This is a genomic window from Streptomyces sp. NBC_00096 (assembly GCF_045041305.1).
Taxonomy (GTDB): domain Bacteria; phylum Actinomycetota; class Actinomycetes; order Streptomycetales; family Streptomycetaceae; genus Streptomyces.
In genome coordinates this window covers 4001528-4059198 of the sequence record NZ_CP108221.1, presented here as the reverse complement: position 1 = coordinate 4059198, position 57671 = coordinate 4001528, and the positions used below count along the sequence as shown (strand labels likewise).

Genomic DNA, 57671 nt, shown 5'->3' with positions numbered 1-57671 from the left:
CGCTCCTCGGCCCGGTCCGCGAGCAGCGACAGCTCCCGCTCCAGCGAGTCCGCGCGCTCCTGCAGGCTCTCCATCAGCCGTCTGCGCGCCGCCGTGTACAGCCCGAGGAGCACCGGCGGCACGGTCAGCGCCACCGCCACGAACACGGACAGCAGGACGACGAGCGTGCGGCTCACCCCCTCGTCCCCGACCGTCCGCAGGTACATCACCACGTAGGTCGCGGCCAGTGACATCGCGGTCAGGGTCGCGGTGATCCGCCTCGGCACCTCGGAGGTGGCGAGCGTGTACAGCCCGACCACGCCGAGCAGGAACCCCATGGCGGCGGGCGACACCGCGATCCCGACCAGCACCACGGCGACCGGCCAGCGCCGCCGCAGCACCAGGACGGCCCCGACCGCGAACCCGAACAGCACCCCCGCGGGGACCGGGATCCCGGCCTCGTGCGCGAACCCCACGCCCTCCACGGCGCACTCGACGGCGGACACCCCGCCGAGCCCCACGTCCAGCACGGCCGACCGGCGCCGTTCCCACCACAGGGGCCCGTCCCGCCCGGCCCCCGCATCGCCCTGCTCTTCCCCCGTACTGGTCATGCGGTCCAGCGTACGCAGGGCCTCCAGCACACGGCCGCCGAGAATTCCCACGAACCGACGGTAATCGCACATATGACCGAATAGCCCACGGAGCAAGACCTGAATCCCGCATTCCGGACGACATTGGCGACATGACCGATATCAACCGCCGCCCCGGCGACGGCACCGGCGGCCTCCGCAGCGGGACCGCGACCTACGAATCCCTCCGCGAACAGGCGATCGCACTCCGCCGGGAGGGCCTGAGCCTGCGACAGATCCGCGACCGCCTGGGCATCCACAACAACAACATCCTCAACGGCCTGGTGAAGGGAGAGCCGCCACCGGAGTGGACGAAGCGCCCGAACGCGAAGGACGACCTCCGCGACCGCGCCCGCGAGCTCCGCCTCCAGGGCATGACCTACGACGAGATCCAGGTCGAGCTCGGCTGCTCGAAGAGCTCCATCTCCCTCTGGGTCCGCGACCTCCCGAAGCCGGAGCGGCGGCGCACTTCGGAGGAAGCTTCAGCCATCGCGCGCCGAGGATGGCAGCGGACGCTGGAGATCCGGGAAGGGGAACGCCGTCAGACCAAGCTGGAAGCAGCCTCCGAGATCGGACCCTTCTCGGAGCGAGACCTCTTCCTCGTGGGCGTCAGCCTTTACTGGTCAGAGGGGAGCAAGGACAAGGCGTACGACCGTCGCGAACGCGCGATCTTCGTGAACAGCGACCCCGGAATGGTGAACGTCCACCTCTCCTGGCTACGCCTCCTCGGCGTCAAGGGCGAGCACGTTCGGTTCGCCGTGACGATCCACGAAACGGCCGACGTGGCCGGCGCGGAAAGATTCTGGGCGGACCTCACAGGGGTGCCGCCTGAGCAATTCCTCAAGACGACACTCAAACGCCACAACCCGAAAACCACCCGGAAGAACACCGGCGAGAGCTACCACGGCTGCCTCGCGGTGCGTGTACTCCAAAGCGCCGGACTGTACCGTCGCATTGAAGGCTGGTGGTGCGGCATAGTAGGGGCTGCAGCGCAGTTCGATCAGTTAAATCGGACATAAACGGCGAACCATCCCGGATCGTCTAAGGGCAGGACAAATGGTTTTGGTCCATTGAATGAGGGTTCGAATCCTTCTCCGGGAGCTCACACCGCACGACTGCTCAACTTCGGGTCCTGACCTCACCGGTCCGGACCCGGCCTCGTTTCGGGGTCGTGACCCACCGGTATCCTTCACGGGTCCACCACCCGAAGCCGAAGGGCACACCCGTGAGCGCCAACCGCCCGGCAGCCGTCGTCGTACTCGCAGCGGGTGAAGGCACCCGCATGAAGTCGGCCACACCCAAGGTCCTGCACGAGATCAGCGGGCGTTCGCTCGTCGGTCACGTCGTCGCCGCCTCCCGCGAGCTGGACCCGGCCCACCTCGTCGTCGTCGTCGGGCACGCCCGCGAGCAGGTCACCGCGCACCTCGCCGCCATCGACGCCGACGTCCGCACCGCGGTCCAGTACGAGCAGAACGGCACCGGGCACGCCGTCCGGATGGCCCTCGAAGAGCTCGGCGGCGAGACCGCCGGCACCGTGGTCGTCGTCTGCGGCGACACCCCGCTGCTGACCGGCGAGACCCTGGCCGCGCTGACGGCGACGCACGAGGCCGACGGCAACGCCGTCACCGTGCTGACCGCCGAGGTCCCCGACTCCACCGGCTACGGCCGCATCGTGCGCGACCCGGGCACCGGCGCCGTCACCGCGATCGTGGAGCACAAGGACGCCACCGACGCCCAGCGCGCGATCCGCGAGATCAACTCCGGAGTCTTCGCCTTCGACGGCGCCCTGCTCGCGGACGCCCTCGGGAAGGTCCGTACCGACAACAGCCAGGGCGAGGAGTACCTCACCGACGTGCTCGGCATCCTGCGCGAGGCCGGCCACCGCGTCGGCGCGGCCGTGGGCGCCGACCACCGGCAGATCCTCGGGATCAACAACCGGGTCCAGCTCGCCGAGGCCCGCGCGCTGCTGAACGCACGTCTGCTGGAGCGCGCCATGCTCGCCGGGGTGACCATCGTCGACCCGGCCAGCACCCTCCTCGATGTGACGGTGACTTTCGGCCAGGACGCGATCGTCCACCCGGGCACCCAGCTGCTCGGCACCACGCACGTCGCCGAGGAGGCCGAAGTCGGCCCCAACACCCGCCTGAAGGACACGCACGTCGGTGCGCGCGCCCGGGTGGACAACACGGTGGCGGACACCGCCGTCGTGGGCGAGGCCGCGAGCGTCGGCCCCTTCGCGTACCTGCGTCCGGGCACCAACCTGGGCCCGAAGGCCAAGGCCGGTACGTACGTGGAGATGAAGAACGCGACGATCGGCGAGGGCACCAAGGTCCCGCACCTCTCCTACGTCGGCGACGCCACGATCGGCGAGTACACGAACATCGGCGCGGCCAGCGTGTTCGTGAACTACGACGGTGAGCACAAGCACCACACGACCGTCGGCTCACACTGCAAGACGGGTTCGGACAACATGTTTGTGGCTCCCGTCACCATCGGGGACGGTGCCTACACGGCCGCCGGCTCCGTGATCACGAAGGATGTGCCGCCCGGCGCACTGGCCGTGGCCCGTGGCCAGCAGCGGAATATCGAGGGCTGGGTGGCCCGCAAGCGTCCGGGAAGTGCCGCCGCCGCAGCGGCTCAGTCGGTGGTCCGCGAGGACTCCGGCGAACGCTGAGGTGAACTGACCGGAAACGGCTGCGCCCGAGACGGCGTACCGTGATAGGTGCACGCAATTCGGCTGGCTCACCGTGTGCGGGACGGACGCACATGGGGGCGAGCAGCTTTCCCACGTCTGAGGAGACAGTGCTGTGACCGGGATCAAGACGACCGGCGAGAAGAAGCTGATGCTCTTCTCCGGCCGCGCCCACCCCGAGCTGGCCGAGGAGGTCGCGCACCAGCTCGGTGTCGGCCTCGTGCCGACCAAGGCTTTCGACTTCGCGAACGGCGAGATCTACGTCCGCTTCCAGGAGTCTGCTCGTGGCGCGGACTGCTTCCTGATCCAGAGCCACACGGCTCCGATCAACAAGTGGATCATGGAGCAGCTGATCATGATCGACGCGCTCAAGCGCGCGTCGGCACGCTCCATCACCGTGATCGTCCCGTCCTACGGGTACGCCCGCCAGGACAAGAAGCACAAGGGCCGCGAGCCGATCTCGGCGCGCCTGGTCGCGGATCTGCTGAAGACCGCGGGTGCGGACCGCATCCTCACGGTCGATCTGCACACGGACCAGATCCAGGGCTTCTTCGACGGCCCGGTCGACCACCTTTCGGCCCTGTCGGTCCTCGCGGACTACGTCGGTGCCAAGGTCGACCGCTCCAAGCTGACGATCGTCTCCCCGGACGCCGGCCGCGTGCGCGTCGCCGACCGCTGGTGCGACCGCCTGGACGCCCCGCTGGCGATCGTCCACAAGCGCCGCGACAAGGACGTCGCCAACCAGGTGACCGTCCACGAGGTCGTCGGTGAGGTCAAGGGCCGCGTCTGCGTCCTGGTCGACGACATGATCGACACGGGTGGCACCATCTGCGCCGCCGCCGACGCGCTCTTCGCGCACGGCGCGGAGGACGTCATCGTGACGGCCACGCACGGCATCCTGTCGGGCCCGGCCGCCGACCGCCTGAAGAACTCCAAGGTCAGCGAGTTCGTCTTCACGAACACCCTGCCGGACCCGTCCGACCTGGAGCTCGACAAGATCACGGTGCTGTCCATCGCCCCGATGATCGCCCGCGCGGTGCGCGAGGTCTTCGAGGACGGCTCGGTCACCAGCCTGTTCGAAGAGCAGCAGTAGCGGCAGCAGCTCCAGCAGAGATCGTTTTGGGTACGGCCTCCCTCCCCGGGTACACTCCTCGAGTTGCTCGGCGAGGGAGGCCGTACCCGTTTCCACGGGTGTGGATGCTCCGTTATCGACGCGCTCTTCGTAGCAGGCCGTGTTCCGGCCGGGTGACTGTCGTCCATTTCCGTCACCCCACGAGGAGTGAGCATGTCCGAGATCAAGCTTGCCGCGAAGGTCCGCGAAAACTTCGGCAAGGGCTCTGCCCGCCAGGCCCGCCGTGACGCCCTGACCCCCGCGGTCATCTACGGCCACGGCACCGACCCGAAGCACGTCAACGTGGACGCCCACGCCCTCCAGCTGGCGCTGCGCACCCCGAACGTCCTGCTCTCCCTGGACATCGAGGGCGCCGGCACCGAGCTGGTCATCCCGAAGGCCGTTCAGAAGCACCCGCTGAAGCGTTCGATCTCCCACGTCGACTTCCTGATCGTCAAGAAGGGCGAGAAGGTCACCGTCGACGTCGCGATCGTCACCGAGGGCGAGCTGGCCCCGGGCGGCAACATGCTGGAGACCCTCCAGAACACCATCTCCGTCGAGGCCGAGGCCACGCACATCCCGACCGAGGTCACCGTGTCCATCGCGGGCCTCGAGGCCGGTGCCACCATCACCGCCTCGGACCTGGTCCTCCCGGCCGGCACCACCCTGGCCGTCGACGGCGACATCGCCGTCCTGCAGGTCATCGGCGCTTCCGCCGAGGAGCCGGCCGCCGAGGGTGCGGGCACCGAGGCCTGAGCCTCGCCCCTCCCCCTCAGCACTTGCTGAACGACCGCCGTCCGGCTCCACTGGAGCGGGACGGCGGTCGTCTTCGTATAAGGAGCTTTTGATGTCGGACGACGCGGCGCCCTGGCTGATCGTGGGCCTCGGGAATCCGGGTGCGGAGTACGCGGGCAACCGCCACAACATCGGTTTCATGGTGGCCGACCTGCTCGCGGAGCGGATGCGCGGCAAGTTCAAGGCGCACAAGGCCCGCGCGCAGGTGGTCGAGGGCCGCATGGGCCCGCCGGGACCCTTGAACCGGCGCGTGGTGCTGGCCAAGCCCATGTCGTTCATGAACCTGTCCGGCGGCCCGGTGACGGCGCTGCGGGACTTCTACAAGGTGCCGCTCGACCGGATCGTCGCGGTCCACGACGAGCTGGACATCGACTACCCCACGCTGCGGCTGAAGCTGGGCGGCGGGGACAACGGCCACAACGGGCTGAAGTCGATGACGAAGGCGATGGGCCCGGACTACCACCGGGTCCGCTGCGGCATCGGCCGCCCGCCCGGCCGGATGCAGGTCGCGGACTTCGTGCTGAAGGACTTCTCCTCCACCGAGCGCAAGGAGCTGGACTGGTTCGTCGACCGGTCGGCGGACGCCGTGGAGTGCCTGATCCAGGAGGGCCTGGAGCGGGCGCAGTCCGGCTATAACAGCTAGAGGTGCCATCAGCTAGAGGTGCCGACAGCTGGGCGTGCCGACAGCTGGGCGTGCCGACAGCCGGCGCGTACGACGGAGCCCCCGTCACCGGACAGGTCCGGTGACGGGGGCTCCGTCGTACGCCGTACGGGAGGCCTCAGCCGGTGTTGCGCAGGCCCGCCGCGACGCCGTTGACGGTCAGGAGCAGGGCCCGGGACAGCAGCGGGTCCGCCTCCTCGCCGCGCTCGGCGGCCGCGCGCTGGCGGGCCAGCAGGGAGACCTGGAGGTAGGAGATCGGGTCCAGGTACGCGTCGCGGACCGAGAAGGTCTGCTGGAGGACCGGGTTGGAGTCGAGGAGCTTCTCGCCGCCCGTGATCCGCAGGACCTCGCGGACGGTGAGCTCGTGCTCGGCCTCGATGCGGGCGAAGACGTGCTTGAGCTCGTCGGGCACGAGGGTGTCGACGTAGTGCCGGGCGATCCGCAGGTCCGTCTTGGCCAGCGTCATCTCGACGTTGGAGAGGAAGTTGCGGAAGAAGTGCCAGCGCTCGCCCATCTCGGCCAGCGCGTCGCCCCGGCCGGCCTCGCGCAGGGCCTTCAGGCCCGAGCCGACCCCGTACCAGCCGGGAACGATCTGGCGGGACTGGGTCCAGCCGAAGACCCACGGGATGGCGCGCAGGCCGTCGAGGCCCGCGCCGGAGTCGGGGCGGCGCGAGGGACGCGAGCCCAGGTGCAGGTCGGCGAGCTGGTCCACGGGGGTGGCGGCGAAGAAGTACGCCGGCAGGTCCGGGTCCTCGACGAGCTCGCGGTACGCGTTGTGCGCGGCGTCGGAGACGGTGTCCATGGCCGCGTCCCAGCGGGCCAGGTCCTCGTCGGACTGGCGCGGGGCGGTGTGCAGGGCGGAGGCCTGGAGGGTGGCCGCGACGGTCAGCTCCAGGTTCTCGCGGGCCAGGGAGGGGACGAGGTACTTGTCGGAGATGACCTCGCCCTGCTCGGTGACCTTGATCTCGCCCTCCAGGGTGCCCCAGGGCTGCGCGAGGATCGCGTCGTGCGAGGGGCCGCCGCCGCGGCCGACGGTGCCGCCGCGGCCGTGGAAGAGGCGCAGGCGCACGCCGTAGCGGTGGGCCACGTCGCGCAGCCGGCGCTGGGCGCGGTGGATCTCCCACTGGGAGGTGGTGATGCCGCCGAACTTGGAGGAGTCGGAGTAGCCGAGCATGACCTCCTGGACGTCGCCGCGCAGCGAGACGAGGCGCCGGTAGGAGGGGTCGGCGAGCATCTCGTCGAGGATGAAGTCGGCGGCCTTGAGCTCGTCGGTGGTCTCCAGGAGCGGCACGATGCCGATCTTGGCCCAGCCGCCGTGCAGGTCGATCAGGCCGGCCTCGCGGGCGAGGACGGCGGCGGCGAAGACGTCGTCGGCGCCCTGGCACATCGAGATGATGTACGACTCGATGACCTCGGGGCCGAACTTCTCGAAGGCGTCCTTGATGGCGCCGAACACGCCGAGGGTCTTCTGCCCGGCCGCGTCGAGCGGGGCCGGGGTGGGCGCGAGCGGGCGGCGGGAGCGCAGCTCCTTGGCCAGCAGCCTGCCGCGGTAGTCGCGCGGCATGTCGGCGTAGCGCCAGGACTCCTCGCCGAGCCGGTCGAAGAGCTGGCCCAGCGCGTGGTGGTGGGCGTCCGCGTGTTCGCGCACGTCCATGGTGGCGAGCTGGAGGCCGAAGGCGGCCAGGGTGCGGATGGTGCGGTCCATGCGGCCGTCGGCGAAGAGCGCGCCGCGGTGCTCGCGCAGGGAGGTCTGGATGAGGGTCAGGTCGGTGAGCAGCTCGGCGGTGCCGAGGTAGTCGCGGCCTTCCTCGTGGGGGGTGCCCTTGGCGAGGCGCTCGCGGGTGTTGACGAGCTTCTGCCGGATGCAGGTGGCCTTGAGGCGGTACGGCTCCTCGGCGTTCAGCCGCTTGTAGCGCGGGCTGATCTCGGGGAGGCGTTCCAGGTCGGCCTGGAGGGAGGAGAGGAGCTCCTCGGTGACGCCGGTGTAGCGGATGGAGTTCGACAGCAGTCCGCGCAGGAAGTCGACGAGTTCCAGGGCGTCGGTGATGCCGTGCTCGTGCTGGAGGATCAGCACGTCCCGGGTCACGTCGGGGGTGACGTTCGGGTTGCCGTCGCGGTCGCCGCCGATCCAGGTGCCGAAGGTGAGCGGGCGGGTGCCGGCCGGGATCTCGATGCCGACGCGCTGGAGCTCGGCGGCGAGGTCCTCCAGGACGTCGCCGACCGCTCCGGCGTGCAGCTCGTCGAGGTAGTAGATGGCGTTGCGGGCCTCGTCGGCGGGCTCGGGGCGGACCACGCGCAGCTCGTCGGTCTGCCAGACGAGGTCGATGTTCTCGGCGAGGCGCAGGTCGTGGCGGCGTCGTTCGCCGGCGCCCGAGACGGGCTCCTCGAGGAGGGCCGCGATGCGGCGCAGCTTGTTCAGGACGCTGCGGCGGGCGGCCTCGGTGGGGTGCGCGGTGAAGACGGGCCGGACGTTGAGGTTCTTGACCGTTTCGCGCAGGTGCTCGGGGTCGGCGTCCTTGAGCATGTCGGCCGTGCGGGCCAGCAGGCCGCCCTCGGCGGCGCGGTGGGCGCGCAGCTCCTTGCCGCGGTGCACCTGCTCGGTGACGTTGGCGAGGTGGAAGTAGGTGGAGAAGGCGCGCACCAGCTTGGCGGCGGTCTCCAGGTCGGTGTCGCCGAGCAGCTCTGCGGCGGCTTCACCGTCGCTGCGCGTGAGGGCTCGGACGCGTTCGACCAGGTCGAGGAGGTCCTGGCCCTCCTGGCGTACGAGGGTCTCGCCGAGGAGGTCGCCGAGGCGGCGGATGTCCGCGCGCAGCTCGGCGTTGGCCGCGGCGATGGCCACGGCGGTGGTCGAGTGGGCCTGGTCGGCACTGCTCACAGGTGCGGCTCCTTGCAGTGTTTCGAGCGCTACTGGGAGGTGGGCCCCGGATGCGCGCGGTGTGCCCCTCCGGACTTCGTCCGGCGGCGCCGCCGCTCCTGATGCGCAGCTCGGGCTGCCCGTGCGGACCGCGCTGTCCGACGACACCAGGATAGGTGGCCCGTCCTCGTGCCCCGGCCGGTGTGTCATCAGGCGGGACGGCCGGGGCGTCCGTGCGGGCCGATGGGCCCCGCCGGCCGGGGTCCGGGGACACGGCGGGCGGGCGCGCTCCTCTTGCCGCCCGCAGGACCTTTGCCATACTTACGTTGCCGTAGGTTACGCATCCGTAGGGACGTGGCCCGGCGGCGCGCCTGCCGACTCCTCACCCTCAGGGGACACACCTATGACCATCAGTCCCGACGTGATCGAGGACGCCTCGGCGACCTCCGGCGCGTCCGCTTCGCCCGCCACCCGGGGCGGTGAGAGCAAGCGGTCCGTCGAGCAGATCGCCCTGCTGCTGTTCATCACGTTCCCCTTCATCGCGCTGCTCGCGGCCGTTCCGCTGGCCTGGGGCTGGGGGGTGAGCTGGCTGGACCTGGGCCTGATGGTGTTCATGTACTTCCTGGCCTGCCACGGGATCACCATCGGATTCCACCGCTACTTCACGCACGGTTCCTTCAAGGCGAAGCGGCCGCTGCGCATCGCCCTGGCGATCATGGGGTCGATGGCGGTGGAGGGGCCGCTGGTGCGCTGGGTGGCCGACCACCGCAAGCACCACAAGTACTCCGACCACGAGGGCGACCCGCATTCGCCGTGGCGGTTCGGCGAGACGGTGCCGGCCCTGATGAAGGGCCTGTGGTGGGCGCACATCGGGTGGCTCTTCGACGAGGAGCAGACCAACCAGCAGAAGTACGCCCCCGACCTGATCAAAGACCCGGCGATCCGCCGCATCTCGCGCGACTTCGTCTTCTGGACGATCCTCTCCCTGGCGATCCCGCCGGTGGTGGGCGGCCTGGTGACGATGTCGTGGTGGGGCGCGTTCACGGCGTTCTTCTGGGGTTCGCTGGTCCGGGTCGCGCTGCTGCACCACGTGACGTGGTCGATCAACTCGATCTGCCACGCGGTCGGCAAGCGCCCCTTCAAGTCGCGCGACCGTTCCGGCAACGTGTGGTGGCTGGCCGTGCTGTCCTGCGGCGAGTCCTGGCACAACCTGCACCACGCCGACCCGACCTCGGCCCGGCACGGCGTCCTGCGCGGTCAGGTCGACTCCAGCGCGCGGCTGATCCGCTGGTTCGAACAGCTGGGATGGGCCTCCGAGGTGCGCTGGCCTTCCGCGGCGCGCATCGACGCCCGGCGCAAGGAAGAAGCGTCGAACGCGGCATGATGGGGGGCGTGGGAATCGACGGCAGCAGTTCCAGCAGCGACAAGCCCAGGCGCAGCCGCCGGGTCCGGATGACGGGCGCCGAACGGCGTCAGCAACTGCTGGACATCGGCCGCATCCTGTTCGCCGAGAAGGGGTTCGAGGGCACGTCGGTGGAGGAGATCGCGGCGAAGGCCGGAGTCTCCAAGCCGGTGGTGTACGAGCACTTCGGCGGCAAGGAGGGCCTCTACGCGGTCGTCGTGGACCGGGAGATGCGCCAGCTGCTGGACGGGGTGACGGGCGCGCTGACGGCCGGGCATCCCCGGGAGCTGCTGGAGCAGGCGGCGTTCGCGCTGCTGGACTACATCGAGAACTACACGGACGGTTTCCGGATCCTGGTCCGGGATTCCCCGGTCGCGCAGTCGACGGGCACCTTCGCCTCGCTGATCAGTGACATCGCCACGCAGGTCGAGGACATCCTGGGCCTGGAGTTCAAGGCCCGGGGCTTCGACCCGAAGCTGGCCCCGCTGTACGCGCAGGCGCTGGTAGGGATGGTCGCGCTGACCGGGCAGTGGTGGCTGGAGACGCGCCGGCCGAAGAAGGCGGAGGTCGCGGCGCACCTGGTGAACCTGGCCTGGCACGGGCTGGAGAACCTGGAGGCCAAGCCGCGGCTGGTGGGCCATCGCAAGAGCTGAGGCCCGGCCGCCCCGTGCGGACGTACGACGGCGCCCCGTCACCGCGGTTGCGGTGACGGGGCGCCGTCGTGTGTGGGGCCGCGGCTCAGGCGCTCTCCGGGCTGTGCCTTTCCGGGCTGCGCTTCTCCAAGCTGTGCCTTTCCAGGCTGTGCTTCTCCAAGAATTCCAGCCGGTTGCCCACCGGATCCTCGGAGTAGAAGCGGCGGTGTCCCGGAAGGTTGTCGTCCCAGACCACCTCGGCCCCGCGCTCCTCCAGTCTGTCGGCGTAGGCCTCGATGCCCTCGACCCTGAGCCCCGGATGCGCCTTGCGGGCCGGGCGGAAGTCCTCCTCGATGCCGAGGTGGAGCTGGACGGGCCCGGCGGCGAACCAGCAGCCGCCGCGCGCCGCGAGCACCGGCGGCTTGGGGATCTCCGTCATGCCGAGGACGTCGGTGTAGTACGCGCGGAGCCGGTCCTCCGAGCCGGGCGGCGCGGCGAGCTGGACGTGGTCGACTGCGGCGAGCACGGTCAGACCTCCTTGCGGGCGACGGCGAAGATCCGCCGGAACGGGAAGACGGTGCCGCGCGGCCCCGGCGGGTAGGCCTCGAGCAGCAGGGCGCGGTACTCGGCGAGGAAGGCCTCGGCGGCTTCCTGGTCGTCGGCCAGGGCGGTGAGCACGGGTCGCAGGGCGGTGCCCTTGACCCAGTCCAGCACCGGGTCCGGGCCTTCGAGGAGCTGGTAGTACGTGGTCTCCCAGACGTCGGCGGCGCAGCCGAGCTCGGTGAACCGCTCCAGGTATCCGGCGGGTTCGAGGAGGTGGATGTAGCGCGCCCCGTGACCGGCGAGCCGGGCCCGCCAGCGCGGCGCGTCGCACAGCTCGGCGAGGATCCGGTGGCTGGGGGCGGTGAAGTTGCCGGGGATCTGGAAGGCGAAGGTGCCGCCGGGGCGCAGTCCGTTGATCCAGGGGGCGAAGGATCCGGGGTGGCCGGGGACCCACTGGAAGGCGGCGTTGGAGACGATCAGGTCGTACGGCTCCTCAGGGAGCCAGTCGGCGAGGTCCGCCTGGCGGAAGTCGAGCAGACCGCCGCCGCTGGTGGGCCCGGCGTACTCGGCGCTGGCGCGCTGGAGCATCTCCGGGGAGAGGTCGTACCCGGTGATGTGGGCCTCGGGCCAGCGCTCCGAGATGAGCGCGGTGACGTTCCCGGGACCGCAGCCGAGGTCGGCGATGCGGGCGGGCCGGGTGGGGAGTTCCGGTATCCGGGTCAGGAGGTCGAGGAAGGGCCTGGCGCGGTGGCCGGCGTGGCGGAGGTACTGCTGCGGATCCCACGTGGGTGCGGCGGGAGTGGTGGTCGACGCCGGAACCCTGGCCGGCACGGTATCGAAATGCATGTTCGAGCCTCCTGCTGGTGATGCGATGGGGAACGGAAGCTGCTCCGGCCCCCTCCATGCCCCACGTGGCGCAAAATATATCTCGACATCAAGATACACCACATCGAGATACTTGATTTGAAGAGACTTCATGTCGACAGACCCTTTACACTGATCGGCATGGAGGACGAGGTCGACCGACTGGTTGCGGCATGGCGGCGGGAGCGCCCTGACCTCGACGTGGAACCACTCGAGGTGCTCAGCCGCGTCAGCAGGCTCGCGCGCCACCTCGACCGCGCCCGCAGGCTCGCCTTCTCCGAGCACGGCCTGGAGCCGTGGGAGTTCGACGTCCTGACCTCGCTGCGGCGGGCCGGCGCGCCCTATCAGCTCTCCCCCGGCCAGCTGCTGACCCAGACCCTGGTCACCTCGGGGACCATGACCAACCGCATCGACCGGCTCGCCAAGAAGGGCCTCGTCGAGCGGCTCCCCGACCCCAACGACCGGCGCGGGGTGCTGGTTCGGCTGAGCCGCGAGGGCCGCGACCGCGCGGACCAGGCGCTCGCCGGACTGCTGGCCCAGGAACGCGCGATCCTGGCCCAGCTGTCGCGTACCGAGCGTGGCGATCTCGCCGCCCTGCTACGCCAGTTGACCGCTCCGTTCGACAACCTCCCCGGCTAGTCCCGACCCCGGCAGTCCGGGCAGGTCCGCGGGGCGTACGCCGGCCCGCCGGGCCAGGGCGACCGCCGCGAGCGTCGAGTGCACGCCGAGCTTGCCCAGCACGTTCTGCATGTGGGTGCGCACCGTGTGCGGGGAGAGGAACAGCCGCGCGGCCACGTCCTTGCGCCCCAGCCCCGCCACCATGCAGCGCAGCACCTCGTGCTCGCGCGGCGTGAGGGACTCCACGAGCCGCTCGCTGTCCGTACGGTGCTTGCGCGCGGCGGTCAGTTCCCGGAGCACTCCGGTGAGCAGCGCGGGCGGCAGGTGGGTCTCCTCGCGCAGGACTCCGCGGATGACGGCCAGGAGCCGCGAGAGCGAGCAGTCCTTCGCCACCCAGCCCGAGGCGCCCGCCTGGAGTGCCAGGGCGGCCCGGCGCGGGTCGTCGCGCTCGGCGAGCACGACCGTACGGACCCCGGGGTGGGACACGCGTACGCCTGCCACCAGCGCGATCCCGTCGCTGCCGGGCGGTGGCCCGGAGCCGGGCTCCCGCTGGGCCGGCACGCCCGCGACGACGGCGGTGAGGTCCGCGTCGACCAGCAGGACGTCGAAGCGGCGGCCCTCGGCCACCGCGCGTTCGAGGCAGCGCAGCGCGGCGGGGCCACTGCCGGCCGCGGAGACGTCCACGTCCGGTTCGGCCGCGAGCGCGGCGGCGAGAGATTCGGCGAAGATGCGGTGATCGTCGACCACGAGTACCCGGATACGAACCACAAAACCCCCAAGGGTCGGGGAACGGACGACTGCGGGCACGGCGCCCGGACCGGGTGATCCGCAGGCGCCTCGGCCGCCGCCGTGACATCTCTGCACTACCCCGGACCGGACGTCGTACCCGACTTGTCTCGACCCCTGAATCAACACCGGCCCCCACCGGTGTCACGCATCAGCGTAGGGCCGGGGGCGGCCGGCGGTTGGCCGAATAGCAGAAGTTTTTCGAGCGATTTTCCGGCGAGGCGCTCCTGACGGGGCTCAGCGGTGGCTTGAAATCGACGGCTCTTCGCCCCGATGCGACCTGTTCGGGACCGTCGTGTGCCGTGGGCAGTTGCACACGGTGTATTTCACCCGGCGTGCGCACGCCGGGCGCCCGCGCGAAGCGCCCGGTGACGGCGCTCCCGAACGCACGCGCGCCCCCGCCCTGTCCGGGCGGGGGCGCGGGTACGGGCGGGGCGCGGGCGCCGAGCCGGCGGCCGGATCAGCCGCGGCGGGCGCGGGTGAAGTTCCAGGCGTCCGTCACGATGCCGGTGAGGTCCGAGCGGGCCGGGGTCCAGCCGAGGCGCTCGTGGGCCGTGCGGGCGGAGGCGACCAGGGTGGCCGGGTCACCGGCCCGGCGCGGGGCGACGACCTCGGGGATCTCCTTTCCGGTGACCTTGCGGACCGTCTCGATGACCTCGCGGACCGAGAACCCGTTGCCGTTGCCGAGGTTGCAGATCAGGTGCTCCCCCTCGGTGGCGGCGCGCAGCGCGGCCAGGTGGGCCTGCGCCAGGTCGGCGACGTGGATGTAGTCCCGTACGCAGGTGCCGTCCGGGGTCGGGTAGTCCTCCCCGAACACCGAGATCGACTCCCGCTCCCCGAGGGCCACCTGCAGCACCAGCGGGATCAGGTGCGTCTCGGGGTCGTGCAGCTCGCCGAACTCCCCGTACGCCCCGGCCACGTTGAAGTAGCGCAGCGACACCGCCGCGAGGCCGTGCGCGACGCACTCCCCCGCGATCATATGGTCGACGGCCAGCTTCGAGGCCCCGTACGGGTTGGTGGGGGCGGTCACCGAGGATTCGGTCAGCAGCCCCTCGGTCGGCTCCCCGTAGGTGGCCGCGGTGGAGGAGAACACCAGGCGGCGCACGCCGGCCCCGCGCATTGCGGCCAGCAGGGCCAGGGTGCCGCCGACGTTGTTCTCCCAGTACTTGCCCGGGTTCACCACGGACTCGCCGACCTGCGAGGAGGCCGCGAAGTGCAGGACCCCGTCGTAGGAGGAGTCCAGGTACTGCGCGGCGTCCTGGATGCGGCCCTCGATGAACGCGGCCCCGGCCGGCACGCCCGAACGGAAGCCGGTGGAGAGGTCGTCGAGGACGGTGACCTCGTGGCCCGCCTCCAGGAGATGGGCCGCCACCACGCCGCCGACGTATCCGGCGCCGCCGGTGACAAGGTATTTGGAAGTCGCCGTCTTGCTCACGTGTCCTACTGCCTCTCGCGGGGAAACGCACGCACCATGCACGTGCTGGTATCCGGCATACCCGAATACGCCCCGCCGGGGAAATCCTCGGGCCCGATCAGAGCCAGGGAGCGCCGGACGGCGGCAGTCCGGCCCGGTCCAGCAGGCCGGTACGGGCGGCCAGCGCGGCCGCCTCCAGCCGCGATCCCACGCCCAGCTTCATCAGCACCCGCTGCACGTGCGTGCGCGCGGTGCTCGGCGCGATGGCCATCCCGGCGGCGATGAGCCGGGTGTCCTCGCCCTCGGCGACCCGGACCAGCACCTCCACCTCGCGCGGGGTGAGCAGCCGCAGCAGCCGGCTGCCCTCGTCGTCGGGCTGGGCGGCGGGGTTGAGCAGTTCCGCGAAGGCCCCCTGCAACAGCTGCGGCGCGATGGCCACCTCCCCCGCGCGGGCCTTGGCCAGGGCCCGCTCCACGCCCTCGATGCGCTCGTCGTGGCGCACGTACCCCGAAGCGCCCGCGGCGAAGGCGGCCGCGATGCCGCGCGGGCTCGGCACCGGACCCAGGACGACCACGGCGATCTGCGGGCGCTCCCGCTTGATCCGGACGATCGGCTCGAAGACCCCGGGCTCGGCGGGGGTCGCCGTACCCAGCAGGCAGACCTCGGGGGACCGGCTGATGACCAGCTCGGCGGCGCCCGCGGCGGGCGCGGCCGCCGCGAGGACCCGGTGGCCGCGCAGTTTCAGGGCCGAGGCGAGCGCCTCGGCCAGCAGCCGGTGCTCGTCGACCACCATGACCCGTACGCCCATTGAGGCACCCCACCCCCCACCCTTCTGACCCGGCAAGCTACACGCTTGTTCGACGGCGCGGTGCGGATACCGCGCAGAAGCCCCCGGAAGGACGGACCTTCCGGGGGCTTCGGGCGTTCTGTGCGGGTGCGGGCGCGGGCGCGGGTGCGGTGCCGGATCAGCCCGTCGTGAAGGAGACGAAGGTGTAGTACGGGTCGGTGTTGACCGAGGACTTGCTGCTCACGTTGTCACGGGCGATGAAGAGCCGCCCGTCGTGGTAGCGGTACTCGGCGGCGTAGGGCACGTACTGGGTCTCGGCGCGCTGCGATTCCTTGGTCGCCGGGTTCTGCATGAGCAGGGTTTCCTTCATCGTCTTGCCGTCGATGGAGACGATCTGACCGCCGCCGTCGTAGGGCGGGATCTTGTAGGCGATGAGGTTCGAGCCGTCCATGCGCAGCGGGATCATCGTGAAGCGGTCGCCGGCGTCCGCGCGGTCGGTGGTCTGCTTGCCGGTCTCCAGGTCGAAGGAGACGATCTCGTTGGTGCGGCCGTAGTCGGACGTGCCCTTGTGCTCCTCGGTCGGCAGGTAGAGCCTGCCGTTGCCGACGATCATGTGGACGCAGGTCTCGACCTCGGTGGCCCCGCACTTGGGCGAGTAGTTGCCCGAGGTGAGCGGGATGCGCGCCTTCAGCTGGCCCCCGTCGTCGACGACGAAGAGGTCGCTGACGCCGGTGGCGTTCTTGGCGGTCCTGTTGACGTTCGCCGCGGCGATCAGCGGCTTGCTCGAGACGATCTGGGCGAAGTCCAGGCCTGCGGGGAGCTTGTACGAGGCCTTCTGCGCGCCCGTGACGGGGTCGAGGGTCTGCGCGGACATCGAGTAGTTCGGGGACTGGCCGCACCGGCGGATCACGGCGAGGGCCGGGCCGCCCGCGTAACCGAGGTCCTCGCAGTTGTCCGCGTCGGTCTTGGGCGACCACAGGGGCTTGCCGTCGGTGAGGTTCCAGGCGGCGCCGCCGCTCAGGCCGCCCGCGGCGACGGTCTGGCCGCTGACGGTGACCTCGGCGAAGGTGACGGGCTTGTCGCCGCCGGTCTGGGACTTGGCGCTGGCCTTCCACAGGAGCTTGCCGGTGTTCAGGTCGATGACGCCGACCTGGTTGCACGGCTGGTACTTCTTCTCCGCGGTCACCGGGGCCTCGTCGAAGAGGATCGCGGTCTTGTCCTCGGAGGAGAAGCGGCTGGCCCCGCAGATGTTGGCGCCCAGCGGGGTCTCCCACTTCTTGGCGCCGTCGGTCACGTTGTAGCCGACGACCTTGCCCGCGTCGGACTTCACGTACGTGGTGTCCGTCAGCCAGGAACCCGGGATCTGGATGATGTCGTCCGAGACCGGCATCGGGACGTTGACCAGCGTCTTCGACTTGGTCTTGGCCGGCACCTTCTCGGAACCGCCGCCGCCCGCCTGGGGCTTGTCGCCGCCGGGGCTCGCGCTGCCGTCGGCGACGGGCTGCTTGTCGGAGCCCTTGTCGTCGCCGGACACGTACCAGAAGCCGCCGCCGACGATGAGGACGATGGCCAGCAGGGCCGCGCCGACGATCATGAGCTGGGTGCGCACGTCGTTGCCGCCGCCGGCGCCGCCCGGTCCGGGGACCGCCGGGCTCTGGGCCGCGTACATGGGCGTGGTGACGGGCTGCGGCTGCGGGTAGCCGTAGGGCTCCTGCGGGTACCCGTACGCGGCCTGTCCGGCGGGGGCGCCGGGCTGGCCCGCGGGGGCTCCCGGCTGGCCCTGGGGAGCCACGGGCGGCGCCGCCGGGACGGTCGGGGGCTGGGCCGGCGGGGGCGGGGGGCCGGCCGGCTTGGCGGGCGCGGCCGGCGGGGGCGTGCCGAAACCGCCGGGCGGGGGGTTCTGGGGGGCTCCGAAGCCACCCGGCGGGGGGTCCTGCGGCGCGCCGAAACCGCCGGACGGCGGCTGGCTGGGGGGCGGCGGGGTACTCATCGGTGCTACTGCCTCTCGGTGGGCGGCTCGGCGGACTGCTCGTGCTCGGGGCGGTCGCTCACTTGCCGAAGACCATCAGGAACTTCTCGTCCTTGTTCTGGGCCTGCAGGTGGGATGCGGAGACGAAGAGCCGGCCGTCCACGTAGTCCACCTGCGGGGAGAGGAAGGAGCTCTCCACCGGGGCGGCGGCGCCGGACGGGTTGCGCAGGACCGCGGTGGGCGTGCCGCCGGCGGCCGGGATCGTGAGGACCTCCCCGCCCTTGTCGCTCGTGGCCTCGCGGTAGACGACCAGCTGGCCGCCCGCCGCCTTGAGCGGGCTGAGGGTGCGGCCCTCGCCGGCCGGGGTGCGCCACTTCTCCTTGCCGGTGCCCAGGTCGAAGGCGACGATCTCGTTCGGCTTGCCGATATCGGCCTTGGTGGGCAGGTAGAGGGTGTTCGCGTCGACCAGGGAGGATCCGCAGCTCTGGATCGAGCGGTCGAAGAGCCCGCCGCAGCCGACCGGGAAACTGCCCTCGCCGGAGACCGTGGTGCGCTGCTTGCCGTCGGGTCCGAGGACCACGATGGAGCGCTCCTTCTTGTCGCTGTTGCCGAGGTCGAGGACGATCGGGTCCAGCGAGTAGACGGTCTTGACGTCGAAGCCCTTGGGGAGCTTGTAGGCCCAGGTGCTCTTGCCGGTGGCCGGGTCGGCGTCCATGACCTCGACGGTCTTGTCGGCGTCCAGGCAGGTGGCGATCGCGATCATCTTGCCGCCCATGGCGACGAAGTCGCCGGGCTGGCAGCCCTGGTCCCGCTTGTTGTCGAAGAGCTTCTCTCCGGTGCTGACCTTGAAGGCGCTGGTGGTGCCCATCCGGTTGACGACGACGGTGTCCCCGGTGAGGGCCAGGTCGGGGCTGGTGAAGATGTCGAAGAGGCCTTCCTTCGGCACCTCGTGCGACCATCCCTCCTTGCCGGCCTTGAGGTCGATCATCCGCATCTGGTTGCAGGTGGCGCCGTCGGTCTCGCCGTCCTTGTACATGACGACGGTCTTGCCGTCCGTGGTCCGGTCGGTGACCCCGCAGATCAGGGTGGGGAGGGTGAGGCTCCACTTCTCCTTGCCGTCCGCGACCCCGTAGCCGGTGACCGTCTTCCAGAGGGTCTTGACCAGGGTGTCGCCGATGATCCACTGCCCCTTGGAATCGACTCCCGAGCCGGGGCCGTCGATCTTGCTGGTCTTGAACCAGAGGACCTTGTCCTCGCCCTGCTTGCGGCCGGCGTTGAGGTCTTCCTTGTCCTCGCCGCCGTTGCCGCTGCCGTCGCCCTTGTCCGCGGAGTCGGAGGGCGAGGCCTTGTCGTCGGAGGGCGAGGAGGACTCCTGGGCGACGGGCTTGTCCTTGTCGCCGTTCCCGCCGAAGGCGAAGTAGCCGCCGGCGCCGAGGACGAGCACACCGGCGACGGCCGCCGCGATGATCACGACGAGCTTCTTCTTCGGCTTGGCGGGCGGCCCCGGCGGCATGCCGGGGCCGCCGGGGGCGCCGGGCGGCATGTTCGGGGGCGGCGGCGCAAACCCGTACCCCCCGGGCGGCTGCTGGCCGTACGGGCCCTGCGGCGGCTGGGGCGGCTGGGGCTGCTGGCCGTACGGGCCCTGCGGCGGCTGCTGGGGCTGCTGGGCGTACGGGTTCTCGCCCTGCGGCGGGAATCCGTAACCGGGCTGCGGCGGTCCGGGCAGGTGCCCGTAACCGGAAGGTGTCGGCGGCTGGTTCGGCGGCTCGGGCGGCTCGGTCATCAGCGCATACCTTCGGCTTCGGGTGTCGGAGGATGCTCTTTCTATCACTGACGGCCCGGACTGCACCGGGCCGGTCCGCCCCCTGTTCCCAAGGGAGGACCGGCCCGTGATGCCGCCGTTATCCGGCCAGTTGGGGGGATGGCCCCCGGAACTCACGCCTCCTCGGCGAGCTCCAGCCAGCGCATCTCCAACTCGTCCCGGCCCGAGATGAGTTCCCGCAGCTCGGCGTCGAGCTTGGCGACCTTGTCGAAGTCGGTGGAGTTCTCGGCGATCTGGGCGTGCAGGCTGCTCTCGCGGTCCATCATCTTGTTGAGCTGGCGCTCGATCTTCTGGAGTTCCTTCTTCGCGGCGCGCGCGTCCCCGGAGGCCGAGGACTTCCCGGCGGCGGCCGCCGCGGGCGCCGGGGAGGCCGCCTCGATCATCTTCTGACGGCGCTCCAGGTACTCGTCCAGACCGCGCGGCAGCATCCGCAGGCTGGCGTCGCCGAGCAGGGCCATCACCGTGTCGGTGGTGCGCTCGATGAAGAACCGGTCGTGCGAGATCACGATCATCGACCCGGGCCAGCCGTCGAGGAGGTCCTCCAGCTGGGTCAGGGTCTCGATGTCGAGGTCGTTGGTGGGCTCGTCGAGGAAGAGGACGTTGGGCTCGTCCATCAGCAGGCGCAGGATCTGCAGCCGGCGCCGCTCACCACCGGAGAGGTCACCGACGGGCGTCCACTGCTTCTCCTTGGTGAAGCCGAACTGCTCGCACAGCTGGCCCGCCGTCATCTCGCGGCCGTTGCCGAGGTCCACCCGGTCGCGGACGCGCTGGACGGCCTCCAGGACCCGCAGGGAGGGGTCGAGCTCGCCGACCTCCTGGGAGAGGTAGGCCAGCTTGACCGTCCTGCCGACGGTCACCGTTCCGGCGGCCGGCTGGACCTCGCCCTGGGTTCGGGCGGCCTCGCCGAGGGCGCGCAGCAGGGAGGTCTTGCCGGCGCCGTTGACGCCGACGAGGCCGACGCGGTCGCCGGGGCCCAGGTGCCAGGTGAGGTGCTTGAGGAGGGTCTTGGGGCCGGCCTGGACGGTCACGTCCTCCAGGTCGAACACCGTCTTGCCGAGGCGGGCGTTGGCGAACTTCATCAGCTCGGACTTGTCGCGCGGCGGCGGCACGTCGGCGATCAGCTCGTTGGCGGCCTCGATGCGGTAGCGCGGCTTGGAGGTGCGGGCCGGGGCGCCGCGGCGCAGCCAGGCCAGCTCCTTGCGCATCAGGTTCTGCCGCTTGGACTCCTCCGTGGCGGCGATGCGGTCGCGCTCGGCGCGGGAGAAGACGTAGTCGCTGTAGCCGCCCTCGTACTCGTGGACGTCTCCGCGCTGCACGTCCCACATGCGGGTGCAGACCTGGTCGAGGAACCACCGGTCGTGGGTGACGCAGACGAGCGCGGAGCGGCGCTCCTGCAGGTGCTTGGCCAGCCAGGAGATGCCCTCGACGTCGAGGTGGTTGGTGGGCTCGTCGAGTACGAGGAGGTCCTGGTCGGCGATGAGCAGCTTGGCCAGCGCGATGCGGCGGCGCTCGCCACCGGAGAGCGGGCCGATGACGGTGTCCAGGCCCTGCCCGAAGCCGGGCAGGTCGAGGCCGCCGAACAGCCCGGTCAGCACGTCGCGGATCTTGGAATTGCCGGCCCACTCGTGGTCGGCCATGTCCCGGATGATCTCGTGCCGGACGGTGGCCTCGGGGTCAAGGGAGTCGTGCTGGGTGAGGACGCCCATCTGCAGGCCGCTGTTCTGGGTGACCCGGCCGGTGTCGGGCTCCTCCAGCTTGGCGAGCATGCGGATGAGGGTGGTCTTGCCGTCGCCGTTGCGGCCGACGACACCGATCCGGTCCCCCTCGGATACGCCGAGGGAGATGCCGTCGAGCAGGGTACGGGTGCCGTACACCTTGCTGACTGCCTCGACATTGACCAGGTTGACGGCCATCAGGAGCGCTCCAGGGAAGGGGTGTGGATCAGCCCCCCAGCCTAACCCTCCGCGAAGTGCCGGACCGTTCCACCAGCAGCCACCCGCCGATCGCCATGCCGATCGCGGCGGGAGCGGTCACCGGGAACGCGATCAGGGTGGCGCTGTGGCCCTCCAGGAGCCCGCCGAGACCGGTCGAGGAGAGGCCGAGGACGCCGAGGAGGCAGAGCACGGTGCCGAGGGCGGCGCGGGCGCCGGAGCCGGGGGGCGGGCTGCTCGGACGGCTCGCGCTGCCCGCGCTGGTCGGACGGCCCGGACGGCCCGGACGGCCCGGACGGCTCGCGGCCGGCGCTTCGAAGCGGCGGAAGAGCCCGACGAGTACGCAGGTCAGCGCGGCGGCGGTGAGGAACCGGACCGGGACCTGGGCCCACCAGGCCGCGCCGGCGGGCTCGGGCAGCGCGATGCCGAGGCCCAGCTGGGCGGCGTAGACGGCGAGCATCGCGGTGAGGTGCCAGAGGAACGCCGTCATGGCGACCCCGTTGGCGGCGACCACCCGGCGCCAGACCCGGGGCCGGGCCAGCCACGCGCCCGCGGGGGCCCGGAGCAGTTCGACGGCGCCCACGAGCCAGATCCCGTGCGCGAGCAGGGCGAGCGTCGGCGGGGCCATGTTGGAGACCTTCTCGCCGGGCATCCCGACCATGGAGAGCGGGTACGGCCCGTACGCCACCAGCGCCACCGCCGCGGCGAGACCGGCGGCGGCGAGGGCGCCGGGGCGGCGGATCCGCCCGTCGGCGCGCAGGAAGCCGAGCTGGTGGACGGCGAGCCAGACGAAGGCGAAGTTCAGGAACTCGGCGTACGGGACGCCTCCGGCGAACCGCAGCAGGTCCACGGCGGCGGCGGCCGCGGCGAGCCCTGCGAAGGCGGCCCAGCCGCAGCGTTCGTGGAGCCTGAGCAGCGGCGGGGTGAGGGCGACCATCGCGAGGTAGATCCCGATGAACCACAGCGGCTGCGTGACCAGCCGGAAGGCGGCCCCGGACAGCCGCCCGCCACCCCCGCCGAACAGCTGCGCGGCGAGCGCGGTGGCCGTCCAGACGGCCACGAAGACCAGGGTGGGCCGCAGCAGGCGCTGGAGGCGGGCCCGCAGGAAGGCGGCGTAGAGGGGGCCGCCGTCGGTGCGGCGGGCGAGGGAGCGGTAAGACAGGGCGTGCGAGAACCCGCCGACGAAGAAGAACACCGGCATGACCTGGAGCGCCCAGGTGAGGACCTGGAGCGGCGGCACGACGGCGAGCAGGTTCCCTATGCCGTCGCGGCTGACGGCGGCCATCAGCCAGTGGCCGGCGATGACGGTCCCGAGCGAGGCGACCCGGAGCAGGTCGACGTAGCGGTCCCGGGTGGCCGGGGTGACGGCGGCGATGTCCTTGGCGGTGACTCCCATACCCCCACGCTCCCGCGCCACCCCGCCCCCCAACAGGGCGCACGTACTCACTCTCCCCTAGGTACCCCCCACCCGGGGTCCGGGGTGGTCAGAGGCGGGTTGCGCCTGGGGTGGGACTGGTGGCCACGTGGGTGCTGCGGCAGGTGGCGGAGGCGTCCAGGGCCGCCGCCACCTTGGCCGCGGACTCCGCGTCGCGGACCAGGAAGGCCGTCGTGGGGCCCGAGCCGGAGACCAGCGCGGCCAGCGCCCCCGCATCGGTGCCCGCGGCCAGGGTGTCGGCCAGGGACGGTCGCAGCGAGAGGGCCGCGGGCTGCAGGCCGTTGGCCAGGGTCACGGCCAGCGCGTCCGGATCGCCCGAGGCCAGGGCCGCGAGCAGCTCCGGGGAGGCCTGCGGGGCGGGAACCTCCACGCCCGCGGTGAGGCGGTCGAACTCCCGGAACACCGCCGGGGTGGAGAGGCCGCCGTCGGCCACCGCGAAGACCCAGTGGAAGGTGCCCGCCTCCACCGGGGTCAGGATCTCCCCGCGCCCGGTACCCAGCGCCGCCCCGCCCACCAGGCTGAACGGCACGTCACTGCCCAGCTCCGCACAGAGGGAGAGGAGCTCGGCGACCGGGGTGCCCAGACCCCACAGCGCATCGCACGCCAGCAGGGCCGCCGCCCCGTCCGCGCTGCCGCCCGCCATGCCGCCCGCCACCGGGATGCGCTTGTCGATGTGCAGGTGGACGGAGGGGGTCAGGCCGTTGCGGGCCGCGAGCATCTCGGCCGCCCGCGCGGCCAGGTTCGTACGGTCCAGCGGGACCTGGTCCGCGTCCGGGCCCGCGCAGGTCACCGTCAGGGACTCGGCGGGGGTCGCGGTGACCTCGTCGTGGAGGGAGACCGCGAGGAAGACGTTGGCCAGGTCGTGGAAGCCGTCGGGACGGGCCGCGCCCACCGCCAGCTGCACGTTGACCTTCGCGGGGACCCGTACCGTCACACCCGTCACGGAGCTCACAGCGCGGGCCTCTCCGCCGCCGGCTTGTGCTCGGCGATCGCCGCGAACTCCTCCACCGTCAGGGACTCGCCGCGGGCCTGCGGGGACACCCCGGCGGCGACCAGCGCCGCCTCGGCGCCCGCCGCCGACCCGGCCCAGCCGGAGAGCGCCGCGCGCAGGGTCTTGCGGCGCTGCGCGAAGGCCGCGTCGACGACCGCGAAGACCTCGGCCTGGGAGGCGGTGGTCTTCACCGGCTCGGCCCGGCGCACCAGGGAGACCAGCCCGGAGTCGACGTTCGGCGCGGGCCAGAAGACGTTGCGGCCGATGGAGCCGGCCCGCTTGACGTCCGCGTACCAGTTGGCCTTGACCGAGGGGACTCCGTAGACCTTGTTGCCGGGCTTGGCGGCGAGCCGGTCGGCGACCTCGGCCTGCACCATGACGAGCGTCCGCTCGATGCTCGGGAAGCGGCTGAGCATGGTGAGCAGGACCGGCACGGCCACGTTGTACGGAAGGTTCGCGACGAGCGCGGTCGGCGGCGGGCCGGGCAGCTCCTTCACCAGCATCGCGTCGGAGTGGACGAGGGCGAAGCGGTCCTTGCGCTCCGGCATCCGCGCCTCGATGGTCGCGGGCAGCGCGGCGGCCAGGATGTCGTCGATCTCGACGGCGACGACCCGGTCGGCGGCCTCCAGCAGCGCGAGCGTCAGCGAGCCCAGTCCGGGACCGACCTCGACGACCACGTCGTCCGGCCGGACCTCGGCGGTGCGCACGATGCGGCGCACCGTGTTGGCGTCGATGACGAAGTTCTGGCCCTTCTGCTTCGTCGGCCGTACGCCGAGTACGGCGGCCAGCTCCCGGATGTCGGCCGCGCCGAGGAGGGCGGAGGTCTCGGGCGCGGCGGCCGCGGGTGCGGTGGTCTGCGGCTCGGAGGTCTCCGGCACGGTGTTCTCGGGCTGCTGCTCTGCTGTGCTCACCGATAAAGGGTACGGCCGCAGTGCGGCCACGGACTCGCCCCCCGCTGCACGTAGAGCTTCTTCGCGCGGTACGTCTGCTCCGGGCCCGGGGCGTCCTGCGGCCGGCCGCTGCCGCCCAGGGCCTGCCAGGTCCGCACGTCGAACTGGTACAGCCCGCCGTACGTCCCCGAGGGGTCGGTGGCGCCGGGCCGGCCGCCCGACTCGCAGCGGGCCAGCCCGGCCCAGTCGAGTCCGTCAGCGCCCTGGACGGAGCTCGGCAGCGGCTTGGTGCCCACCTTGACGAGCTGGCTGACGGGCTCGCGGACGGTCTCCTCGGCGATCCGGCGGGGCTTCTGGCGGACCCCGTTGACGGTGCGCAGGCTGTACGTGACCCTGCGCACCCCGGGCCGCCCCGAGCGCTCGACGACTTCGGTGCCCGCGAAGACGGTGGCGTCCTTGGCCTTCTCGGTCTCGTACGGGATGCGCTCCTCGCGGATCTCGCGGGTGCCGGTGATGCGGAGCACGGTGACGGTCTGGCCGTCGCGCGGGAAGGAGCCGGGGGGCACGGAGGTGGTGTCCTGGCCGTGGAGGCTGATCCCGGCCTGGTCCAGGGCCTCCTGGACGGTGGCGGCGTTGGTGCGGATGGCCCGCTCGCGGCCGTCGGCCATGAAGGTGATGCTGCGTTCGGTGCGCACGGCGAGGGCCAGCCCGGCGCGCGGGACGGGTGCGTCGCGGGGGGCGGAGAGGTAGGCGCCCTCGGCGCGGATGCCGAACTGGCGCAGCGCGCCGTCCACGGTGCGGGCGGTGGTCCACACCTCGCGGCGCTGTCCGTCGAGGGTCAGCCTCAGCGGGCGGCCGTAGCGGACGACGATCTCGTCCCCGTCGTCGAGCGGCTCTCCCCCGGCCGGGGCGACGAGGTCGTGGGGGCCGACGCCGAGTCCTTCGGCGACGAGCAGGGCGTCGACGTCGCCGGCGAAGGTGTGCAGGGTCTGCGGGACCCCGTCCACGGTCAGGCGGACCGCCTTGTCGGCGGCGACGAAGGCGGTGGTGCCGCCCGCCAGGAAGGCCACGACCAGGGCCTGCGGCACGATCCGCCGCCAGCTGTCGCGGTGTGCGGGGGCGCCGCCCCGCCGCCGGCCACCGGTCCCGGGTCCCGCCGGGGCGGGCACCGTGTCGAGCCTGCGCCGCCCGGTCCCCGCGGGAGCCGCCGCTTCGGCGGCCGCCGCGCCCGGCCACGCGGACCCGGTCTCGGCGGGCACCCGTACGCCACCGCGCCTGCGGCCGGGCCCCGCCGGTTCGGAGACCTCGGAGACGGCCCGTGCCCCGCCCCGGCGCCGGCCGGGCCCCGCACCGTCCGGAACCCCGGCGGCCGTGCGCGGCCCAGCGTGCCCGCCGCCGGGCCCCGCGGGGTCCGGAATCCCGGCGGCCCGGCGGCGGCCCGGCCCGGGCGCGAGCGGGTCCGCGGCCGCTGCGGGGAGCGGCGCCGCCGGATCCGGGGCGCCGGGTACGCCCTGCGCGGTTCCCCGCCTGTGGCCCGGCCCGGCCGGGGCCCCGGCGGTGGCCGACGCGTCCGCACCGGCCGCCTGCTCCGCACGCCGGCGGCGTCCGGTGGCCGGGGGCTCCGGCTGCGGTCCCGGCTGCGGTTCTGGCCGCGGCTCTGGCTGCGGCTGCGGCTCTCGCTGAGGTTCCGGTTCCGGTGCGGCGCCCCTGCCGCGGGCCCGGCGGCCCTGCGCGGGGCCGGCCCCGGCTCCGCCCGCTCCCGTACGCCGCCGCCCGCCGGCCCGGGGCGCGGGCACCGCGGGCTCCGGTTCCGGGGCGGGTTGCGCCGGGCTCCCCGCTGCGGGATCCGGGCCGGGGAAGGGCGCTTCCCAGGCGGCCCGGCCGGGGTCGGGGAGGGGTGTGTCCCAGGCGGCCCGGCCGGGGTCGGGCGCGGCATGGGCTCCGGGCCGGGCGGCCATCGCCTCCGCCCAGCCGACCACGCCACCACCGGTGGGGGCCGGTTCCGGCCCCGGGTCCGCGTCCCCGGGCCAGGGGGTCCGTTCGCCGGCCGGCCAGGCCACATCGCTCATGACGCTCGCTCCACTGGTCCGTCCGGCTGCTTCGGGCACGGCACCCTAGCGGAGCCGTCGTCACGCCACAAAGCGGGACGACTACGGAACGTGGCGAACGGGTGAGGGCGGCTAACGGGTGAGGGCGGGTACGGAGGCGGGCGGGTACGGAGGCGGGCGGGTACGGAGGCGGGCGGCGGCCTGGCAGTCCGGCCTAGTAGTCGAAGGCGCGGGCCGTGTTGGCCGCCAGCGCCGTCGCCATGGCGTCCTCGTCGAGGCCGCGGACCGCGGCCATCGCCCGTACGGTCAGCGGAATGAGGTACGGGGCGTTGGGCCGTCCGCGGTACGGGGCCGGGGTCAGGTACGGGGCGTCCGTCTCCACGAGCACCAGCTCCAGCGGAGCCACCGCGAGGGCCTCGCGCAGCGGGGCCGCGTTCTTGAAGGTGACGGTCCCGGCGAAGGACATGTAGTACCCGGCGGCGGCGCACTCCCGGGCCATCTCAGCGTCCCCGGAGTAGCAGTGGAAGACCGTCCGCTCGGGGGCGCCCTCCTCGCGCAGGATTCGCAGCACGTCCGCGTGGGCCTCGCGGTCGTGGATGACCAGCGCCTTGCCCTGCCTCTTGGCGATCTCGATGTGGGCGCGGAAGGAACGCTCCTGCGCCGCCATGCCCTCCGGGCCGGTCCGGAAGTGGTCCAGCCCGGTCTCGCCGACCGCCTTCACGTGCGCCAGCCGGGCCAGCGCCTCGATCTCGGCCAGCGCGTCGTCCAGGGCCGACTCTCCGCCGCCGGTCCGGGCGCCCTGGCGCGACCAGCCGTCCGGGTCCCCGTGCACGATCCGGGGGGCTTCGTTCGGGTGCAGGGCCACGGCCGCGTGGACGCTCTCGTGGGCGGCGGCGGTCTCGGCGGCCCAGCGGGAGCCCTTCACGTCGCAGCCGACCTGGACCACGGTGGTGACCCCGACGGAGGCCGCCTTGGCCAGGCCCTCCTCGACGGTGCCGGACTGCATGTCCAGGTGGGTGTGGGAATCGGCGACCGCCACCCGCAGCGGTTCGGGCAGCGGGGGCGGCGCGTCGTTCGACGTACTACGGCTCATGCGGCCGATCCTATGACCGGACCGCGGCCCGGGCCGCTACGAGGGCGATCCGCGGAAGAACCCCAGCAGCCGGGCCAGCAGCCCGCGCCGCTCGGCCGTCACCGGCACCGGCCCGGGGGCGTCGTGCAGGGTGGCCTTGCGGGGTTTCGGGGTCCTCGGGGTGTACCCGGCGGGCACCGGGCCGGCGATCCCGGGGGCCGCGCGGTGGTGGTACAGCTGGTCCAGCATGCCTATGACCGACTTGACCTGACCCTCCCGCATGATCCGCACCACGTGCCCGCCGCAGTTCATGCAGGTCGGGTTGGACAGGGGCGAGGGGACCCGCTCGCCGCCGGCCGTGTAGACGATGAAGGGGTGTCCCGTGCCGTCGACGTGGTGCTCGATCTCATAGGCCTGCTCCCAGCCGTAGCCGCACTTCATGCAGGCGAAGGCGTACGCCTCGTGCACGGTCGGCACGGCAGCGGCAGTGGGAACGGGAGCGGTGCGGGCTGCCGGTGCGACGGGTGCGGTGACGGTCGTGGCGACGGGTACCGCGAAGGGTTCGGGTTCAGCGATCTCACTCATGCCAGCTCCTCTTGTTCCACTGGTGCCATTGCCAGTGGACGCCTCTTCGGGCGGGAGCGCATCAGGCCCTGTCTAGTGTTGGACGGTCTTTGGGCGACTCATGCCCAAAGCGCCCGGTGCGCGGTCTGAGCTTTGCTTTTCAGGTTAGCTCTTTACCGACTCACGGCGACTTTTGTGCCGCGTTCTTTGCCGCGACGACCGCGTCGAAAACCTCGCGCTTGGGTACCCCGGCCTCGGCCGCGACCGCCGCGATGGCCTCCTTGCGCCGCTCGCCCGCCTCCTCGCGCACCCGTACCCGGTTCACGAGCTCCTCCGCGTCCACGTCGCCGGGGGCCGCCGCCGGGGCGCCCTCGACGACCACGGTGATCTCGCCGCGCACGCCCTCGGCGGCCCAGGCCGCCAGCTCGCCGAGCCCGCCGCGCTTGACCTCCTCGTAGGTCTTGGTCAGCTCGCGGCACACCGCCGCGCGCCGCTCGGCGCCGAAGACCTCGGCCATCGCGGCCAGGGTGTCGTCGAGCCGGTGCGGGGCCTCGAAGTAGACGAGGGTGCGGCGTTCGCCGGCGACCTCGCGGAGCTTGCCGAGGCGCTCGCCGGCCTTGCGCGGCAGGAAGCCCTCGAAGCAGAAGCGGTCGACCGGCAGCCCGGAGAGGGCGAGCGCGGTGAGCACGGCGGAGGGGCCCGGCACGGCCGTGACCTTGATGTCCTTCTCCACGGCGGCGGCGACCAGCCGGTAGCCGGGGTCGGAGACCGAGGGCATTCCGGCGTCGGTCACGAGCAGGACCCGCTTGCCCGCCTCCAGCGCTTCGACCAGCTCGGGGGTGCGCGCGGACTCGTTGCCCTCGAAGTACGACAGCACGCGCCCGGTGGTGTACACGCCCAGCCCCTGGGTCAGCCGGCGCAGCCGCCGGGTGTCCTCGGCGGCGATCACGTCGGCCCGCTCCAGCTCGGTCGCGAGCCGCGGCGGGGCGTCGGCGAGGTCGCCGATCGGCGTCCCGGCGAGGACGAGGACGCCCCCCGCGAGCGCGTCGGAGGGGGCCGGGGGAAGGGCCGGGGAGGGGGCTTCGGCGGAGCCGGGCTGGTCAGTGGTCACCGCCCCATCCTCTCAGCCGCCCCAACCGCCGCGCCCCAACGCTCCCGTCCCCCTGGGTGTGGCACAGCCTCGTTCCCTACGATGTGCCGGTGACCAGTACCGCGACGCCGCCGCCCAGCCCCGCGGGGGCCCCGCCCGCCACCGGGTCCGGGCCCCACCCCGGCCCCGCCGACCAGCCGTCCGCCTGGCTGCGCCGTCTGCGCGGCTTCGGCTACGTGCCGCCCGCCGGGGCGAAGCGGCAGTCGGACGTGCGCACCCGCCTGGTGCCGCCGTACGCCCGGCCCTCCGCGCAGTTGTGGGGCCAGCTGGGGATCGGCCCCGCCGCCGCGGAGAACTGGCAGCGGGTGCTGGCGTGGGCCGGGCCGCTGCTGGTGGCGCTGCTCGCGGGGGTGCTGCGGTTCGCCCACCTGGGCAGCCCGAAGGCGGTGATATTCGACGAGACGTACTACGCCAAGGACGCCTGGGCCACCGTCCGCCAGGGCTATGAGGCGAACTGGCCCAAGGACATCGACAAGTCGATCCTCGCCAACCCGGACGGGGTCCCCCTCCCGCTGGACCCGGGCTACGTCGTGCACCCGCCGGTCGGCAAATGGGTGATCGGCCTCGGCGAGTGGATGTTCGGCTTCGACCCGTTCGGCTGGCGGTTCATGACCGCGCTGCTCGGCACCCTGTCCGTGCTGATGCTGTGCCGGATCGGGCGGCGGATGTTCCGCTCGACGTTCCTGGGCTGCCTGGCCGGCCTCCTGATGGCGGTGGACGGCCTGCACCTGGTGATGAGCCGCACCGCGCTGCTCGACCTGGTGCTGATGTTCTTCGTGCTGGCGGCCTTCGGCGCGCTGGTCATCGACCGGGACCGGGCGCGGGCCCGGCTCGCGGCGGCGCTCCCGGTGGACGAGGAGGGGCGGACCCGCCCGGACGCCCGGATCGCGGAGACGCTGCGGCTGGGCTGGCGTCCGTACCGGCTGCTGGCCGGGGTGTGCCTGGGCCTGGCCTTCGGGACGAAGTGGAACGGCCTGATCGTGCTGGCCTTCTTCGGGATCCTGACCGTGCTGTGGGACGCGGCCGCGCGCCGCACCGCCGGCGCGGGCGCCCCGTACGCGGCGATGCTGCGCCGGGACGCGCTGCCCGGCTTCCTGTCGACCGTCCCCGTGGCGATCGCCGTCTACCTGGCCTCGTGGCTCGGCTGGATCCTCTCCCCCGACAACGGCAAGGGCGGCTACTTCCGCGACTGGGCCGCCAAGAACGACCAGCACAGCTCGTGGTCGTTCGTGCCGGAGTGGTTGCGGAGCCTGTGGCACTACGAGACGGAGGTCTACAAGTTCCACGTGGGCCTGACCTCGGGCCACACCTACGAGTCGAACCCGTGGAGCTGGCTGGTCCTGGGCCGTCCCGTCTCCTACTTCTACGAGTCCCCCGAGCCCGGCACCGACGGCTGCCCGGCGACGGAGACGGTCAAGTGCGCGCGCGAGGTGCTGGCGCTCGGCACGCCGCTGCTGTGGTGGGCGGGCTGCTTCGCGCTGCTGTACGTGCTGTGGCGGTGGTTCTTCCGCCGCGACTGGCGGGCGGGCGCCATCGCGTGCGCGCTCGGCGCGGGCCTGCTGCCCTGGTTCAACTACCAGGAGCGGACCATCTTCTACTTCTACGCGGTGGTCTTCGTCCCGTACCTCTGCCTGGCGGTGGCCATGATGATCGGCGCCCTGCTCGGCCCGGCCGGCTCCTCGGAACGCCGCCGCGCCCTGGGAGCGGTGGCGGCGGGCGTGCTGGTGCTCCTGATCGTCTGGAACTTCATTTACTTCTGGCCGATCTATACCGGCCAGTCCCTCCCCATGGACTCCTGGCGGGGCCGGATGTGGCTGGACACCTGGGTGTAGCGGGGTGGGTGTGACCCTGGTCAAAGTCCGCGACAAAACCCCTCGGCCGTGCGTCTGTTCTACGTAAGGTCTCCACCAGTGGCCCCCTGAACGCGTTCAGTGTTCATGACCGGGGGGCGTGGCACGGGGGATGGGGACAGTGGAATGAACGGGGCCGCAAAGGGCGCCATCGTCGGCGGGGCATTCCTCGCGATGCTGGGCGGAGCGGGATACGGGGTGTACGCGCTGGTGGGGGACGGCGGCGCGGACGGCGGCAAGAGCACGAGCGCCGCCGGACCCGCTGCCCCCGCCAAGGGCAGCGGGCCGGTCAGCGACAAGGACGCGGCGCAGACCGCCAGGGCGTTCTTCGCCGCGTGGTCGGCCGGGGACGCGCGGGCCGGGGCCGATCTGACGAACAACCCGGCGGAGGCCCAGGGCGCCCTGGGCGACTTCAGGAACAAGGCCTACGTGTCCAAGGTCGCCATCACCCCCGGCGCGCAGACCGGGACCACGGTGGCGTACTCCGTCGCGGCGGAGGTGACGTACGAGGGGGTCACCAAGCCCCTCGTCTACGAGTCCAAGCTCACCGTGGTCCGCGGCAACACCTCCGGGCTGCCGCTCGTCGACTGGCAGCCCTCGGTGCTCCACCCGCAGCTCCAGAAGGGCGAGAAGCTGCGCGGCGGCGCCCCGGCCAGCCCGCCCGTCAAGGCCGTGGACCGCAACGGCAAGGAGCTGACGGCCGAGAAGTACCCGTCGCTGCGCCCGGTGCTCGACAGCCTGCGCACGACGTACGGGAAGAAGCTGGGCGGCGCGAGCGGCGCCGAACTGTGGATCGAACCGGCCGCCCAGGACGCCCCGCGGCGGAGCCTGCTGACGCTGGTGGAGGGCACGCCGGGGCGGATCGAGACCGTCCTGGACGCGGACGTCCAGGCGGCTGCCGAGAAGGCGGTCCTGAAGTTCCCGCAGGCGTCGGTGGTGGCGGTCCAGCCGAGCACCGGGGACGTCCTGGCCATCGCCGACCACCGCGGGGACGGTTTCCCCGCGTCCATCAGCGGCGGGCGGGCGCCCGGCTCCACGATGAAGATCGTGACCGCGGCGATGCTGCTGGACCGGGGGCTGGTGTCGGCGGACAAGGTCGCCGAGTGTCCGCCGGAGGTGTCCTGGGAGGGCCGGACCTTCAAGAACCTCAAGGGCTTCAAGCTCGACAACGAGACCTTCGCGACGAGCTTCGCCCAGTCCTGCAACACCGCCTTCATCAAGCAGATCAAGCCGGTCCACGACATCGACGCCCTCCCGAAGGAGGCCCTGGAGGTCTTCGGCATCGGCGTCGAGTGGAAGGTCGGGGTGCCCACCGTCGACGGCAAGGTCCCGGACGCCACCGGTCCGGCGGCGGCCGCCGCGTACATCGGCCAGGGGCAGATCCAGATGAACCCCCTGACCATGGCCTCGATCACGGCGACCGCGCGGACCGGGGTGTTCCGTCAGCCGGTCGTCGTCGACGCCTCGATGGACGGCCGCCAGCTCGCGAAGGCCTCCCGGCGGATGAAGCCGGCGGTGGCGGCGCAGCTGGTCCGGATGATGAAGCTGACCGCCACGGACGGGACGGCCCGGGGCGCGATGGCCTCGGTCGGCGGCTCCGACAAGGGTGCGAAGACCGGCTCGGCGGAGGTCGACGGCGCGCAGAACCCGGACAGCTGGTTCACCGGCTTCAGCGGGGACGTGGCGGCCGCGGCGTTCGTCGAGGGCGGCGGCCACGGCGCCGACGCGGCCGGCCCGATCGTGGCGGCCGTACTGAACGCGGGCTGAGGGGCGGTCCCCGGGACGGTCACCGCCCCGGAGGCCCGCGCTCACCGCCCCCGGAGGCCCGAGCTCACCCCTCGCGGCCGGCCGCGCTCATTTCTCCCGTACGTCGGCCAGTGCGGCCCCCGCGTGGCGGATCAGCTCGCCCGGGGCCATCGGGAACACCGTGTGCGGGGTCCCGGCCGCCGCCCAGACCACCTCGTGGGCCAGCAGGGAACGGTCCGCGAGGACCCGGGTGCGGGTGCGGTGCCCGAAGGGCGGGACACCACCGATGGCGTAGCCCGTGGTCTCCCGGACCAGGGCCGCGTCGGCCCGGGTCACGGCGCCCGCGCCGAGCTCGCGGCGCACCACCTCCACGTCCACGCGCGAGGCCCCGTCCATGAGGACCAGGACGGGCACCCCGTCGGCCGCGAAGATCAGCGACTTCACGATCTGGCTGAGCTCGCACCCGATCGCGGCGGCCGCGTCGGCGGCGGTGCGGGTGCCGTCGGGGAAGCTGCGTACGTCCGGTTCGAGCCCCAGGGCGGCCAGGGCTTCGGCGAAGAGGGGGTGCGTGGTGGTCGTCATGCGGGCACGCTAACGCGGCGCCCGCCGGCCGGGCGAGACATTTGAGCGGTCACAGCGCCGAGCGCAGGGCGCGGACCAGTGCCTGGGCGCGGGGGTCGGCGGTGACCGACTTCGCGTGCGCGTTGGTGACGTAGCCGAAGCCGATGCCCGCCTCCGGGTCCGCGAAGGCGAGCGAGCCACCGCGACCCGGGTGCCCGAAGGAGGCCGGGGACAGCAGCGGCGAGGCCGGGCCGTGCAGCATGTAGCCGGGTCCGAAGCGCGTGTTGACCACCAGCACCCGGTCCGGGCCGGAGGAGAACTCCTTGCCGGCGAGCGCGGTGGTGGCCGGGGTGAAGATCCGCGCGCCGTCCTCCACCACCCCGATGGTGGCGGCGTAGAAGCGGGCCAGGGCGCGGGCCGTGCCGATGCCGGCCGAGGCGGGCAGTTCGGCCGCGCGGTAGGCGGGGTCGTTCTCGTCGGGCAGGGGGTCGATGGCCGCGAAGGCGCGGCGGGTGAGGGAGTCCGGATCGGCGTAGGCCTCGGAAACGTTTCGCCTCGGCCGGGTCCTGAGCATCCCCGCGCTCTCCGGCGGCTCGACGGGCGCCACCCGCCCCACCCGGTGGGCCTCCGTCTCGGGCAGGCCGATCCAGAAGTCCAGGCCCAGCGGCTCCGCTATCTCCTCGGCCAGGATGCCCGCGAGCGAGCGGCCGGTCGCCCGGAGCACCAGCTCGGACAGCAGCCAGCTGAACGTCTGCGCGTGGTAGCCGTGCTCGGTGCCGGGCTCCCAGAAGGCGCGCTGGGCGGCGACCGCGCGCGGCCCGGAGACCCCGTCGGCGGCCTCGGCCACGGTCAGTCCGCGGTCCAGGGCCGGAACTCCCGCGCGGTGCGCGAGCAGGTCCCGGACCCGGGCCCGCTCCTTGCCGCCGGCCTTGAACTCCGGCCAGTACGACCCGACCGGCGCGTCCAGGTCGAGCAGTCCGCGCTGCTGGAGCAGGAGCGGGACGGCGGCGGCCACGCCCTTGGTCGCGGAGCGGACGATCTGCGCGGTGTCCTCGGCCCACGGCTCCGTGCCGTCGGCGTCCTTGGTGCCGCCCCACAGGTCCACGACCTTGCGCCCGTCGCGGTACACGGCCACGGCCGCGCCGCGGTCCCCGAGCACCTGGAAGTTGCGTACGAACGCGTCCCTGACGGGCTCGAAGCCCTCCGCCACCACACCCTGGATGTCCACGGCCGGTCCAACAACCTCCGACCGGCGCTTATGCCACCGCGACCGAGCGCGGGTCGAAGCCGAAGGGCAGCTCCAGCCGGTGCGCGCGCATCAGCTCCTCGTCGCACAGCACGTCCTGCGTCCGCCCGTCGGCCACGATGGTCCCCTCGCTGAGGATCACCGCGCGCGGGCAGAGCTCCAGCGCGTAGGGCAGGTCGTGGGTCACCATCAGCACGGTGACGTCCAGCGAGCGCAGGATGTCCGCGAGCTCCCGCCGCGACGCCGGGTCCAGGTTGGAGGACGGCTCGTCGAGCACGAGGATCTCGGGGCGCATGGCCAGTACGGTCGCCACCGCGACCCGGCGGCGCTGCCCGAAGGACAGGTGGTGCGGGGGCCGGTCCGCGAAGGCGGCCATGCCGACCTGTTCCAGGGCGCCGCGCACCCGCTCCTCCAGCTCGGCGCCGCGCATCCCGGCGGCGGCCGGGCCGAAGGCCACGTCCTCCCGCACGGTCGGCATGAACAGCTGGTCGTCGGGGTCCTGGAAGACGATGCCGACCCGGCGGCGGACCTCGGCGAGGTTCCGCTTCTCCACGGGCAGCCCGGCCACGCTCACCGAGCCGACGCCGCCGGCGAGGATGCCGTTGAGGTGGAGCACGAGCGTGGTCTTGCCGGCGCCGTTGGGGCCGAGCAGTGCCACCCGTTCGCCGTGCCCGACGGTCAGGTCGACCCCGAAGAGGGCCTGGTGGCCGTCGGGGTAGGCGTAGGCGAGGCCGGAGACTTCCAGAGAGGGTGCGTTCACAACGTCCATCCCATCAGACAGACGGCGAGTGCCGTCACCGGGAGTGCGGCCGCGTACGCCCACTGGGTGCGGGTGGCGGCCACTTCGTCGATCACCGGCATGGAGCCGGCGTAGCCGCGGCTGACCATCGCGAGGTAGACCCGCTCGCCGCGCTCGTAGGAGCGGATGAACAGGGCTCCGGCCGTCTTGGCGAGGACGCCCCAGTGCCGGATCCCGCGCGCCTCGAAGCCGCGGGAGCGCCGTGCGATGGACATCCGGCGCAGCTCGTCGGTGATGACGTCGCCGTACCGGATCATGAACGAGGCGATCTGGACGAGCAGCGGCGGCAGCCTCAGCCGCTGCAGGCCCAGCAGCAGGGCCCGCAGTTCGGTGGTGGAGGCGAGCAGTACGGACGCGGCCACCCCGAGGGTGCCCTTGGCCAGCACGTTCCAGGCGCCCCAGAGGCCGGAGACGCTGAGCGACATGCCGAGGAACTGCACCCGCTCGCCCTCGGCCACGAAGGGCATCAGGACGGCGAAGGCGACGAAGGGCACCTCGATCAGGAGCCGGCGCAGCAGGAAGCCGGCCGGGATCCGGGCCACGGCCGCGGCCGCGGCGACGAGGAGGGCGTACAGGCCGAAGGCCCACACCGCTTCGCGCGGTGTGGACACGACGACCACCACGAAGGCGAAGGTCGCGGCGAGCTTGCAGTGCGGCGGCAGGTCGTGGACCGGGGAGTGCCCGTGCCGGTAGAGCTTGTGGGCGTGGCCCGCGCCCATGTCAGGCGACCGGTACGGCCGTGGAGGCGGCCGTCAGGTCGGCGGCGCGGCGACGCCGGACGGTCCAGAAGATCCCGGTGCCCACCACGACGGTCGCACCGACGCCGATGACCCCGGCGAGGCCGCCGGAGAGGCGGGCGTCGGAGACGTCCTTGACGCTGTAGTCGGCGAGCGGGGAGTCCGCGGCGGCGTGCTCGGTGACCTTCTGGTCGATGCCCTTGTCGGCGGCGACCTTCTCCAGGCCGTCGGGGCTGGCGGAGGCGTAGTAGGAGACGAAGCCGGCCAGGGCCAGCGCGGTGACCAGGCCGGTGATCCAGACGGGCTTCGTGGAGCGGGCGGCGAGGCCGGCCGGAGCCGGGGCCGGGGCGGCGGCGGGGGCGTCGACGAGTTCGCCGCCGACGCGCAGCTTCAGCGGGGCGGACAGGCCGCGGGCGCCGTGCACGAGGTCGGGGCGTACCGCGATCACGGCGCCGACGGTGGCGGCGGTGATGGCGGCCTCGCCGATGCCGATGAGGACGTGGACGCCGACCATGGCGCCGAAGACCTTGGTCAGCGGCACGTCGGTGGTGCCGCCCACCGCGTAGAAGAGGGTGAACATGACGGCGGCGCCGGGGACCGAGAGCAGGGCTCCGGCGAAGGCGGCGACGGTGACCGAGCGGCGGCTGTCGGGCAGCAGCTTCACCAGGCCGCGGAAGACGGCGTAGGCGACGACCACGGTGACGACGGCCATGTTCATGACGTTGACGCCGAGGGCGGTCAGGCCTCCGTCGGCGAAGAGGACGCCCTGCATGAGCAGGACCACGGAGACGCACAGCACGCCCGTGTAGGGGCCGACGAGTATCGCGGCGAGCGCGCCTCCCAGCAGGTGGCCGCTGGTCCCGGCGGCGACGGGGAAGTTCAGCATCTGGACGGCGAAGATGAAGGCGGCGACGAGGCCGGCGAGCGGGGCGGTGCGCTCGTCGAGCTCCCGGCGGGCGCCGCGGAGGCTGACCGCCACGGCTCCGGCGGCGGCGACACCTGCGGCGATGGACACGGGGGCATCGATGAAGCCGTCGGGCACATGCATGGTTCTGCTCCGCTTCCTGCGGTCCGTTGAGCTGGGGCCTTGAGCTGGGGCCTTGAGCTGGGGCCTGAGCTGACAAGGTCTTTAACCGTTCAAGAATAGGGCCTAATTGCGAATCGTTGGCAAGAGCGCAGGCGTCACAAATAGGTCCGCGCGGATTCGTGGGAATGTGCGAGGCTGGGGGCAATACGGAAGTAAATGTTCCGATTCGAGGAGTCTTGTCGATGTCAGCCACCGCCGAGAATCCGTCCGCCAGTGCCACGGCACCCCTCGTCGAGGAACGCGTGCGCGCCCGGGTCATCACCGACGACCCGCTCTACCGCGCCATTCCGGTCTCCCTGCGCTTCGTCCCCGACGAGCCACTGGCCGTACGGATCGTCTTCCCCGCCGATCTGTCCCCCCAGGGCACCGACAACGAGTGGGTCTTCCCCCGCGCCCTCCTGGAGGCCGGTCTCCAGGCGCCGACCGGGACCGGTGACGTACGCGTCTGGCCCTGCGGGCGCGTGCAGGCCGTGGTCGAGTTCCACTCCCCCGACGGCGTCGCGGTGGTCCAGTTCGACATCGCCGGGCTGCGCCGCTTCCTGCGCCGTACGTACGCGCCCGCGCCCGCGGCCACCCGTTAGGCCCAGCCCGGTCCGAGCGGTCCGACCGGCCCGCCCGGCCCCACCGGCCCGGGCACGCGGCAGCGCACACACGGCAGCGCGCACACGGGAACGGCCCCGCACCATCCGGTGCGGGGCCGTTCCTGCGTACTGGGCGCTGCCGGTCAGGCGTTGACCAGCTCGCGGTCCTTGTCCGGGCCGTCGGAGCCGTCGGAGTCGTCCGCAGAATCCCCGAGGTGCTTGCGCAGGCTCTCGCCCTCCACGTCCACGTTCGGCAGGATCCGGTCCAGCCACTTCGGCAGCCACCAGGCCTTGTGGCCGAGCAGCGCGAGGACGGCCGGGACGATGGTCATCCGGACGACGAACGCGTCGAAGAAGACGGCGACGGCCAGACCGAAGCCGATCATCTTGACCATCTGCTCGCTGGCGCCGATGAAGCCCGAGAACACCGCGATCATGATGACGGCCGCGGCCACGACCACCCGGGCGCTGTACTGGAACCCGGTCACCACGGCCTGGCCCGGCCGCTCGCCGTGGACGTACGCCTCACGCATGCGGGTGACCAGGAAGACCTCGTAGTCCATGGCCAGGCCGAAGACCACGCCCACCATGAAGATCGGCATCATCGACATGATCGGGCCGGTCTGCTCCACCCCGAAGAGCGAGCCGAGCCAGCCCCACTGGAAGACCGCGACGACGGCGCCGAGGGCGGCGACCACCGAGAGCAGGAAGCCGAGGGCCGCCTTGAGCGGGACCAGGACGGAGCGGAAGACGAGCATCAGGAGCAGGAAGGCGAGGCCGACGACGAGTGCCAGGTAGGGCAGCAGAGCGTCGTTCATCTTCTGCGAGAAGTCGATGTTCATCGCGGTGGCGCCGGTGACGAGCACGTCGCCCTTGCCCCCGCTGCCCGCGCGGATCTGATGGACCAGGTCCTCGGTCTCCGCGGAGGACGGCCGGTCCTTCGGGACGACCGTGATGACGGCGGCGTCCTTGGCCTCGTTCTGCACGGGCGGCATGACCGCGGCCACGCCGTCCAGGCCCTTGATGCGGTCGACCGTCTTGTCGGCGAGCGCCTTGTCCCCGTCCACGACGACCATCAGCGGGCCGTTGAAGCCGGGGCCGAAGCCCTCGGAGAGCAGGTCGTACGCCTGGCGCTGGGTGGTGGACACCGGCTGGGCGCCGTCGTCCGGGAGGCCCATCTCCAGCTTGCTCGCCGGGATGGCGATGATGCCGAGGCCGATCACGCCCGCGAGCAGCACCATGACGGGGCGGCGCAGGATGAAGCGGGCCCAGCGGGTGCCGCCGTTGGCCTTGGGTTCGGCGCCTTCGGCGGCCGGCTTGCCCTTGCCGAACAGCTTGCTCTTCGTACCGGCGGGCAGCACCTTCTTGCCGGCGAATCCGAGGATGGCCGGGACCAGCGTCAGGGCGACGAGGACGGCGATGACCACGGTGCCGGCGGCGGCGAAGCCCATCTTGCTGAGCATCGGGATGTTGACCACGGACAGGCCCACGAGGGCGATGACCACGGTCAGACCGGCGAAGACCACAGCGGAACCGGCGGTTCCGGCGGCCCGGCCGGCGGCCTCGTCACGCTCGCGGCCCTCGGCGAGCTCCGCGCGGTAGCGGGAGACGATGAAGAGGGCGTAGTCGATGCCGACGGCGAGGCCGATCATCATCGCGAGGGTGGAGGTGGTGGAGCCGAGGTCCAGCACGTTGGCGAGCGCGGTGATGGTGGAGATGCCGATGCCCACGCCGATCAGCGCGGTCAGCAGCGGCAGACCCGCCGCGATGAGCGAGCCGAAGGTGATGACGAGGACGATCGCGGCGATCGCGATGCCGATGATCTCGCCGGAGCCCGTCTCGGGGGCGGCCATCAGGGCGTCGCCGCCGATCTGGACGTTCAGGCCGTCGGCCTTGGCGGCCGCACCGGAATCCTTGAGCGCGTCGCGGGTGGCGTCCGTCAGCTCCATGCCGCTGACCTTGTACTTGACGCTCACGTACGCGGTGGAGCCGTCCTGGCTGACGGCCTTGGCCTCGTACGGGCTGGTGACCGAGGAGATCTGGTCCTTGCCCGGGCCGTCCTTCAGGTCACTGACGATCTTCTCGACCTGCGGCTTGACGGCGGCGGAGTCGACCTTCTCGCCGGCCGGGGCCTTGATCACGATGCGGGCGGTGGCGCCGTCGGCGGCCATCCCCGGGAAGCGCTTGTCCAGCAGGTCGAAGGCCTTCTGGGCCTCCGTGCCGGGTATGGAGAACGAGCCTGAGGTGGGTGCGGATGCCGAGGCCGCGCCGAAACCGGCGGCGAACAGCAGCGCAACCCAGACGAGGGCGACGAATCGGCGGCGCCTGAAGGCGCCCCTGCCGAGTCGGTAGAGGAAGGTGGCCACGTCGGTGGTTCTCCCGTTCGGGTCGTGGGATGGATCAGGGCATGGAATGCCGGTCCGACGACGAGAGCGGCGTGTCAGGAGCAGCAGGAATCGAGCGCGGGGACGGTGCGGATTCCCCCCTGGGGAGGGGGGATCAGACGCCGAGGGCGGGGAAGACCACGGCGTCGACGAAGTCACCGAGGAAGCGCCGGTCCACGGACCGGTCCTCGATGAGCGGGAGCGCGATGAACGCCCCGATGAGCATGTGCGGCACGAAGGCCAGGGCCGGACAGTCCGGGGCGATCTCGCCCCGGTCCACGGCACGCTGCAGCATCACCTGCAGACCGGTGATCTCCGGGTCGACCAGCAGTTCCCGCAGCGCCTTGTGGAGCTCGGGGCTCTCGTGGACCGCATGGGTCAGGCCCCGCATCAGAGCGGTGTCCTTCGCCATCTGGGCGTCGTCGGAGTTCTGGACCATGACCGCGAAGTCCCCGCGGAGGGTGCCCGTGTCGATCTCCCGCAGGGAGACCGGCTGGGTGCACCGCAGGGCCTTGGCGACCAGCTCGGGCTTGCTCCCCCACTGGCGGTAGAGGGTGGCCTTGCTGGACTTGGTACGGGCGGCGACCGCGTCCATGGTCAGCGCCTCGTAGCCGACCTCGCGCAGGAGGTCGAGGACCGCCCCGTGGAGTTCGGCTTCCCGCTCGGGGGTGATCCGGCTGCGGCGCGACATGACTTCTTCGACCATCTCGCGTCTCCTCCCGACCTTGCCCAACCGAACGAAACTGTTTCGTACGGTTAGACCATACCCCTGCGCCAAGCGAAACGAAACCGTTCCGTTTCGCTCTGGGAGTGGTGTCGGTCACGCGCCGCCCACCCCGCGCCACGCCCGCCGGCACGCCCATGGATCACCTGTACGAGTTGCCAGCCCCCCTCCGCGCGGAAAGCATTGGGGTGTGAGTCACGACGCGGCGTACCTCCGGTTCCCCCATCTCCACGACGATCTGCTGTGCTTCGCCACCGAGGACGACCTCTGGGTGGCTCCCCTGGTTCCGCCCGGAGAGCCCGCGGGCCGGGCCTGGCGGATCACCGTCGACCGCACCCGGGTGGGCCACCCCCGTTTCTCCCCCGACGGCAAGCACATCGCCTTCACCACCTGGCGCAGCCTCGACCCCGAGATCCACCTCGCCCCCGTCGCGGGCGGCCCGGCCCGCCGCCTCAGCTACTGGGGCTCCACCGACACCCGGGTCTGCGGCTGGACCCCGCCCGACAAGGACGGCCGCAGCGACATCCTGGCCGTCTCCTCGCACGCCCAGCCCTTCTCCTACTACTCCTGGGCCTACAGCCTGCCGACGGACGGCAGCCCCGGCGGCCGCCTCCCGTGGGGGCCCGTCTCCGACATCGCCGTGCACGAAGACCCCCCGGACGGGGACGGCGCCCCGGGCGAGCGGCGCACCCTGCTGCTGTCCGGCAAGCCACCGCACGAGCCCGCCGCCTGGAAGCGCTACCGCGGTGGCGCCACCGGCCGGCTGTGGCTGCACGGCGAGCGGCTGCTGGAGGGCATCGAGGGGCACCTGGACTCCCCGATGTTCGTGGGGGGCCGCATCGCCTTCCTCTCCGACCACGAGGGCATCGGCAACCTCTACTCCTGCCTGCCCGACGGCACGGACCTGCGACGGCACACCGACCACGAGGAGTTCTACGCCCGGCACGCCTCCAGCGACGGCTCCCGGGTGGTCTACCAGTGCGCCGGCGACCTGTGGATCGTGGAGTCCCTGGCCGAAGGCGCCTCCCCGCGCAAGCTGGAGGTTCGCCTCGGCGGCCCCCGCGCGGGGCGCCGCACCTACCAGGTCCCGGCCGCCAGTCACGTCGACTCCCTCTCCGTGGACGCCACAGGGCGGGCCAGCGCCGTCGTCGTGCGCGGCAGCCTGTACTGGCTCACGCACCGCGACGGGCCCGCCCGCACCATCGCCGACACCCCGGGCGTCCGGGTGCGGCTGCCCGAGATGCTCGGCAGCGGCGGGCAGGTGGCGTACGTGACGGACGCGGAGGGCGAGGACGCGATCGAGATCGCCTACCTGCCCCGGGCCTCAGGGGACCGGGAGCCGCGCCGGCTCGCCTCGGGCGCGCTGGGCCGCGTACTGGAGCTGCTCTCCGATCCGGAGGGTGAGCGGCTCGCGATCGCCTCCAATGACGGCCGGCTGCTGCTCATCGACGCGACCGAGGAGTCCAACGGGGAGGCCAGCGAGCTGGTCCGGTCCGACAACGGGCCCGTCACCGACCTCGCCTTCTCCCCCGACGGCTGCTGGCTGACCTGGTCGCACCCGGGCGTCGGCCGCTCGCTGCGCCAGATCAAGATGGCCCGGATCTCGGGCCCCGGTGCGCACACGGTCGTGGACGTGACCAACGGCCGCTTCGAGGACGAGAACCCGGTCTTCACCCGGGACGGGCGCTACCTCGCCTTCCTGTCGTGGCGCGGTTTCGACCCGGTCTACGACGTGCACACCGGCGACCTGTCCTTCCCGCTGGGCTGCCGCCCGTACCTGGTGCCGCTCTCCTCGGCCACCCCCTCCCCCTTCGCGTTCTCCCCCGACGGGCGTCCGGCGGCGGGCGGACTCGACCCGGTCGAGGGGGAATCGGAGTCGGGCGACGGCGCGGTCACCGTGGAGATGGAGGGCCTGGAGAGCCGGGTGACCCCCTTCCCGGTGTCGGCCTCCAAGTACTCGGCCCTGTACCCGGTGAGCGGTGGCGGTCTGGTCTGGCTGCGCTGGCCGATCTCGGGCGCGCTCGGCGAGACCTTCGCCAACCCCGCCGACACCAGCGGCAAGCCCACGCTGGAGTACTTCGACCTCACCAAGGCCCGCAAGACGGAACTGGCCTCCGGGCTGGACTGGTTCGCGGTCAGCGGCGACGGCACCCGGCTCGTCGTCAACGACGACGGTGATCTGCGCGCGGTCCCGGCGACCGAGTCGGGCGACACCGACTCCACCGTCTACCTCGACCTGCGGCGCATCCTGCACGAGGTGGACCCGGCGGCCGAGTGGCGCCAGGCCTTCGAGGAGGCCGGGCGGCTGATCCGCGCGTACTTCTGGGAGCCGCAGATGTGCGGGATCGACTGGGCCGGGGTGCTGCGCCAGTACCGCCCCCTGGTCGAACGGGTGGCCTCCCCCGACGAGTTCGCGGACCTGATGCGCGAGGTGCTCGGCGAGCTCGGCACCTCGCACGCCTACGTGTCCCCGGCCCGCCGCAACGAAGGGCCTCCGCACTACCAGCGGGCCATCGGCCTGCTCGGCGTCAACCTCTTCCCCCGCGACGGCGCCTGGGTCGTCGGCCGGATCCTGCCCGGCGAGTCCTCCGACTCCAAGGCCCGCTCCCCGCTCGCCGGCACCGGCATCCGGGAGGGCGCGGTCCTCACCCACGTCGACGGCCGGCCGGTGGACCCGGTCGCGGGGCCGTACCCGCTGCTGTCCGCCGCGGGCGGCACCACCGTGGAGCTCACCTTCGAGCCCGCGGAGGGGCAGGGCCGCGCCCGCCGGGTCGCGGTCGTACCGCTGATCGACGAGCGGCCGCTGCGCTACCAGGACTGGGTGGCCAAACGCCGCGCGGTGGTCCGGGAGAGCAGCGGCGGCCGGTGCGGCTACCTGCACATCCCCGACATGGGCGGCTCGGGCTGGGCGCAGTTCAACCGCGACCTGCGGGCGGAGATGTCGAAGCCGGCCCTGATCGTGGACGTACGCGGCAACGCGGGCGGGCACATCAGCGAGCTGGTGGTGGAGAAGCTGACCCGCTCGATCCTGGGCTGGGACCTGACGCGCAACGCGCAGCCGGTCTCCTACGCCTCCAACGCGCCCCGGGGGCCGATCGTGGCGCTGGCCGACGAGGCGACCTCCTCCGACGGGGACATGATCACGGCGGCCTTCAAGCTGCTGGGGCTCGGCCCGGTCGTCGGCCAGCGCACCTGGGGCGGGGTGGTCGGCATGACCGGCCGGCACACCCTCGGCGACGGCACGGTGATCACGGTGCCGATGAACGCGGCGTGGTTCCCCGAGTACGGCTGGTCCGTGGAGAACCAGGGCGTGGAGCCCGACCTGCCGATCCTGCGGACCCCGCTGGACTGGGCGGAGGGACGGCACGCGCAGATGGACGAAGCCGTGGACCTGGCGCTGGAGCTGCTGGAGCAGGACCCGGCGGCGGTGCCGCCCGGCTACACGGACGTACCGGACCGGCGGCGGCCGAAGCTGCCGCCGCGGACGTGACCGCGCGGGGCGCGACCCCGTAGGACATGGCTGAGGGGTGCGACCCGCGAACGGCGGGTCGCACCCCTCAACCCCGTACGGACCTAGCTGTCGAAGTTCTCGTCGAAGGTGTCACGGGCCTTGTCCTTGGCCTGGTCAGCGGCCCGCGAAGCACGCTCGGACGCCTCGTCCTGCTTGCCGGCGGCCGCGGCCTTCGCCTTCTCCGCGAGGTCCCTCGCCTTGTCCTGGAACTGGTCCTTGATGCCCATGTGTCCTCACTCCTGAATCGGTGCTCGGTAAGGGGAACCCGACCAGGCTTGCACAGGGGAACATACGGCGCATTTCGGTCATGATGTCAGGGGGTCCGGGTGCGTTCCTGCTCGTCCGCCGCCCCGCCGGCCCCCACGAGTCCCTTGGAGACACCGGCCAGTCGCGGCTCGAACCGCTTCATCTCGCGCTGTCCGACGGAGGAGATGATCCCGGGCAGGTACCCGCGGACCCCCTGCATGCCGCGCAGCCACCACTGCGCGTACACGTGCGCGGAGCGCCGCTCGATGCCCGCCACGATCCGGTCGACGGCCGGCCCCAGCGGGTACGTCCGGTTCGACGGCCACGGCAGCCGCTGGCGCAGTTCGCGCATCACCTCGTCCTGGTCGGCTCCGCGCACCATGTCGGTGTCGGTCCAGGACAGGTAGCCGACACCGACCTTGACGCCCTTGTAGCCGACCTCGGCGCTCAGACAGTGGGCGAAGGCCTCGACCCCCGACTTGGAGGCGCAGTACGCGCTCATCATCGGCGCCGGGGTGATCGCGGCGAGCGAGGCTATCTGCAGGAAGTAGCCGCGGCTCTCCATCAGTACGGGCAGGAAGGCGCGGGCGGTGACGGCCCCGCCGATGAGGTTGACCTCGATGACCCGGCGCCAGGCGTCGGGGTCGGAGTCGGTGAACGGCCCCCCGGACGCGACGCCCGCGTTGGCGACGACGATGTCCACCTTCCCGAAGCGCTGCTTGACCTCCTGCGCGACCCGGGCCATGGCCTCGTGGTCGGTGACGTCGGCGTACCAGTGGTCGCTGTCGGTGTGCAGCCGTTCGGAGACCTCCTTGAGGGCCTCCGGCTCCAGGCCCACCAGGGCCACCTTCGCGCCGCGCGCGGAGAGTTTGCGGGCGAGCAGCTCGCCGACCCCGCGGGCGGCGCCCGTGACGACGGCGACCTGGCCTTCCAGATTCCTGCGAGCACTCACGGGGTCTTCTCCTTCGCGGGCCGGTGGTTGGGTCGGACGTACAGTTCGGCGAGCTCGCGCACGGCGGCGGTGACGGCTTCCGGGGCCTCCATCGGGGTCATGTGCCCCATCCCGGTCAGCTCGGTCAGCCCCACGCAGTTCGGCAGTGCGGCCGCCAGCCCCCGGGCGTGCACGATCGGTGTCAGCCGGTCGCTCTTGCCGCCGATGACGGCGGTGGGCACGGTGAGCGCGGCCAGCTGGGCGTCGAGGTCCAGCCCGGCCAGCACCTGCGACCACGCGTGGCGCACCCGGGTGGGGCAGGCGTGCACGATCCGGGCGCAGGCCTCGACCTTGTCGGGCGCGGAGCCGGGGCCCATCGTGGCGTACTTCAGCACCTTCCTGGCGGCGGGGGTGACCGGCCCGAGCGGGACCCGGGCTCCCAGCACCGCCCCGGTGATACGGGTCCTCGCGGGCCCGGCGCGCCACGGCAGGACCCGGGCCTCCGCGACCAGCCGGCCGCTGCCGGTGCTGCACAGCAGCGCGGCCGCGACGTGCTCGGCGAACTCCGGCCGGGCGGCGGCGGCCATGACCGTCATCCCGCCCATGGAGTGGCCCGCGACGACGGCCTTCTCCCCGGGGGCGAGGGCGGCCCCCAGCACCGCGACGAGGTCGTCGGCGAGGGCGGTGGTGCTGCAGCCGGAGCCGGCGGGGCTGCGCCCGTGGCCGCGCTGGTCGTAGGCGACGACCCGGTGTCCGGATGCCGCCAGGGCCCGTATCTGCGCGGCCCAGAAGGCGGTGGAACAGGTCCAGCCGTGCGCGAGCACGACGGCCGGGTCCCCGTCCTCGCCGTGCACCTCCGCGTGCAGCCGCGACCCGTCGGCGGAGACGACGACCAGCTCACGCCGGGCGACCGGCGGCGCGTACGGCCCGGCGGTGACATGCGCCGGCCGCCTCACGCGGCACCACCCTGCACCGCTTCGGCAGACCCAGCCCCGCCGGGGGTCAATCCAGCCCCGCCGGCGTTCGAACCCCCGCCGGGGGTCAATCCAGCCCCGCCCGCATTCGAACCCCCGCCGGGGGTCAATCCAGCCCCGCCGGCGTTTGAGGCGCGGGGGTCCGGGGGCAGCGCCCCCGGCGACGGCGCCGCACCCGCGGACCCCGCCCGGCCCCGGCCCCGCTTCGCCGCGCCGCCGCCACCGGCAGCCACCGCCACTGCCACCCGGTCCCGCTCGCGCTCCCGCCCCCGTACGACCTCGTACTCACCCAGGTCCACGCGAAGCGTCTCCTTGCGGAACTCTCCCGTGGTGCCCGGCCAGACGGTGGTGTTGCGCCCCTGCGCGTCCAGGTACCAGCTGGTGCAGCCGCCCGTGTTCCACACCGTCCGCTCCATGCGCGTCTGGACGTGCCGGTTCCAGGTGTTGACCGCCGAGGGCCTGGCGGCCAGGGCGACCTTGCCCCCCAGGACCCCCAGCTGGCGCATGTAGTCGGCCATGTAGTTCAGCTGCGATTCGATCATCAGGATCATCGAACTGTTCCCGAGCCCGGTGTTCGGCCCGATGATCGTCATCCAGTTCGGGAAGCCCGCCGCGGTCGCCCCGCGCAGCGACTGCATCCCGTCCTTCCACACCTCCGCGAGGGTCTTGCCCTCCACGCCCACCACCCGGTCGGCGATCGGCATGTCCGTGACGTGGAAGCCGGTGCCGAACACGATCGCGTCGGCCTCGGTCTCGGTGCCGTCGGCGGCGACCAGCACCGAACCCCGGATCTCCTTCAGCCCGGAGGCGACGAGGTCCACGTTGGGCCGGGCGAGCGCCGGGTAGTACTCGCTGGAGAGCAGGATCCGCTTGCAGCCGATGCGGTACGAGGGCGTCAGCTTGGCCCGCAGCTCCGGGTCCTTGATCGAGCGCGCCATGTTGGCCTTGGCCAGGGACTCGATCAGCCCGAGCTGATTGGGCCGCTTGGTGAAGGCGCTGACCTGGAGCTCCCGTATCCCCCACAGCAGCCCCCGGCGCGCCGCCCGGGTGAAGGGGAGCTGACGGTGGAGCCAGCGCTCGACGGAGGTGATGGCCCGGTCGGTGCGCGGCATCACCCACGGCGGGGTCCGCTGGAACAGCGTGAGCCGCTCCACCCCGGGGGCGATGGCGGGGACGATCTGGATGGCCGAGGCGCCGGTGCCGATCATGGCGACGCGCTTTCCGCGCAGGTCGTAGTCGTGGTCCCAGCGGGCGGAGTGGAAGACCTTGCCGGGGAAGCCGGCGAGCCCGGGGATCTCCGGCATCTTCGGGTCGGACAGCGGCCCGGTGGCGGAGACGACCACATCGGCGGTGAGTTCCCCGCCCGAGGTCTCTATCTCCCAGTGCATCGCGTCCGCGTCCCAGCGCGCCATCCGCACCTCGTGGTTCAGCCGGATGTGGCGGCGCAGTCCGAAGGTGTCGGCGACGTGCTCCAGGTACTCCCGGATGGCGGGCTGCCCGGAGAAGGTCCGCGGCCAGTCGGGATTGGGCGCGAAGGAGAACGAATAGAGGTGGGAGGGCACGTCACAGGCGCACCCGGGGTAGTTGTTGTCGCGCCAGGTGCCGCCGACGGAGTCGGCGCGCTCCAGGACGACGAAGTCCGTGATCCCCTCGCGCCGCAGCCGCACCGCGGCGCCCAGTCCGCCGAACCCGGATCCGATCACCGCCACCCGTACGTGCTCGCGTACGTCCTCGCGTACGTGCTCTCGTACGTCCTCGCGCTCGTCCATGCCACCGCCCCTGCCGCCCATGCCCGCCGCCTTCGGATTCCCATGCTGCCAGCAATCACTGGCACAATCGGGAGAGTAGAGCAGCCCCGTACTCATGGGTAGGGGTCGAGCCGGGAAAGTTACCGCGAGTACGCCCTAGGCTTCGCTCGTGCCGGACAACGCGACGCAGGACACACCGCAGACAGCGGAAGCACCGCAAGCAACGGGAGCGGGGACCACAGTGCGCGAATACCGCACGGAGGAGCTGGCCGAGGCCGCCGGCATACCCGTACGCACCCTGCGCTTCTACCGGGAGCGCAAGCTCCTGCCGCCGCCCCGCCGCGAGGGCCGCATCGCCTGGTACGACGAGCACCACCTGGCCCGGCTGCGCACCGTCGCCGCCCTGCTGGAGCGCGGCCACACCCTCGGCGGCATCGCCGAGCTGACCGTGGCCTTCGAGAACGGCCGCGACGTCGGCCAGCTCGGCGAACTGCTCGGCATCGGCTGGTCGGAGGAGACCCCGGTCCGCCTGACCCCCGAGGCCCTCGCCGACTACTTCGAGGGCGAGGTCACCCCGGAGAACCTGGCGGCCTCGCTCGACCTCGGCTACCTCGCCACCGACGGCGAGGAGATCGTCCACGTCAGCCGCAGGCTGCTGGACGTCTCCTCGGCGCTGGTCCGCGAGGGCGTACCGCTCTCCGCCGTCCTGGAGGCCGGCCGGGCGGTGCGCGAGCACGCGGACGCGATGGCGGCCCTGTTCGCGGAGCTCATCACCACGCACATCTCGCAGGACGCGGTCCCGCGCCTGCGCCCCCTGGCGAAGAGCGTGGTCGAGGCGGAGCTCACGATGGCCATGGACCGGCTGCGCCCGCCGGCCCAGGCCGGCCAGCCCGGCCAGCCCTCTCAGCCCTCTCAGCCCTCTCAGCCTCAGACCCCGAGCTCGTAGGCCACGGTCACGGGCGCGTGGTCGGACCACCGCTCGGGGTGGGTCTCGGCGCGCTCCACGAACGCCTTGACGGCCTTGGCCGCCAGTCCCGGCGTCGCCACGTGCAGATCGATCCGCCAGCCGGCGTCGTTGTCGAAGGCCCGCCCGCGGTAGGACCACCAGGAGTACGGCCCCTCGGTGTCCGGGTGCAGGCTCCGCACGACGTCCACGTAACCGGCGGCGTCGTACACCTCCCCGAGCCATTCGCGCTCCTCGGGCAGGAAGCCGGCGTTCTTCCGGTTGGTCTTCCAGTTCTTCAGGTCGGCTTCCCGGTGGCAGATGTTCCAGTCGCCGCAGACGACGACCTCGCGCCCGTCCGCCGCGGCCCGCGCCCTGAGCTCCTTCAGGTAGGTGAGGAACTCGCCCATGAACCGGTACTTCTCGTCCTGCTTCTCGGTCCCGGCCTCCCCGGAGGGCAGGTAGAGGCTGGCCACGGTCACACCGGGCAGATCGATCTCCAGGTACCGGCCCGAGTCGTCGAACTCCTCGCTCCCGAATCCGACCTGCACCCGCTCCGGCGCCCGGCGCGTGTACAGCGCGACCCCGGCCCGCCCCTTCGCGGCGGCCGGTGCGAACACGGTGTGCCAGCCCTCGGGCGCCCGCACCTCCTCCGGAATCTGACCCTCCTCCGCCCGCACTTCCTGCAGGCAGACGACGTCGGCGTCCGACCCGGCGAGCCACGGGGAGAACCCCTTCTTGGCGGCGGCGCGGATCCCATTCACATTCACGGAGGTCACGATGAGCATCCCTGCACGATAGCCGGAGCGTTCCGTAGGCTGTCCGGATGTCTCAGGAGATCCAGCTCCGCGCGGTGTCGTACGACCACCCGGACGCGGTCAAGCTCAACGACCAAGTGCAGATCGAATACCAGGTGCGCTACGACGGCGAGGGCGATGTCACATTCCTCGACCCGGCGATGTTCGTCCCGCCCGCCGGCCTCTACCTCCTCGCCTACGACGCCTCCGGCGCGCCGATCGCCAGTGGCGGCTGGCGCGCGCACGAGGCGAACGACGAGGGCTACGCGGACGGCGACGCCGAGCTGAAGCGCATGTACGTGGTCCCCGAGGCCCGCGGCCTGGGCCTCGCCCGCCGCATCCTGGCCGCCCTGGAAGCCGACGCCCGCGCGGCCGGCCGCATACGCATGGTCCTGGAAACGGGCGACCAGCAGCCGGAGGCCATCGCCCTCTACCTCTCCGAGGGCTACACGATGGCGGCCGCCAAGTTCGGCCACTACCGCTTCCACGACTCCAGCCGCTGCATGACCAAGCCCCTGAACCCGACCGCCTGAACCCGGACCCACCCCCGCCGCGCCGCCCCGGAACCCCCGGGAGGCGCGGCGGCCCGGCCCGGCCGGTCAGCCGCCCGCGGCCGCGTCCACCGGCTCGGGACGCTCCGAAGAGAACTGCGCCACGGCAGCGGGCATGAACGCCATGACGGTCTCCATCTCCGCCGGGGTCAGCGTGAGGACGGTGCTGATGACCACGAGCGAACTCCCCACGCGCACGACGGTCGCGTCGGCACGGTCCGAGCGACCCGTGGCACGGTCCGTCACCGTCCCCCGCACGACGAGGCTCTCGTCTCCGAGCCGGGGCCCGTCGGCCACGGCGAAGCCGGCCGTATCGGGGGGCTCCCATTCCGCGGTTCGCAGATCCACGCTCGCGCACCGGGCCACCAGCTCCCGCATGTCCCGCATCGCCCGGTGCGCGCCGTCGCCCGGGAACGAATAGAGCTTCTCCGCGCCGGAGATGACGCCGTTGTCCACGGTGTGCCCGCCGCTGAACGCGGCGGTCGCGGAGGCGGACGCCGCCGCCGTGGTCGCGTCCACGACGGTCTGCCCGTCGAGGAGCCCCTCACAGGCCGGCGGCGGCACCGAAGCCGCCGCGCCCCCCTGCGCTTTCCCGTCCGGGCGGTCCGCCACGGAGGCCCAGCCGCCCGGCAGCGCCGCGGGCAGCAGCCGCGTCCGCAACTCGGCGGCGGGCATCGGCCCCTGCACCTTCGGCTGTTGGGCCTTCGCCGGACCCCCGCACCCCGCGACCGCCGCGAGCAGCACGAGCCCGACCACGTACCGAACCCCGTCACCGGTCACTTCAACGCCCCTCCCCCACCCCGCAAAAGTCACGGCCATGACTTTAGGCCAGGAGGCACATGGGCCCAGGACCCCACAAACGCCGAGATCCCGCCCAGCCTTTCGGCTGAACGGGATCTCGAGACGATCCTTGAGAGCTACTCAAGAACTGTCGTTTGTGGACCTGTGGGGATTTGAACCCCAGACCCCCTCGATGCGAACGAGGTGCGCTACCAGACTGCGCCACAGGCCCTTGCGACGTGTGAAACATTAGCATCCCCGCGCGGGTGCTCCAAAACCGATATCGGGAGCGTCCGCGCAGGTCATAGATCACTCGTTCGCGGCGCGCGGGCGGTCGTCGCCCTCGTACTGGTCGAACAGGGGCGTACGGGCCGCATCGCGCGCGCGGCCGCGGGGCGCCGGGGGCGCCGGCTGGGCGCGCAGGCGGGGTTCCGTCGGCTCGGCCGTGCTGGAACGGGTGGCGCTCCACGGGTCCGGGGTGGCCGGGCCGGTGGCGCGCGGGGCGACCGGGGCCGTCACGTACGTCGGCAGCGGGACCGGGACGGGCTCCCAGCTGTCACCGCGGGCGGGGCCGCGCTCGCGTTCGCGCTGCTGGTCCACCCACTCGGCGTGGTCGGTCTGCTCGACCAGGGCGCGCCGGCCGGCCTCCTGCGGGGAGACGGGTGGCGCGGGGTCCGGGTCGGAACCGGCCGCGGCGGTGTCCTCGGAAGGGCGCCGCCGGGGGCGGTTCTCGCGCAGGCGGCGGGCGGCGGCCTCGGCGCGCCGCCGGTCCATGGTGAACTCGTAGCGGCGCCGCTCCTGGACCCGCAGGTGCACGATGTACGTGCTCAGCAGCAGGGCGGGGACCGCCGGGGCCCACAGGTACTGGAGTCCGCCGACGGCGGCGACGACCGCACCGAGGGTGAAGATCAGGAAGAGCAGCGCGGTGGTGCGCCGGCGGCGGGCCAGGACGACCAGGCGCTGTTCGCGGCGGGCCCGTTCCGCGCGGTCCGCCCGCTCGGAGGCGGCCGACCTCGGCTCCGACCTGGTCGGCGGGGGCACGACAACGGCCCGGGCGTCGGCGGCGTCCACGGTGTTCACCGTTTCCGTCGCGGCGTCCGGGTCCGCGGGGGGCTGGGACCACGCCTCCTCGTCACCGCGCTCACGCAGCCCCTTGGCGTAACGGCGCTCCATTCCCGCCCGGCCGGAAAGCAACCTGATGGCAGTGGAGAAGCGTTCCGTCGGACGGGCTTCGTTCAGCTCGTCCTGCCTCCGGAGCCACATGGGCACCAAGTAGGCGGCCCAGGCCCCGACAATGACTGCGTAGATGAGGCCGCTGCTGCTCACACCCCACACCGTAGAGGGACGCGGCCGGGCGGATCCGCCAATTGGGACGGCGTGTCGCGCGATCTCGCTGATATCACGGACTTTTTTTGTGATTCTTCGGATCAGGTTATGGGCGAATCGGTCACCGAGCGAAAGAATTCGAACATATATCTGATTGGCATTAGGTCTGCGACGCGGGACCGTGCGGATGGCGCTCCCGGTGCCAGCGGCGCAGCAGCCCCTCCCGCACCTCCTCCACCGTCAGCGCGTACACGAGGTGATCACGCCACGCGCCGTCGATGTGCAGATAACGGGGCCGCAGTCCTTCCTCGCGGAATCCCAGTTTCTCCACGACCCGCCGGCTCGGTCCGTTCTCCGGCCGGATGCACACTTCGATCCGGTGCAGCCCGACCTTGCCGAAGCAATGGTCCACCGCCAGCGCGACCGCCGTCGGCATCACGCCCCGGCCCGCCACCTCGCGGTCCACCCAGTAGCCGACGTGGCCGGCGCACATGGAGCCCCAGGTGATCCCGGCGACCGTCAGCTGACCCACCAGGCGCCCCTGGTACTCGATGACGAACGGCAGCATGCGCCCCGCGTTCGCCTCGGCCCGCAGATGGCGGACCATCTGGCGGTACGTCGGCCGCTGGATCACCGGCCCCCAGGGAGCGGGCGGCGGGATGGTCGCCTCCCACGGCCGGAGCCAGTCGCGGTTGCGGCGGTTGACCTCGCGCCAGGCGGCCTGGTCCCGCAGTTTTATCGGCCGGAGCGTGACGTCTCCGTCGGTGAGCACCACCGGCCAGGACGGGCCGTTCAGCTCGCGCTCCCGGGTCTGTCGGCGGGCCGGGGGTGGTCTCCGCCGCGGATCTGGTCGACCGCGTGGAGCAGCACCCGGGACAGGACGGCGATCCCGTCGCGGACCCCGCCCGTCGAGCCCGGCAGGTTCACGATCAGAGTGCGCGCGGCCACGCCCGCCAGGCCCCGCGACAGTGCCGCGGTCGGCACCTTCGCCAGGGACTCGGCGCGGATGGCCTGCGGGATGCCCGGGATCTCGTAGTCCAGCACCCGGGCGGTGGCGTCCGGGGTCCGGTCGGTCGGCGAGATTCCGGTGCCGCCGGTGGTCAGGATGACGTCGTACGCGGCGGCCACGCCCTCGCGCAGGGCCGCCTCCACGGGGTCCCCGTCGGGGACCACCCGCGGGCCGTCCACCGCGAAGCCGAGCGCGCGCAGCCCCTCGGCGAGCACCGGGCCGCCCTTGTCGGCGTACACGCCCTGCGAGGCCCGGTTCGAGGCCGTGACCACGAGTGCGCGCAGCGACGCGGCTCCCGGGGGCGCCTCGGCCGGGACCGCGGAGGGGGCCCCGGACGTCACCGGCTGCGGCACGTCGCTGTGGCTGGGGCTGTCGCTGGGGCTGTGGCTGTGGCTGTGGCTGTGGCTGTGGACCTCGCCGCCGCGCGGGGCGTTCACGAGCGCGCCCAGTCGCCGGACTTGCCGCCCGTCTTCTCCTCGACCCGGACGTCGGTGATGACCGCGCCCTTGTCGACGGCCTTGACCATGTCGATGACGGTGAGCCCGGCGACCGCGACGGCGGTCAGGGCTTCCATCTCGACGCCCGTCCGGTCGGTGGTCTTGACGGTGGCGAGGATCTCGACGGCGTCGTCCACGACCTTCAGGTCGACCTTGACCCCGGAGACGGCCAGCGGGTGGCACAGCGGGATCAGGTCGGGGGTCTTCTTCGCCCCCATGATCCCGGCGATCCGCGCGGTGGCGAGGGCGTCGCCCTTGGGCACGCCCTCGCCCCGCAGCAGTTCGATCACCCTGGGGGAGACGAGCACGCGCCCGCTGGCCCGGGCCGTCCGCGTGGTGACGTCCTTCTCCGAGACGTCGACCATCCGGGCCGCCCCGGCCTCGTCGATGTGCGTCAGCCTGGTGCCCGCGGCGCCGCCGGCGCTGCTCTGCGTACTCATATCTGCGTGCCGCTCCCGTCCGGGCCCCGCAAGGGCCTGTGTGGTGCAACACGCTACCCGCATCCGCGGGGCCTCAGCCGAGCAGGACCACTTCGAGCTCGGCCCCGGGCTCCACCGAGGTGACGTCTTCCGGTACCACCATCAGCGAGTCGGCGTGCGCCAGCGCGGCGATCAGGTGCGAGCCCGATCCGCCGACCGGGCGGACCGTGCCGCTCGCCGCGTCGTACTTGCCGCGCAGGAACTGCCGGCGGCCCGCCGGGGAGCCGATCGCCTTGTCGGCCTCGAGCACCGCGCGCACGCTGGGCCGGCTGACCTCGGAGACCGGCAGGCCCATGAGGGCGCGGATCGCGGGGCGCACGAACAGCTCGAAGGAGACGTAGGAGGACACCGGGTTGCCGGGCAGGGCCAGCAGCGGGGTGTGGTCGGGGCCGATGGTGCCGAAGCCCTGGGGCTTGCCGGGCTGCATGGCGAGCTTGCGGAAGTCGATGCCCGCGCCGTCGATGTCCGTGCCGTCGGCCCCGCCGCCGGTGGAGAGGTCCGCGAGGGCCTCCTTGACCACGTCGTACGCGCCGACGCTGACCCCGCCCGTGGTGACCAGCAGATCGGCCCGGATGAGCTGGTCCTCGATGGTGGAGCGCAGGGTGTCGGCGTCGTCGGCGACGGCTCCGACCCGGTAGGCGATGGCTCCGGCGTCCCGCGCGGCGGCGGCCAGCGCGAAGCTGTTGGAGTCGTAGATGGTGCCGGCCGTCAGCGCCTCGCCCGGCTGGACCAGCTCGCTGCCGGTGGACATGACGACGACGCGCGGACGCGGACGCACCCGTACGGTGCCCCGCCCGATGGCGGCCAGCAGCGCGATCTGCGGCGGACCGAGGACCGTGCCCGCGGCGAGCGCGAGGTCTCCGGCCTGTACGTCGCTGCCGCGCGAGCGCACGTGCGCCCGCGCCTCGGCCGCGCGGTGGACCCGTACCTCGCCGGCGGCGCCCTCGGGCGCCTCGCTGGCGGGGGTCATCCCGGAGGCGGCGCCGCCGCCGGTGCCGCCGTCGGTCCACTCGACCGGTACGACGGCTTCCGCGCCGGGGGGCAGCGGGGCGCCGGTCATGATGCGGGCCGCCTGGCCGGGGCCGACGGTCGGCAGCTCACCGCTGCCGGCCGCCACGTCCCCGATGACCGTCAGCACTGCGGGGAACTCCTCGCTCGCACCCTGGACGTCGGCGGTCCGGACGGCGTAGCCGTCCATCGAGCTGTTGTCGAAGGGCGGGAGGGCGACGGGCACGGTGACGTCCTCGACCAGGACACAGCCCTGGGCGTCCAGCAGCTGGAGCTCGATGGGCTCCAGCTGCCGGACGGTGGCGAGGATGTCCGCCAGGTGCTCGTCCACCGACCAGAGGCGCTGGTGGTCGCCGGCCGGTCGAGGATCCTGCGGTGCGTCGGGCTTGCTCAAGGTGCTACATCTCCTCCGTGACGTAACGGTGAAGCCAGGTGCGGAACTCCGGGCCCAGGTCTTCACGCTCGCAGGCGAGTCGGACGATGGCCCGCAGGTAGTCCCCGCGGTCCCCGGTGTCGTAGCGGCGGCCGCGGAAGACCACGCCGTGCACCGGGCCACCGAGGGTCTCGTCGGCGGCCAGCTTCTGCAGGGCGTCGGTCAGCTGGATCTCTCCACCGCGGCCCGGCTCGGTCTCCCGCAGTATGCCGAAGATCGCGGGGCTGAGGACGTACCGTCCGATGACCGCGAAATTGCTGGGGGCGTCAGCGGCGTCCGGCTTCTCGACGAGGCCGGTGATGCGGACCACGTCCGCGTCGCCGGTGGCCTCGACCGCGGCGCAGCCGTAGAGGTGCACCTGGGCCGGGTCGACCTCCATCAGCGCGACGACGGAGCCGCCGGAGCTCTGCTGGATCTCCGTCATCCGGCGCAGCAGCGGGTCGCGGGGGTCGATGAGGTCGTCACCGAGGAGGACGGCGAAGGGCTCGTCGCCGACGTGCGGCTCGGCGCACAGGACGGCGTGGCCCAGGCCCCGGGGGTCGCCCTGGCGGACGTAGTGCATGGCGGCCAGGTCGCTGGATTCCTGGACCTTCTTGAGCCGGTCGTCGTCGCCCTTGGCGATGAGCGCGGACTCCAGCTCGTAGTTGCGGTCGAAATGGTCTTCGAGGGCGCGCTTGTTACGGCCCGTGATCATGAGAATGTCGTCGAGACCGGCTGATACGGCTTCCTCGACGACGTATTGGATGGCCGGCTTGTCCACCACCGGGAGCATTTCCTTGGGTGTCGCCTTGGTCGCGGGGAGGAAGCGAGTACCGAGGCCCGCGGCCGGAATGACGGCCTTCTTGATCACGGGGTGCAACTGAGTCATGAGCCGAACGATAGTCGCTCGTGGACCGGACCACGTGAGATCCATATGAACATGTGCCTGTTTGCACCATAGGAAGGGGTACCAGCCAGCCGTGGCAGACAACCAGCCTTCGGGGGCCAAAACGGCCCTGCGCCGAGAACTCCTCGCCGCCCGCCGCGCCTTGTCCGACGACGCCCTGCGCACGGCGTCCCGCGCGCTCTCCCGCTCCGCGCTCGC

Annotated in this window: 51 protein-coding genes and 2 tRNA genes (2 of these 53 running past the window's edge); 16 read left to right on the top strand and 37 right to left on the bottom strand. The window is 72.4% G+C overall.

Annotated features, from left to right (window positions below; genetic code table 11):
* Nucleotides 1-590, bottom strand: the start of a protein-coding gene (locus tag OG904_RS17890) for a sensor histidine kinase (protein ID WP_405492107.1). Its footprint begins 718 nt before the window's first position; the window shows 590 of its 1308 coding nt (coding positions 1-590); its start codon is at nt 588-590; its stop codon lies beyond the left edge, outside the window.
* Between the two features lie 131 nt (nt 591-721).
* On the opposite strand from OG904_RS17890, the gene OG904_RS17885 reads away from it, so the two are divergent.
* The 6 genes from OG904_RS17885 to pth all read left to right on the top strand — a co-directional run bounded on the left by OG904_RS17885 (nt 722) and on the right by pth (nt 5849).
* Nucleotides 722-1627, top strand: coding sequence for a hypothetical protein (locus OG904_RS17885; RefSeq protein WP_405492105.1), 906 nt, complete (start codon nt 722-724; stop codon nt 1625-1627).
* Between the two features lie 11 nt (nt 1628-1638).
* Nucleotides 1639-1709 (top strand) — tRNA-Gln (locus tag OG904_RS17880).
* Nucleotides 1710-1833: 124 nt separating this feature from the next.
* The gene (gene glmU, locus OG904_RS17875; RefSeq protein ID WP_405492103.1) at nt 1834-3282 is read left to right on the top strand and encodes a bifunctional UDP-N-acetylglucosamine diphosphorylase/glucosamine-1-phosphate N-acetyltransferase GlmU; all 1449 of its coding nucleotides are present in this window, start codon (nt 1834-1836) and stop codon (nt 3280-3282) included.
* A 133-nt stretch (nt 3283-3415) separates the two neighbouring features.
* Entirely contained in the window at nt 3416-4393 is a 978-nt protein-coding gene (locus tag OG904_RS17870; protein WP_112451977.1) for a ribose-phosphate diphosphokinase, read from the top strand.
* Nucleotides 4394-4585: 192 nt separating this feature from the next.
* Nucleotides 4586-5167 (top strand): 50S ribosomal protein L25/general stress protein Ctc, encoded by a 582-nt coding sequence (locus OG904_RS17865; RefSeq protein WP_405492100.1) that lies wholly within the window; start codon nt 4586-4588, stop codon nt 5165-5167.
* Between the two features lie 91 nt (nt 5168-5258).
* Nucleotides 5259-5849 (top strand): aminoacyl-tRNA hydrolase, encoded by a 591-nt coding sequence (pth, locus tag OG904_RS17860; RefSeq protein ID WP_405492098.1) that lies wholly within the window; start codon nt 5259-5261, stop codon nt 5847-5849.
* Nucleotides 5850-5985: 136 nt separating this feature from the next.
* Here pth and ppc read toward each other — a convergent pair whose 3' ends face one another.
* Nucleotides 5986-8742 (bottom strand): phosphoenolpyruvate carboxylase, encoded by a 2757-nt coding sequence (gene ppc, locus OG904_RS17855; protein ID WP_405492096.1) that lies wholly within the window; start codon nt 8740-8742, stop codon nt 5986-5988.
* 382 nt (nt 8743-9124) lie between these two features.
* Between ppc and OG904_RS17850 the strand changes: the two genes are divergently transcribed.
* A complete protein-coding gene (locus OG904_RS17850) occupies nt 9125-10105 on the top strand; it encodes an acyl-CoA desaturase (RefSeq protein ID WP_405492094.1) in 981 nt (326 codons plus the stop codon).
* Entirely contained in the window at nt 10105-10776 is a 672-nt protein-coding gene (locus OG904_RS17845; RefSeq protein ID WP_405498090.1) for a TetR family transcriptional regulator, read from the top strand. The genes OG904_RS17850 and OG904_RS17845 overlap by 1 nt, the downstream gene beginning before the upstream one ends.
* Before the next feature lie 85 nt (nt 10777-10861).
* Here OG904_RS17845 and OG904_RS17840 read toward each other — a convergent pair whose 3' ends face one another.
* Nucleotides 10862-11281, bottom strand: a complete 420-nt coding sequence (locus tag OG904_RS17840) for a VOC family protein (RefSeq protein WP_405492092.1) — start codon at nt 11279-11281, stop codon at nt 10862-10864.
* A 2-nt stretch (nt 11282-11283) separates the two neighbouring features.
* On the bottom strand, nt 11284-12144 hold the full coding sequence (locus OG904_RS17835) for a trans-aconitate 2-methyltransferase (RefSeq protein WP_405492090.1): 861 nt from the start codon (nt 12142-12144) through the stop codon (nt 11284-11286).
* Between the two features lie 159 nt (nt 12145-12303).
* Here OG904_RS17835 and OG904_RS17830 point away from each other — a divergent pair, with 159 nt between their 5' ends.
* Nucleotides 12304-12801: a MarR family winged helix-turn-helix transcriptional regulator gene (locus tag OG904_RS17830; RefSeq protein ID WP_405492088.1), complete on the top strand. Its 498-nt coding sequence runs from the start codon at nt 12304-12306 to the stop codon at nt 12799-12801.
* Here OG904_RS17830 and OG904_RS17825 read toward each other — a convergent pair.
* The 13 genes from OG904_RS17825 to rsmI form a co-directional block, all read right to left on the bottom strand.
* Nucleotides 12760-13548, bottom strand: a complete 789-nt coding sequence (locus OG904_RS17825; RefSeq protein WP_405492086.1) for a LuxR C-terminal-related transcriptional regulator — start codon at nt 13546-13548, stop codon at nt 12760-12762. The genes OG904_RS17830 and OG904_RS17825 overlap by 42 nt on opposite strands.
* Before the next feature lie 478 nt (nt 13549-14026).
* Nucleotides 14027-15001: a UDP-glucose 4-epimerase GalE gene (gene galE, locus OG904_RS17820; RefSeq protein ID WP_405492084.1), complete on the bottom strand. Its 975-nt coding sequence runs from the start codon at nt 14999-15001 to the stop codon at nt 14027-14029.
* Between the two features lie 97 nt (nt 15002-15098).
* Complete coding sequence (locus OG904_RS17815; RefSeq protein ID WP_405492082.1) at nt 15099-15788, bottom strand: response regulator transcription factor; 690 nt, start codon at nt 15786-15788, stop codon at nt 15099-15101.
* A gap of 157 nt (nt 15789-15945) precedes the next feature.
* Nucleotides 15946-17559, bottom strand: coding sequence for a PQQ-binding-like beta-propeller repeat protein (locus OG904_RS17810; protein WP_405492080.1), 1614 nt, complete (start codon nt 17557-17559; stop codon nt 15946-15948).
* Nucleotides 17560-17815: 256 nt separating this feature from the next.
* Nucleotides 17816-19519 carry a PQQ-binding-like beta-propeller repeat protein gene (locus OG904_RS17805; RefSeq protein WP_405492078.1) on the bottom strand — a complete coding sequence of 568 codons (1704 nt, stop codon included), beginning with the start codon at nt 19517-19519 and terminating at the stop codon, nt 17816-17818.
* 152 nt (nt 19520-19671) lie between these two features.
* Entirely contained in the window at nt 19672-21471 is a 1800-nt protein-coding gene (locus tag OG904_RS17800) for an ABC-F family ATP-binding cassette domain-containing protein (protein ID WP_405492076.1), read from the bottom strand.
* Nucleotides 21472-21499: 28 nt separating this feature from the next.
* Complete coding sequence (locus OG904_RS17795) at nt 21500-22885, bottom strand: acyltransferase family protein (protein ID WP_405492074.1); 1386 nt, start codon at nt 22883-22885, stop codon at nt 21500-21502.
* 88 nt (nt 22886-22973) lie between these two features.
* Nucleotides 22974-23876, bottom strand: a complete 903-nt coding sequence (locus OG904_RS17790; RefSeq protein ID WP_405492072.1) for a 4-(cytidine 5'-diphospho)-2-C-methyl-D-erythritol kinase — start codon at nt 23874-23876, stop codon at nt 22974-22976.
* Entirely contained in the window at nt 23873-24793 is a 921-nt protein-coding gene (gene rsmA / locus OG904_RS17785; protein WP_405498088.1) for a 16S rRNA (adenine(1518)-N(6)/adenine(1519)-N(6))-dimethyltransferase RsmA, read from the bottom strand. Before rsmA ends, OG904_RS17790 begins: the two co-directional genes overlap by 4 nt.
* Nucleotides 24794-24822: 29 nt before the next feature.
* Nucleotides 24823-26223, bottom strand: coding sequence for a ubiquitin-like domain-containing protein (locus OG904_RS17780; RefSeq protein ID WP_405498086.1), 1401 nt, complete (start codon nt 26221-26223; stop codon nt 24823-24825).
* 844 nt (nt 26224-27067) lie between these two features.
* Complete coding sequence (locus OG904_RS17775) at nt 27068-27946, bottom strand: TatD family hydrolase (protein ID WP_405492070.1); 879 nt, start codon at nt 27944-27946, stop codon at nt 27068-27070.
* A gap of 36 nt (nt 27947-27982) precedes the next feature.
* The gene (locus OG904_RS17770; protein WP_405498084.1) at nt 27983-28366 is read right to left on the bottom strand and encodes a hypothetical protein; all 384 of its coding nucleotides are present in this window, start codon (nt 28364-28366) and stop codon (nt 27983-27985) included.
* A gap of 304 nt (nt 28367-28670) precedes the next feature.
* The gene (gene rsmI / locus OG904_RS17765) at nt 28671-29600 is read right to left on the bottom strand and encodes a 16S rRNA (cytidine(1402)-2'-O)-methyltransferase (RefSeq protein ID WP_405492068.1); all 930 of its coding nucleotides are present in this window, start codon (nt 29598-29600) and stop codon (nt 28671-28673) included.
* Between the two features lie 89 nt (nt 29601-29689).
* On the opposite strand from rsmI, the gene OG904_RS17760 reads away from it, so the two are divergent.
* On the top strand, nt 29690-31471 hold the full coding sequence (locus OG904_RS17760) for a dolichyl-phosphate-mannose--protein mannosyltransferase (RefSeq protein WP_405492066.1): 1782 nt from the start codon (nt 29690-29692) through the stop codon (nt 31469-31471).
* A 144-nt stretch (nt 31472-31615) separates the two neighbouring features.
* On the top strand, nt 31616-33256 hold the full coding sequence (locus OG904_RS17755) for a penicillin-binding transpeptidase domain-containing protein (RefSeq protein WP_405492064.1): 1641 nt from the start codon (nt 31616-31618) through the stop codon (nt 33254-33256).
* Between the two features lie 87 nt (nt 33257-33343).
* Here OG904_RS17755 and OG904_RS17750 read toward each other — a convergent pair whose 3' ends face one another.
* The 5 genes from OG904_RS17750 to OG904_RS17730 are packed head-to-tail and all read right to left on the bottom strand — an operon-like array spanning nt 33344 to nt 37626.
* Complete coding sequence (locus OG904_RS17750) at nt 33344-33817, bottom strand: YbaK/EbsC family protein (RefSeq protein WP_405492062.1); 474 nt, start codon at nt 33815-33817, stop codon at nt 33344-33346.
* A 49-nt stretch (nt 33818-33866) separates the two neighbouring features.
* Nucleotides 33867-35024 carry a serine hydrolase domain-containing protein gene (locus tag OG904_RS17745; protein WP_405492060.1) on the bottom strand — a complete coding sequence of 386 codons (1158 nt, stop codon included), beginning with the start codon at nt 35022-35024 and terminating at the stop codon, nt 33867-33869.
* A gap of 28 nt (nt 35025-35052) precedes the next feature.
* Entirely contained in the window at nt 35053-35811 is a 759-nt protein-coding gene (locus OG904_RS17740; RefSeq protein ID WP_405492058.1) for an energy-coupling factor ABC transporter ATP-binding protein, read from the bottom strand.
* Nucleotides 35799-36560: a cobalt ECF transporter T component CbiQ gene (cbiQ, locus tag OG904_RS17735; RefSeq protein ID WP_405492056.1), complete on the bottom strand. Its 762-nt coding sequence runs from the start codon at nt 36558-36560 to the stop codon at nt 35799-35801. The genes OG904_RS17740 and cbiQ overlap by 13 nt, the downstream gene beginning before the upstream one ends.
* A gap of 1 nt (nt 36561) precedes the next feature.
* A complete protein-coding gene (locus OG904_RS17730; RefSeq protein WP_405492054.1) occupies nt 36562-37626 on the bottom strand; it encodes an energy-coupling factor ABC transporter permease in 1065 nt (354 codons plus the stop codon).
* A gap of 221 nt (nt 37627-37847) precedes the next feature.
* Between OG904_RS17730 and OG904_RS17725 the strand changes: the two genes are divergently transcribed.
* Nucleotides 37848-38246, top strand: coding sequence for an SsgA family sporulation/cell division regulator (locus OG904_RS17725; protein ID WP_405492052.1), 399 nt, complete (start codon nt 37848-37850; stop codon nt 38244-38246).
* A gap of 143 nt (nt 38247-38389) precedes the next feature.
* Here OG904_RS17725 and OG904_RS17720 read toward each other — a convergent pair whose 3' ends face one another.
* Nucleotides 38390-40612, bottom strand: a complete 2223-nt coding sequence (locus tag OG904_RS17720) for an MMPL family transporter (protein WP_405492050.1) — start codon at nt 40610-40612, stop codon at nt 38390-38392.
* Nucleotides 40613-40745: 133 nt separating this feature from the next.
* Complete coding sequence (locus OG904_RS17715; protein ID WP_405492048.1) at nt 40746-41336, bottom strand: TetR/AcrR family transcriptional regulator; 591 nt, start codon at nt 41334-41336, stop codon at nt 40746-40748.
* 208 nt (nt 41337-41544) lie between these two features.
* Here OG904_RS17715 and OG904_RS17710 point away from each other — a divergent pair, with 208 nt between their 5' ends.
* Entirely contained in the window at nt 41545-44844 is a 3300-nt protein-coding gene (locus OG904_RS17710; protein ID WP_405492046.1) for a S41 family peptidase, read from the top strand.
* Between the two features lie 83 nt (nt 44845-44927).
* On the opposite strand, the gene OG904_RS17705 is transcribed toward OG904_RS17710, so the two are convergent.
* The 4 genes from OG904_RS17705 to OG904_RS17690 form a co-directional block, all read right to left on the bottom strand.
* A complete protein-coding gene (locus OG904_RS17705; protein WP_405492044.1) occupies nt 44928-45092 on the bottom strand; it encodes a hypothetical protein in 165 nt (54 codons plus the stop codon).
* An 86-nt stretch (nt 45093-45178) separates the two neighbouring features.
* On the bottom strand, nt 45179-46063 hold the full coding sequence (locus tag OG904_RS17700; protein WP_405492042.1) for an SDR family oxidoreductase: 885 nt from the start codon (nt 46061-46063) through the stop codon (nt 45179-45181).
* Nucleotides 46060-46998, bottom strand: coding sequence for an alpha/beta fold hydrolase (locus tag OG904_RS17695; RefSeq protein ID WP_405492040.1), 939 nt, complete (start codon nt 46996-46998; stop codon nt 46060-46062). Before OG904_RS17695 ends, OG904_RS17700 begins: the two co-directional genes overlap by 4 nt.
* Entirely contained in the window at nt 46995-48785 is a 1791-nt protein-coding gene (locus OG904_RS17690; RefSeq protein WP_405492038.1) for a flavin-containing monooxygenase, read from the bottom strand. Before OG904_RS17690 ends, OG904_RS17695 begins: the two co-directional genes overlap by 4 nt.
* A gap of 220 nt (nt 48786-49005) precedes the next feature.
* Here OG904_RS17690 and OG904_RS17685 point away from each other — a divergent pair, with 220 nt between their 5' ends.
* Entirely contained in the window at nt 49006-49710 is a 705-nt protein-coding gene (locus tag OG904_RS17685; RefSeq protein WP_405492036.1) for a MerR family transcriptional regulator, read from the top strand.
* Here the strand turns inward: OG904_RS17685 and OG904_RS17680 are convergent.
* Entirely contained in the window at nt 49692-50495 is an 804-nt protein-coding gene (locus tag OG904_RS17680; protein WP_405492034.1) for an exodeoxyribonuclease III, read from the bottom strand. The two genes, OG904_RS17685 and OG904_RS17680, sit on opposite strands and share 19 nt — an antisense overlap.
* Nucleotides 50496-50533: 38 nt before the next feature.
* Between OG904_RS17680 and OG904_RS17675 the strand changes: the two genes are divergently transcribed.
* Nucleotides 50534-51037 (top strand): GNAT family N-acetyltransferase, encoded by a 504-nt coding sequence (locus OG904_RS17675; protein WP_405492032.1) that lies wholly within the window; start codon nt 50534-50536, stop codon nt 51035-51037.
* 66 nt (nt 51038-51103) lie between these two features.
* On the opposite strand, the gene OG904_RS17670 is transcribed toward OG904_RS17675, so the two are convergent.
* From OG904_RS17670 to galU, 8 genes are all read right to left on the bottom strand, one after another.
* Nucleotides 51104-51835 carry a hypothetical protein gene (locus tag OG904_RS17670; protein ID WP_405492030.1) on the bottom strand — a complete coding sequence of 244 codons (732 nt, stop codon included), beginning with the start codon at nt 51833-51835 and terminating at the stop codon, nt 51104-51106.
* Between the two features lie 158 nt (nt 51836-51993).
* Nucleotides 51994-52067 (bottom strand) — tRNA-Ala (locus OG904_RS17665).
* A gap of 77 nt (nt 52068-52144) precedes the next feature.
* A complete protein-coding gene (locus tag OG904_RS17660) occupies nt 52145-53161 on the bottom strand; it encodes a hypothetical protein (RefSeq protein ID WP_405492028.1) in 1017 nt (338 codons plus the stop codon).
* 160 nt (nt 53162-53321) lie between these two features.
* A complete protein-coding gene (locus OG904_RS17655) occupies nt 53322-53936 on the bottom strand; it encodes a GNAT family N-acetyltransferase (protein WP_405492026.1) in 615 nt (204 codons plus the stop codon).
* Nucleotides 53937-53953: 17 nt separating this feature from the next.
* Complete coding sequence (locus tag OG904_RS17650; protein WP_405492024.1) at nt 53954-54607, bottom strand: molybdenum cofactor biosynthesis protein B; 654 nt, start codon at nt 54605-54607, stop codon at nt 53954-53956.
* Nucleotides 54604-55107, bottom strand: coding sequence for a cyclic pyranopterin monophosphate synthase MoaC (moaC, locus tag OG904_RS17645; RefSeq protein ID WP_405492022.1), 504 nt, complete (start codon nt 55105-55107; stop codon nt 54604-54606). The genes OG904_RS17650 and moaC overlap by 4 nt, the downstream gene beginning before the upstream one ends.
* A 73-nt stretch (nt 55108-55180) precedes the next feature.
* Nucleotides 55181-56548 (bottom strand): gephyrin-like molybdotransferase Glp, encoded by a 1368-nt coding sequence (gene glp / locus OG904_RS17640; RefSeq protein ID WP_405492020.1) that lies wholly within the window; start codon nt 56546-56548, stop codon nt 55181-55183.
* A 4-nt stretch (nt 56549-56552) separates the two neighbouring features.
* On the bottom strand, nt 56553-57455 hold the full coding sequence (gene galU / locus OG904_RS17635; protein WP_405492018.1) for a UTP--glucose-1-phosphate uridylyltransferase GalU: 903 nt from the start codon (nt 57453-57455) through the stop codon (nt 56553-56555).
* Nucleotides 57456-57546: 91 nt separating this feature from the next.
* Between galU and OG904_RS17630 the strand changes: the two genes are divergently transcribed.
* Nucleotides 57547-57671, top strand: the 5' end (the start) of a protein-coding gene (locus OG904_RS17630) for a 5-formyltetrahydrofolate cyclo-ligase (protein WP_405492016.1). The gene runs 487 nt beyond the window's last position; the window shows 125 of its 612 coding nt (coding positions 1-125); it begins with the start codon at nt 57547-57549; its stop codon lies off the right edge, out of view.

Coding starts and splice junctions, on each gene's coding strand:
- OG904_RS17680 (WP_405492034.1), bottom strand. CDS start 50,495: ATGCTCATCGTGACCTCCGTGAATGTGAATGGGATCCGCGCCGCCGCC.
- OG904_RS17755 (WP_405492064.1), top strand. CDS start 31,616: ATGAACGGGGCCGCAAAGGGCGCCATCGTCGGCGGGGCATTCCTCGCG.
- OG904_RS17690 (WP_405492038.1), bottom strand. CDS start 48,785: ATGGACGAGCGCGAGGACGTACGAGAGCACGTACGCGAGGACGTACGC.
- OG904_RS17725 (WP_405492052.1), top strand. CDS start 37,848: ATGTCAGCCACCGCCGAGAATCCGTCCGCCAGTGCCACGGCACCCCTC.
- OG904_RS17730 (WP_405492054.1), bottom strand. CDS start 37,626: ATGCATGTGCCCGACGGCTTCATCGATGCCCCCGTGTCCATCGCCGCA.
- cbiQ (WP_405492056.1), bottom strand. CDS start 36,560: ATGGGCGCGGGCCACGCCCACAAGCTCTACCGGCACGGGCACTCCCCG.
- OG904_RS17850 (WP_405492094.1), top strand. CDS start 9,125: ATGACCATCAGTCCCGACGTGATCGAGGACGCCTCGGCGACCTCCGGC.
- OG904_RS17885 (WP_405492105.1), top strand. CDS start 722: ATGACCGATATCAACCGCCGCCCCGGCGACGGCACCGGCGGCCTCCGC.
- OG904_RS17675 (WP_405492032.1), top strand. CDS start 50,534: ATGTCTCAGGAGATCCAGCTCCGCGCGGTGTCGTACGACCACCCGGAC.
- OG904_RS17770 (WP_405498084.1), bottom strand. CDS start 28,366: ATGAAGTGCGGCTACGGCTGGGAGCAGGCCTATGAGATCGAGCACCAC.
- OG904_RS17865 (WP_405492100.1), top strand. CDS start 4,586: ATGTCCGAGATCAAGCTTGCCGCGAAGGTCCGCGAAAACTTCGGCAAG.
- OG904_RS17740 (WP_405492058.1), bottom strand. CDS start 35,811: ATGGACGTTGTGAACGCACCCTCTCTGGAAGTCTCCGGCCTCGCCTAC.
- OG904_RS17715 (WP_405492048.1), bottom strand. CDS start 41,336: ATGGTCGAAGAAGTCATGTCGCGCCGCAGCCGGATCACCCCCGAGCGG.
- OG904_RS17800 (WP_405492076.1), bottom strand. CDS start 21,471: ATGGCCGTCAACCTGGTCAATGTCGAGGCAGTCAGCAAGGTGTACGGC.
- OG904_RS17835 (WP_405492090.1), bottom strand. CDS start 12,144: ATGCATTTCGATACCGTGCCGGCCAGGGTTCCGGCGTCGACCACCACT.
- OG904_RS17775 (WP_405492070.1), bottom strand. CDS start 27,946: ATGAGCCGTAGTACGTCGAACGACGCGCCGCCCCCGCTGCCCGAACCG.
- OG904_RS17805 (WP_405492078.1), bottom strand. CDS start 19,519: ATGACCGAGCCGCCCGAGCCGCCGAACCAGCCGCCGACACCTTCCGGT.
- galU (WP_405492018.1), bottom strand. CDS start 57,455: ATGACTCAGTTGCACCCCGTGATCAAGAAGGCCGTCATTCCGGCCGCG.
- OG904_RS17815 (WP_405492082.1), bottom strand. CDS start 15,788: ATGGGCGTACGGGTCATGGTGGTCGACGAGCACCGGCTGCTGGCCGAG.
- OG904_RS17705 (WP_405492044.1), bottom strand. CDS start 45,092: ATGGGCATCAAGGACCAGTTCCAGGACAAGGCGAGGGACCTCGCGGAG.
- pth (WP_405492098.1), top strand. CDS start 5,259: ATGTCGGACGACGCGGCGCCCTGGCTGATCGTGGGCCTCGGGAATCCG.
- OG904_RS17795 (WP_405492074.1), bottom strand. CDS start 22,885: ATGGGAGTCACCGCCAAGGACATCGCCGCCGTCACCCCGGCCACCCGG.
- OG904_RS17830 (WP_405492088.1), top strand. CDS start 12,304: ATGGAGGACGAGGTCGACCGACTGGTTGCGGCATGGCGGCGGGAGCGC.
- OG904_RS17845 (WP_405498090.1), top strand. CDS start 10,105: ATGGGGGGCGTGGGAATCGACGGCAGCAGTTCCAGCAGCGACAAGCCC.
- OG904_RS17750 (WP_405492062.1), bottom strand. CDS start 33,817: ATGACGACCACCACGCACCCCCTCTTCGCCGAAGCCCTGGCCGCCCTG.
- moaC (WP_405492022.1), bottom strand. CDS start 55,107: ATGAGTACGCAGAGCAGCGCCGGCGGCGCCGCGGGCACCAGGCTGACG.